Source organism: Streptomyces sp. NBC_01635, from assembly GCF_045209715.1.
Classification (GTDB): Bacteria; Actinomycetota; Actinomycetes; order Streptomycetales; family Streptomycetaceae; genus Streptomyces; species Streptomyces hirsutus.
Map to the genome: position 1 here is coordinate 3531057 of NZ_CP109277.1, position 55114 is coordinate 3586170.

Annotated in this window: 53 protein-coding genes, 1 tRNA gene, 1 pseudogene and 1 riboswitch (2 of these 56 only partly in view); of the genes and pseudogenes, 24 read left to right on the top strand and 31 right to left on the bottom strand. The window is 70.6% G+C overall.

Translation table 11 applies throughout. The features are described from left to right. On the top strand, nucleotides 1-2023 hold the 3' portion of the coding sequence (locus OHB56_RS16500; protein ID WP_406354108.1) for a helicase-related protein. It extends 1223 nt beyond the left edge of the window; 2023 of the gene's 3246 nt are visible here — the last part of the coding sequence; its start codon lies beyond the left edge, outside the window; its stop codon occupies nucleotides 2021-2023. Then, a complete protein-coding gene (drmB, locus tag OHB56_RS16505) occupies nucleotides 2020-3885 on the top strand; it encodes a DrmB family protein (protein WP_406354110.1) in 1866 nt (621 codons plus the stop codon). Before OHB56_RS16500 ends, drmB begins: the two co-directional genes overlap by 4 nt. Nucleotides 3886-3893: 8 nt before the next feature. Here drmB and OHB56_RS16510 read toward each other — a convergent pair whose 3' ends face one another. Then, the gene (locus OHB56_RS16510) at nucleotides 3894-4574 is read right to left on the bottom strand and encodes an ATP-binding protein (RefSeq protein WP_406354111.1); all 681 of its coding nucleotides are present in this window, start codon (nucleotides 4572-4574) and stop codon (nucleotides 3894-3896) included. A 203-nt stretch (nucleotides 4575-4777) separates the two neighbouring features. On the opposite strand from OHB56_RS16510, the gene OHB56_RS16515 reads away from it, so the two are divergent. The 3 genes and pseudogenes from OHB56_RS16515 to OHB56_RS16525 form a co-directional block, all read left to right on the top strand. Beyond that, nucleotides 4778-5626 (top strand): helix-turn-helix domain-containing protein, encoded by an 849-nt coding sequence (locus OHB56_RS16515; RefSeq protein WP_406354112.1) that lies wholly within the window; start codon nucleotides 4778-4780, stop codon nucleotides 5624-5626. After that, nucleotides 5623-5832 (top strand): DUF397 domain-containing protein, encoded by a 210-nt coding sequence (locus tag OHB56_RS16520; protein WP_406354114.1) that lies wholly within the window; start codon nucleotides 5623-5625, stop codon nucleotides 5830-5832. The genes OHB56_RS16515 and OHB56_RS16520 overlap by 4 nt, the downstream gene beginning before the upstream one ends. A 223-nt stretch (nucleotides 5833-6055) precedes the next feature. Then, nucleotides 6056-6332: pseudogene (locus OHB56_RS16525) on the top strand (carboxylesterase family protein); the annotation flags it as partial. A gap of 1077 nt (nucleotides 6333-7409) precedes the next feature. Here OHB56_RS16525 and OHB56_RS16530 read toward each other — a convergent pair. After that, entirely contained in the window at nucleotides 7410-8528 is a 1119-nt protein-coding gene (locus OHB56_RS16530) for an XRE family transcriptional regulator (RefSeq protein WP_406354115.1), read from the bottom strand. A 321-nt stretch (nucleotides 8529-8849) separates the two neighbouring features. Between OHB56_RS16530 and OHB56_RS16535 the strand changes: the two genes are divergently transcribed. From OHB56_RS16535 to OHB56_RS16555, 5 genes are all read left to right on the top strand, one after another. Beyond that, a complete protein-coding gene (locus OHB56_RS16535; protein ID WP_406354116.1) occupies nucleotides 8850-9200 on the top strand; it encodes a hypothetical protein in 351 nt (116 codons plus the stop codon). A 1127-nt stretch (nucleotides 9201-10327) separates the two neighbouring features. Next, entirely contained in the window at nucleotides 10328-10993 is a 666-nt protein-coding gene (locus tag OHB56_RS16540; protein WP_406354118.1) for a TOPRIM nucleotidyl transferase/hydrolase domain-containing protein, read from the top strand. Between the two features lie 99 nt (nucleotides 10994-11092). Next, nucleotides 11093-11818 (top strand): DUF998 domain-containing protein, encoded by a 726-nt coding sequence (locus tag OHB56_RS16545; RefSeq protein ID WP_406354120.1) that lies wholly within the window; start codon nucleotides 11093-11095, stop codon nucleotides 11816-11818. A gap of 62 nt (nucleotides 11819-11880) precedes the next feature. Then, nucleotides 11881-12183, top strand: coding sequence for a hypothetical protein (locus tag OHB56_RS16550; RefSeq protein ID WP_406354121.1), 303 nt, complete (start codon nucleotides 11881-11883; stop codon nucleotides 12181-12183). A 304-nt stretch (nucleotides 12184-12487) separates the two neighbouring features. Beyond that, nucleotides 12488-12703, top strand: coding sequence for a hypothetical protein (locus OHB56_RS16555; protein WP_326752963.1), 216 nt, complete (start codon nucleotides 12488-12490; stop codon nucleotides 12701-12703). 133 nt (nucleotides 12704-12836) lie between these two features. On the opposite strand, the gene OHB56_RS16560 is transcribed toward OHB56_RS16555, so the two are convergent. The 4 genes from OHB56_RS16560 to OHB56_RS16575 all read right to left on the bottom strand — a co-directional run bounded on the left by OHB56_RS16560 (nucleotide 12837) and on the right by OHB56_RS16575 (nucleotide 18067). Next, nucleotides 12837-13187 carry a hypothetical protein gene (locus tag OHB56_RS16560; RefSeq protein WP_326752964.1) on the bottom strand — a complete coding sequence of 117 codons (351 nt, stop codon included), beginning with the start codon at nucleotides 13185-13187 and terminating at the stop codon, nucleotides 12837-12839. A gap of 305 nt (nucleotides 13188-13492) precedes the next feature. Continuing rightward, nucleotides 13493-14620: a peptidoglycan-binding protein gene (locus tag OHB56_RS16565; protein ID WP_326752965.1), complete on the bottom strand. Its 1128-nt coding sequence runs from the start codon at nucleotides 14618-14620 to the stop codon at nucleotides 13493-13495. Nucleotides 14621-15031: 411 nt separating this feature from the next. After that, nucleotides 15032-16561 (bottom strand): MFS transporter, encoded by a 1530-nt coding sequence (locus OHB56_RS16570; protein WP_406354124.1) that lies wholly within the window; start codon nucleotides 16559-16561, stop codon nucleotides 15032-15034. 117 nt (nucleotides 16562-16678) lie between these two features. Then, the gene (locus OHB56_RS16575) at nucleotides 16679-18067 is read right to left on the bottom strand and encodes a DUF445 domain-containing protein (RefSeq protein WP_406354126.1); all 1389 of its coding nucleotides are present in this window, start codon (nucleotides 18065-18067) and stop codon (nucleotides 16679-16681) included. Between the two features lie 455 nt (nucleotides 18068-18522). Here OHB56_RS16575 and OHB56_RS16580 point away from each other — a divergent pair, with 455 nt between their 5' ends. Then, nucleotides 18523-19899 carry an SGNH/GDSL hydrolase family protein gene (locus tag OHB56_RS16580; protein WP_406354127.1) on the top strand — a complete coding sequence of 459 codons (1377 nt, stop codon included), beginning with the start codon at nucleotides 18523-18525 and terminating at the stop codon, nucleotides 19897-19899. A gap of 61 nt (nucleotides 19900-19960) precedes the next feature. Here OHB56_RS16580 and OHB56_RS16585 read toward each other — a convergent pair whose 3' ends face one another. The 4 genes from OHB56_RS16585 to OHB56_RS16600 form a co-directional block, all read right to left on the bottom strand. After that, a complete protein-coding gene (locus OHB56_RS16585) occupies nucleotides 19961-20818 on the bottom strand; it encodes a DUF1707 domain-containing protein (protein WP_406354129.1) in 858 nt (285 codons plus the stop codon). Between the two features lie 33 nt (nucleotides 20819-20851). Continuing rightward, complete coding sequence (locus tag OHB56_RS16590) at nucleotides 20852-21940, bottom strand: ATP-binding cassette domain-containing protein (RefSeq protein WP_406359104.1); 1089 nt, start codon at nucleotides 21938-21940, stop codon at nucleotides 20852-20854. 83 nt (nucleotides 21941-22023) lie between these two features. After that, the gene (locus tag OHB56_RS16595; RefSeq protein ID WP_055597120.1) at nucleotides 22024-22815 is read right to left on the bottom strand and encodes an ABC transporter permease; all 792 of its coding nucleotides are present in this window, start codon (nucleotides 22813-22815) and stop codon (nucleotides 22024-22026) included. A gap of 154 nt (nucleotides 22816-22969) precedes the next feature. Further along, nucleotides 22970-23755 carry an ABC-2 family transporter protein gene (locus OHB56_RS16600; RefSeq protein ID WP_326757012.1) on the bottom strand — a complete coding sequence of 262 codons (786 nt, stop codon included), beginning with the start codon at nucleotides 23753-23755 and terminating at the stop codon, nucleotides 22970-22972. A gap of 415 nt (nucleotides 23756-24170) precedes the next feature. Between OHB56_RS16600 and OHB56_RS16605 the strand changes: the two genes are divergently transcribed. Next, complete coding sequence (locus tag OHB56_RS16605; RefSeq protein ID WP_406354131.1) at nucleotides 24171-26501, top strand: transglycosylase domain-containing protein; 2331 nt, start codon at nucleotides 24171-24173, stop codon at nucleotides 26499-26501. Nucleotides 26502-26535: 34 nt separating this feature from the next. Here OHB56_RS16605 and sugE read toward each other — a convergent pair whose 3' ends face one another. The 3 genes from sugE to OHB56_RS16620 form a co-directional block, all read right to left on the bottom strand. After that, nucleotides 26536-26856: a quaternary ammonium compound efflux SMR transporter SugE gene (gene sugE, locus OHB56_RS16610; protein ID WP_326752970.1), complete on the bottom strand. Its 321-nt coding sequence runs from the start codon at nucleotides 26854-26856 to the stop codon at nucleotides 26536-26538. A 56-nt stretch (nucleotides 26857-26912) separates the two neighbouring features. Further along, nucleotides 26913-26972: riboswitch (guanidine-III (ykkC-III) riboswitch) on the bottom strand. Between the two features lie 95 nt (nucleotides 26973-27067). Continuing rightward, on the bottom strand, nucleotides 27068-27424 hold the full coding sequence (locus tag OHB56_RS16615; RefSeq protein WP_055597118.1) for a co-chaperone GroES: 357 nt from the start codon (nucleotides 27422-27424) through the stop codon (nucleotides 27068-27070). 137 nt (nucleotides 27425-27561) lie between these two features. After that, nucleotides 27562-27891 (bottom strand): DUF3618 domain-containing protein, encoded by a 330-nt coding sequence (locus OHB56_RS16620; RefSeq protein WP_326752971.1) that lies wholly within the window; start codon nucleotides 27889-27891, stop codon nucleotides 27562-27564. Nucleotides 27892-28044: 153 nt separating this feature from the next. Between OHB56_RS16620 and bcp the strand changes: the two genes are divergently transcribed. From bcp to OHB56_RS16640, 4 genes are all read left to right on the top strand, one after another. Then, the gene (gene bcp, locus OHB56_RS16625; RefSeq protein WP_326752972.1) at nucleotides 28045-28512 is read left to right on the top strand and encodes a thioredoxin-dependent thiol peroxidase; all 468 of its coding nucleotides are present in this window, start codon (nucleotides 28045-28047) and stop codon (nucleotides 28510-28512) included. Between the two features lie 134 nt (nucleotides 28513-28646). Then, entirely contained in the window at nucleotides 28647-29291 is a 645-nt protein-coding gene (locus OHB56_RS16630) for an HNH endonuclease signature motif containing protein (RefSeq protein WP_326752973.1), read from the top strand. After that, entirely contained in the window at nucleotides 29288-29956 is a 669-nt protein-coding gene (locus OHB56_RS16635) for an HNH endonuclease signature motif containing protein (protein WP_326752974.1), read from the top strand. Before OHB56_RS16630 ends, OHB56_RS16635 begins: the two co-directional genes overlap by 4 nt. A 20-nt stretch (nucleotides 29957-29976) precedes the next feature. Continuing rightward, nucleotides 29977-30062 (top strand) — tRNA-Leu (locus OHB56_RS16640). 39 nt (nucleotides 30063-30101) lie between these two features. Here OHB56_RS16640 and rdgB read toward each other — a convergent pair. The 4 genes from rdgB to OHB56_RS16660 form a co-directional block, all read right to left on the bottom strand. Next, nucleotides 30102-30704, bottom strand: a complete 603-nt coding sequence (gene rdgB / locus OHB56_RS16645; protein ID WP_355885851.1) for an RdgB/HAM1 family non-canonical purine NTP pyrophosphatase — start codon at nucleotides 30702-30704, stop codon at nucleotides 30102-30104. Nucleotides 30705-30765: 61 nt separating this feature from the next. Next, nucleotides 30766-31164 carry a hypothetical protein gene (locus OHB56_RS16650; protein WP_406354135.1) on the bottom strand — a complete coding sequence of 133 codons (399 nt, stop codon included), beginning with the start codon at nucleotides 31162-31164 and terminating at the stop codon, nucleotides 30766-30768. Between the two features lie 143 nt (nucleotides 31165-31307). Then, nucleotides 31308-32045: a ribonuclease PH gene (rph, locus tag OHB56_RS16655; RefSeq protein WP_326752977.1), complete on the bottom strand. Its 738-nt coding sequence runs from the start codon at nucleotides 32043-32045 to the stop codon at nucleotides 31308-31310. Nucleotides 32046-32195: 150 nt separating this feature from the next. Then, complete coding sequence (locus OHB56_RS16660) at nucleotides 32196-32429, bottom strand: glucose PTS transporter subunit EIIB (protein ID WP_055626277.1); 234 nt, start codon at nucleotides 32427-32429, stop codon at nucleotides 32196-32198. 208 nt (nucleotides 32430-32637) lie between these two features. Between OHB56_RS16660 and OHB56_RS16665 the strand changes: the two genes are divergently transcribed. Then, nucleotides 32638-33945, top strand: coding sequence for a PTS transporter subunit EIIC (locus OHB56_RS16665; RefSeq protein ID WP_406354138.1), 1308 nt, complete (start codon nucleotides 32638-32640; stop codon nucleotides 33943-33945). Nucleotides 33946-34225: 280 nt separating this feature from the next. Further along, entirely contained in the window at nucleotides 34226-35476 is a 1251-nt protein-coding gene (locus OHB56_RS16670) for a PTS transporter subunit EIIC (RefSeq protein ID WP_406354140.1), read from the top strand. Between the two features lie 130 nt (nucleotides 35477-35606). On the opposite strand, the gene OHB56_RS16675 is transcribed toward OHB56_RS16670, so the two are convergent. Then, the gene (locus OHB56_RS16675) at nucleotides 35607-36356 is read right to left on the bottom strand and encodes an MBL fold metallo-hydrolase (RefSeq protein WP_406354142.1); all 750 of its coding nucleotides are present in this window, start codon (nucleotides 36354-36356) and stop codon (nucleotides 35607-35609) included. A gap of 201 nt (nucleotides 36357-36557) precedes the next feature. On the opposite strand from OHB56_RS16675, the gene OHB56_RS16680 reads away from it, so the two are divergent. Beyond that, a complete protein-coding gene (locus OHB56_RS16680) occupies nucleotides 36558-37052 on the top strand; it encodes a type II toxin-antitoxin system PemK/MazF family toxin (RefSeq protein ID WP_406354144.1) in 495 nt (164 codons plus the stop codon). A 153-nt stretch (nucleotides 37053-37205) separates the two neighbouring features. Here the strand turns inward: OHB56_RS16680 and OHB56_RS16685 are convergent, their stop codons facing one another. The 7 genes from OHB56_RS16685 to clpS form a co-directional block, all read right to left on the bottom strand. Next, complete coding sequence (locus OHB56_RS16685) at nucleotides 37206-38156, bottom strand: PLP-dependent cysteine synthase family protein (protein WP_055596885.1); 951 nt, start codon at nucleotides 38154-38156, stop codon at nucleotides 37206-37208. Nucleotides 38157-38161: 5 nt separating this feature from the next. Further along, nucleotides 38162-38503 (bottom strand): MoaD/ThiS family protein, encoded by a 342-nt coding sequence (locus OHB56_RS16690; RefSeq protein ID WP_326752981.1) that lies wholly within the window; start codon nucleotides 38501-38503, stop codon nucleotides 38162-38164. A gap of 124 nt (nucleotides 38504-38627) precedes the next feature. Continuing rightward, nucleotides 38628-38723 (bottom strand): putative leader peptide, encoded by a 96-nt coding sequence (locus tag OHB56_RS16695; RefSeq protein WP_324618299.1) that lies wholly within the window; start codon nucleotides 38721-38723, stop codon nucleotides 38628-38630. 152 nt (nucleotides 38724-38875) lie between these two features. Further along, the gene (locus tag OHB56_RS16700) at nucleotides 38876-39298 is read right to left on the bottom strand and encodes a Mov34/MPN/PAD-1 family protein (RefSeq protein ID WP_055596886.1); all 423 of its coding nucleotides are present in this window, start codon (nucleotides 39296-39298) and stop codon (nucleotides 38876-38878) included. Between the two features lie 179 nt (nucleotides 39299-39477). After that, a complete protein-coding gene (locus OHB56_RS16705; protein ID WP_350858255.1) occupies nucleotides 39478-40905 on the bottom strand; it encodes an amino acid permease in 1428 nt (475 codons plus the stop codon). Between the two features lie 476 nt (nucleotides 40906-41381). Continuing rightward, complete coding sequence (locus OHB56_RS16710) at nucleotides 41382-41984, bottom strand: DUF2017 domain-containing protein (RefSeq protein WP_326752984.1); 603 nt, start codon at nucleotides 41982-41984, stop codon at nucleotides 41382-41384. 82 nt (nucleotides 41985-42066) lie between these two features. Then, complete coding sequence (clpS, locus tag OHB56_RS16715) at nucleotides 42067-42384, bottom strand: ATP-dependent Clp protease adapter ClpS (RefSeq protein WP_055596881.1); 318 nt, start codon at nucleotides 42382-42384, stop codon at nucleotides 42067-42069. 99 nt (nucleotides 42385-42483) lie between these two features. On the opposite strand from clpS, the gene OHB56_RS16720 reads away from it, so the two are divergent. Together OHB56_RS16720 and OHB56_RS16725 are read left to right on the top strand one after the other, a co-directional pair. After that, nucleotides 42484-43836 (top strand): nicotinate phosphoribosyltransferase, encoded by a 1353-nt coding sequence (locus OHB56_RS16720; RefSeq protein ID WP_326752985.1) that lies wholly within the window; start codon nucleotides 42484-42486, stop codon nucleotides 43834-43836. A gap of 90 nt (nucleotides 43837-43926) precedes the next feature. After that, complete coding sequence (locus OHB56_RS16725; protein ID WP_406354149.1) at nucleotides 43927-44514, top strand: nicotinamidase; 588 nt, start codon at nucleotides 43927-43929, stop codon at nucleotides 44512-44514. A gap of 234 nt (nucleotides 44515-44748) precedes the next feature. Here the strand turns inward: OHB56_RS16725 and OHB56_RS16730 are convergent, their stop codons facing one another. Both OHB56_RS16730 and OHB56_RS16735 read right to left on the bottom strand, forming a co-directional pair. Then, on the bottom strand, nucleotides 44749-45090 hold the full coding sequence (locus tag OHB56_RS16730; RefSeq protein WP_406354151.1) for a hypothetical protein: 342 nt from the start codon (nucleotides 45088-45090) through the stop codon (nucleotides 44749-44751). 123 nt (nucleotides 45091-45213) lie between these two features. Beyond that, a complete protein-coding gene (locus tag OHB56_RS16735; RefSeq protein ID WP_406354153.1) occupies nucleotides 45214-47586 on the bottom strand; it encodes an immune inhibitor A domain-containing protein in 2373 nt (790 codons plus the stop codon). Nucleotides 47587-47965: 379 nt separating this feature from the next. On the opposite strand from OHB56_RS16735, the gene OHB56_RS16740 reads away from it, so the two are divergent. Continuing rightward, nucleotides 47966-48256: a hypothetical protein gene (locus OHB56_RS16740; protein ID WP_326752989.1), complete on the top strand. Its 291-nt coding sequence runs from the start codon at nucleotides 47966-47968 to the stop codon at nucleotides 48254-48256. Nucleotides 48257-48308: 52 nt separating this feature from the next. Here the strand turns inward: OHB56_RS16740 and OHB56_RS16745 are convergent, their stop codons facing one another. Together OHB56_RS16745 and OHB56_RS16750 are read right to left on the bottom strand one after the other, a co-directional pair. Then, a complete protein-coding gene (locus OHB56_RS16745) occupies nucleotides 48309-49031 on the bottom strand; it encodes an RDD family protein (protein WP_326752990.1) in 723 nt (240 codons plus the stop codon). 144 nt (nucleotides 49032-49175) lie between these two features. Further along, entirely contained in the window at nucleotides 49176-50747 is a 1572-nt protein-coding gene (locus OHB56_RS16750; RefSeq protein ID WP_406354156.1) for an RDD family protein, read from the bottom strand. 227 nt (nucleotides 50748-50974) lie between these two features. Here OHB56_RS16750 and OHB56_RS16755 point away from each other — a divergent pair, with 227 nt between their 5' ends. After that, complete coding sequence (locus OHB56_RS16755; RefSeq protein ID WP_406354158.1) at nucleotides 50975-51385, top strand: SsgA family sporulation/cell division regulator; 411 nt, start codon at nucleotides 50975-50977, stop codon at nucleotides 51383-51385. A gap of 38 nt (nucleotides 51386-51423) precedes the next feature. On the opposite strand, the gene OHB56_RS16760 is transcribed toward OHB56_RS16755, so the two are convergent. Then, the gene (locus tag OHB56_RS16760; RefSeq protein ID WP_406359106.1) at nucleotides 51424-52797 is read right to left on the bottom strand and encodes an FAD-binding oxidoreductase; all 1374 of its coding nucleotides are present in this window, start codon (nucleotides 52795-52797) and stop codon (nucleotides 51424-51426) included. 158 nt (nucleotides 52798-52955) lie between these two features. Here OHB56_RS16760 and OHB56_RS16765 point away from each other — a divergent pair, with 158 nt between their 5' ends. Beyond that, nucleotides 52956-54431: a tetratricopeptide repeat protein gene (locus OHB56_RS16765; RefSeq protein WP_406354160.1), complete on the top strand. Its 1476-nt coding sequence runs from the start codon at nucleotides 52956-52958 to the stop codon at nucleotides 54429-54431. A 104-nt stretch (nucleotides 54432-54535) separates the two neighbouring features. Here OHB56_RS16765 and hppD read toward each other — a convergent pair whose 3' ends face one another. Further along, nucleotides 54536-55114, bottom strand: the 3' portion of a protein-coding gene (hppD, locus tag OHB56_RS16770) for a 4-hydroxyphenylpyruvate dioxygenase (protein ID WP_326752994.1). 600 nt of this gene lie beyond the right edge of the window; 579 of the gene's 1179 nt are visible here — the last part of the coding sequence; the start codon falls outside the window, past its right edge; the stop codon is at nucleotides 54536-54538.

The following is a 55114-nucleotide window of genomic DNA, read 5'->3' on the forward strand; positions in this document are numbered from 1 at the left end:
GGCCGACCAACGCGCCCGCAGCGCCTGGGTGAAGGGCGGCCGCGTCGGCTTCCCCGACCCGGCCGCCGGTCGCTGGCGTCCCTTCCAGATCGCGTTCGTGCTCCTGTGCCTGGCCGGGATCGACGACCCTCAGCACGTTGATCGAGGGACCGCCGATCTGCTGTGGTTCCCCACCGGCGGCGGCAAGACGGAGGCCTACCTCGGGCTGATCGCCCTCACGTCGTTCCTACGCCGTATCCGCAAGGGCCGGGCCGGTGGCGGTGTCACCGTCCTCATGCGTTACACGCTGCGGCTGCTCACCCTCCAGCAGTTCGAGCGTGCGGCGATCCTGCTGTGCGCCATGGAGCACATGCGGCGTCGTACACCCGAGCTGGGGCACGAGGAGTTCTCCGTCGGCATGTGGGTGGGACGCTCGGCCACCCCCAACACGTTGGCAGAAGCGGACCTGAAGCTCACCGAGCTTCGTGCGAACCTCGACAAGCGCCTCGCCACCGAGAACCCGGTCCAACTGCACGCCTGCCCCTGGTGCGGAACCCGTCTCGACGCACGGGACTACGAAGCCGACGAGGACGCGAAGCGGATGTATGTCGGATGCCCGGGCGCGGGCTGCGACTTCGCCGACGGTCTTCCCGTCCACCTGATCGACGAGGCGGTGTACGACGCGCGGCCGACACTGGTGATCGCCACCGTCGACAAGTTCGCGTCGATGCCGTGGCGACCGGCGACCGCGGCGCTCTTCAACCGTGACGACCCGGACGGCGACACCCCTCCCCCGGACCTGATCGTCCAGGACGAACTCCACTTGATTTCCGGCCCGTTGGGAACCCTCACCGGTCTCTACGAGACAGCCGTGGACGCGCTCGCCGGCCGGCCGAAGGTGATCGCCTCCACGGCGACCATCCGTCGCGCCGCCGACCAAGGACGCAACCTGTTCGCCCGCGAGGTACGGCAGTTCCCGCCCGCCGGACTCGACGCCCGCGACTCGTGGTTCGCCGTGGAGACTCCGCGCGAGGAGAAGGCGAGCCGCCGCTACGTCGGCCTGCTGGCCCCCGGCACCAGCCAGGCCACGCTGCTGATCCGCGCCTACGCCACCCTGCTGCACCGGGCCCTGCACGCGGAGACCGAGGACGAGGTACGGGACGCGTACTGGAGCCTCGTCGGCTACTTCAACAGCCTCCGGCTGCTGTCGGCGGCCGAACTCCAGGTCCACGACGACGTGGTGGCCTACCTGGAGATGCTCGCCGAGCGCGAGGGAGTGAAGGTCCGCTCGATCGCCAACTACTCGGAGCTGACGAGCCGTATCGACGCCAGCGAGATTCCCACCCGTCTCAAGGGAATCGAGAAGCGACTGCCCGACGAGGACACCGTGGACGTCCTTCTGGCCACCAACATGATCGCGGTCGGCGTGGACGTGGACCGCCTCGGGCTCATGGCCGTGATGGGCCAGCCGCAGACGACCGCCGAGTACATCCAGGCGACCAGCCGCGTCGGCCGCGCGCACCCGGGGTTGGTCGCCGTCATGCTCAACTCGTCCCGGTCCCGTGACCGTTCCCACTACGAGAGCTTCCAGCATTTCCACTCGGCCCTGTACCGCGAGGTCGAGTCCACCTCCGTCACCCCGTTCTCCGCCCGCGCCCGCGACCGGGGCCTGCATGCGGTGATCGTCGCCCTCGTCCGCATCATGGTCCCGGCTGCCCGTCCCAACAATGGCGCCGGCAGGGTCGCTTCCTACGAGCACGTACTCCGCGGCAACATCAAGTCCGTGCTCCTGGAGCGCGTCGGCGAAGTCACACCAGAGGAGACCGAAGCCGTGTCCCAGGGCTTCGACGAGTTCGTCGACTGGTGGTGCGACGAGGCCGACAACCACAGCGGCCTGCTGTTCGAGCCGCAGAGGGGCAGTCGTGCCCCCTCGCTCCTGAAGGCGTACGACGACGAGTCCACGGACGTCGAGGCCTGGTCCACGCTGTGGAGCCTGCGCGACGTCGACGCCGAGTCCGCCCTGTTCCTGGAGGGATCCCGATGACCCCGCCCCCCGCCCGCCGTCGTCGGACCGGTGCGAACGGCACCGCCCCCGCCCACAACCTTCCGCGGCGCGGTACGGTCCGCCGTGCCCAGGCGATCACCACGTACGGCGTCGGGTCGCTCATCGCGGTCGACCACGAGTCCTTCATCGTCTCGGGGCTCGACGAGGCCGAGCAGGGCTGGAGCCTCGACGAGTCCCCACGGATCCATGAACGACGCCTGGCCCGACTGCTCGGCGTCGACTGCTTCCGGCTGCCGCCCGCTTCCGACGACAAGAGCAGGGACGGCCTCCGGGTCCGGCGATTCCCCTGGACGCACTCATGCCCCGAGTGCAACGACCTGCAAGGGCATCGTGAATTCAACTCGCCCGCCGGTCGTAGCGTTTGTGGCACGTGCGAGGTCGATCTGGTCCCCTCCCGTTTCGTCGTCGCCTGCGAGGCCGGACACCTCGGCGAGTTCCCGTACCGGCAGTGGGTGCACCGCTCCAAGGAACGTGGTGTCACGACGACGGCACAGTGCGGGGGAAAGCTGAAGCTGCGCACGTCCGGGCGTACTTCCTCGCTCCGCTCCATCCTCGTCTCCTGTACCTGTGGGCAGGCCGCCGAGGTCTCCATGGAGGGCTCCTTCCGCAGGAACGCGCTCAAGGACCTGGGCCTCACATGCCGAGGCTCCCGCCCGTGGCTCGGCACATCCGCGCCGGCTGAGGAGTGTGGACGCCCCCTGCGGACGTTGCAGCGCGGTTCTTCCTCGGTGTGGCAGCCAGTGCTGAAGTCGGCGCTCTCCATCCCGCCGTGGAGCGACGGCCGGGCGGATCCGCTCGCCGAACATTGGGACACGCTGCGTGAACTCGACAACCGTGCGGCGATCGAGGGTGCCCTGAAGATCATTTTCAAGGGCGGGAGCCCGATACCGCTGGACGAAGTGATGGCGCTTCTCGACGCGGAGCGCGAGGAGGACCCCGACGACAACACGGCCCCGACCTTCGACCACCGCTACCGCGCCCTGCGCAACAAGGAGTACGAGCGTCTCCGCTCGGGCAACGACGAGAGCGAGCACTCCCGGGACGAACAATTCGTCTGCGAGACCCCGTCGGGCGATCAGAGGGTGCTCGAACCGCTCGGCATCACCGGCCCCATGCTGGTCAAGAAGCTTCGCGAGGTGCGCGCCCTGAAGGCGTTCACCCGGCTGAGCGACGCCGAGTCGACGACCGACTCCAAGGAGATGCCCCTGTCCGAACGCCCCCTGCGCTGGCTACCGGCCATGGAGGTCCGGGGCGAGGGGGTTTTCCTCCGCCTGGACGAGGACCGACTGGCCGCCTGGGAGAAAGCCCCGGCGGTGGCAGCGCGGGCCGAGTGGATGCGTACCGCTCACCAGCGGGTGTTGGAGCAGCGAGCCGACGACCCGAGCCGGGCCGCTCCCTCCCCCGCCACCCCACGCATGGTGCTGCTGCACACGCTGGCCCACGTCCTTGTCAACGAGTGGAGTCTGGAGTCCGGATACCCGGCAGCGGCCCTGCGTGAACGCCTTTACGCCGCCGACGATATGGCCGGCGTGCTCGTCTACACGGCGACGAGCGACTCGGCGGGCAGTCTGGGCGGTCTGGTCGCCCAGGGCGAACCGGAGCTTCTCGACCGTACGGTCCGTTCGGCCGTCCTCCGCGCCGAGTGGTGCTCCTCTGATCCGCTCTGCATGGAGACCGGGATGTCCGGCGCCGGCGGCACCAACCTGGCGGCCTGCCACGCCTGCGTGATGCTTCCGGAGACGAGCTGCGAGCACAACAACATTCTGCTCGACCGCGTTCTGTTGGTGGGCACTCCGGAAGATCCCTCGGTGGGATTCTTCCGGCAGGTCCTGACGGCCTGAGACTAGCCTCACCGTTTGCGTGCCGACGGAGCGGCCTCGATGCGGCTCTGCGCGTGGTCGAGTACCTCGTCCACGTCACCACCGCGGGCCTGGAGCCAACGGAGGAAGTCCGTGATGACGTCGATCGCGGACTCCTCCGCCACCATCCGGCCCACTCTCCCGGGCCCGGGTTCGTAGGAGCACTTCGGGGATCGCAAGGTCGCGTACATGTCCAACAGCGCCTCGGCGCGCATCACCGACGGATGCACCGAGGAACCGTCAGGCGGTGCGGACCCTGTGGCCAACTCGCACCACGTCACCTTGTGGTCCTCGTGGAGCTGAACGCCCCAACGGTCCGCGAGGGCATCGACCAGCGTCATGCCGCGACCGCCTTCGGCGTCGGCGTCCGCGAGGACGACGGCGGGCAGGGCCCGGGTGTCCGGGTCGTGAACCTCGATGCGCAGATCCGCACCGTTCACGGAGAGCACGAGCAGGCCAGGCGTACCGATGCCGATGTGCGTGAGGACGTTGGAGACGAGTTCGCTGACACAGAGGCGGGCCGTTTCGACGAGTTCGGGCAGGCCCCAGGCCTCCAGTCGGAGCGCCACGACGCGGCGCAGCGTGGCCACCTCCTCGGGGCGGGAGGTGAACTCCACATCCCACTGCTTTCGTGCCGTACGGATCTCCTGGATCACGAGGCTCTCTCCCACCGGAGTTCTCCCTGCTCGTCGCGATGCACCATCGGAGCGTCACGATCACTCACTCTGCGTGTCGCTCCGTCGCCCAGAATGGGGCCGGCGCATCCCTTCGTGCAATGTGCACAGCGGGATCCCCACTTCTGAGTGATTGGCAAGCAGCCCTCTTGGCACGAGACTGAACCCTCGTTACGCACCATGCGGTTGAGGAGAACGAGATGGCCGGTTCACCGACGGCACGCCGTCGGCGTCTGTCGATCGAGCTGAAGAAGCTCCGGGAGAAGAGCACGCTGACCTGTGCCCAGGTCGGACAGGCACTGGACTGGAGCGGCTCCAAGGTCAACCGTATGGAAACGGGCAGCGGCAGGGTCCAGCCCTCGGACATCGACGCGCTCTGCCGGTTCTACGACACGAGCGATGAACTGCGCGAGTTCCTCAAGTCGCTGGCCCGCGAGGCGAAGACCCGCGGCTGGTGGCAGGTGCACGGTGCCGGTGTGCCCGAGTGGTTCAACATCTACATCGGCCTGGAGCAGGATGCCTCCGTGCTTCGCCAGTACCAGTGCGAGTTGCTGCCCGGTCTGATGCAGACTGCGGCGTATGCCCGCGAGTTGCACACCACGGGCGCGCACCTCTCGCCGGAGGACATCGACCGGGCAGTTCGGGTACGGCTGGAGCGCCAGGAGATGCTGACACGCCCCGACGCCCCCGATGCCTGGTTCGTCGTGAACGAGGGTGCGGTGCGCAACGTCATCGGCGACCGCGCCTTGATGCGGGAGCAGCTCGAACGAGTCCTTGACTCAGCCGCGTTGCCGAACGTGACCCTGCAGGTGCTCCCCTTCGACGCGGGCACGTACCCGGCCACCGGCTCCTTCACCATGCTCGGTTTCCCCGCCCCTGAGGACCCGGACCTGGTGTATCGGGACGGCATCACAGACGCTGTCTACCTGGAGGGTGAGCATCACGTCCGCGAGTACACCAAGGCCTTCGATGGTCTGCGCGCCGCGGCCCTGAGTCCTCAGCGCTCCGCCCAACTCATCAAGTCAGTGGTGAAGGAGTACGCGAAGTGAGCACCGCGGATCGGACCGGACCGGCTTCGGCATGGTTCAGGTCGTCGTACAGCAACGGCGCGGGCGGGGAGTGCGTGGAATGCGCGTACTCCGCCGACGGCACGCTCATACGTGACTCGAAGCGGGCGGAAGGTCCGGTGGTTCGTGTGCGGGCTGGTGCGTGGAGCGCGTTCGTGGGGTCCCTGACCCGCAATCCTCCCAGGTAGAGCCACGGCTCCCGCAGGGCCGTACCCTCGGGTGAGGATGGTGGGGATTAGCGCGGTGGCGACTCTGCGTTGCTCACGGCCGTGGACCGCTCCGGGTTCGGTGGTGGGGGTCGCATGAGGCGGCCTGGTGGTTCTCTCCGCATCCGGCATCGGAAAGCGGCCACGGTTCGGGACCGACAAGCCGCTCGTGAAGCCGCAGGATGCCGTGGAAGGCTGGTGGCGCATGAGTGACACATCGTGGGCGGGGTCGGAGTTCCGGACGGCGAACGGCCCGGTGCGCGGCCAGCGGCCAGTCGACGGTGTGGTGGCCGTCCTCGGCGTGCCGTACGCCGCCGCGCCCTTCGGCGCCCGCCGTTTCCGTGAGCCTCGGCCCGTTCCCGGCTGGAGCGGACCGCGGGACTGCACGGTTTTCGGGCCCGTCGCGCCGCAGTCGGCGGAGTTGCCCGGTTCGCCGAGGTGGCGCGAGGGGGGACGAGGAGGTTCTCACCGTCAACGTGTGGGTGCGGCGGCAGTGGGGCGGACAGCGGCACCACGGCCCGGGCGCGTGGCGGCCGAAGCGCGCACTCGGCCCCGAGTTCGGTCACTGCTCCGATCGTCATGCCCGCCCCACCCTTCCGATGCCGCCGCAGTACATGCGTACACCTCGCCCCGACGGCCGGGGCGGCCCGCCGCGCGTCGCGGTGATCACCGAAGGGGCTCCGCCGCAGTGGATCCGGCATTCACTGCGGCAGACCTGTCCCGGACACTTCTCGGACAGAGCCCTGGCCAGGCCGGACAGTCCATGCCCTGTCCGGGACAGCTTTCTCCGCTTTCCTCCTTCTTCGTCCTTGCCATTCTTGAGGCCGTCAGCTGGGGACGCCCCAGCTGAATCCGTAAGCAGCCGAGAAGGAGTACATCGTGCGTATTCGTTCCGCTCTTGGTGTCGGACTCGGGGGAGCTGTCCTCGCTCTCGGTGCCGTAGCCGTTTCCGCACAGGCCGTCGAGGCAGCACCGCAAGGCGCGCTGGCCCTTCCTTCGTGGTGCACCAACGGTGAGGCGTGGGATGTGGACGGCAGGACGTACGGGGTTCGCTGTGACGTGACCTTCGCCTACTACGCGAAGGTCACCTGCACGAACGGCAAGAGCACGAAGCTCGCTAGGGGGGTCCAGACGAACGACAACCGCTGGTCGTACGCCTACTGCACTTCCTACGGGAGCAACTGGCGGGTCGTTCCAGGCACGGGAGGACCCGTCAGGGCTTGATGACGCCCGGAGCCCCCCGACTCCGGAGTGGGCCGGACGCGCAGGCAGGCGGCACGGCGGCTTGTCGTCACTCCGGTGACGGCCTCGCCCGCACACCCGAGGTGCAGGCCTGGCGTGGGTCCCCTTGATGAGGGAGTGTTTGCAGGAGGGGCGCCCGAAGGCACAGAAGGTGGCTTCTGGCACCCCTTTCGACTGCACGTCTCACGCTCGTACGCCGGCGGGAGGACCCCGGGAAGCCGGTGATATACGGGTGGCACCTCATGGGCGGGTCGGATTTCCGGACGACGAGGGGTGGGGCCGGGTGCGGTGGTGGGCACGCGCCCGGCGCCGGCGTGTCACTCCGGCTCGATGATGAACACCTGGCCGTTGGCGTCCTGCACGGTGCACCGCTGGGCCACGGCCACCGCGCCCGCCTTGTCGGAACCCTGGGAGCCGTCGGGGTCCTCGGCGCTCTCGCGGATGCCGACGCACAGGGGTTCCGCGTCCTGGGCCGGCCTGAACCGCCAGTGGTCCGAGCCGCCGCCGGGGGCGGGCTCGATGCGGAACCGCTGGGCGGTGCTGCCGCCCTGGCAGGCCTTCCAGGGCCAGGGTTCGAGCATCCCGTGGAACGGTCCTCCGTCGAGGACGGTGAGGCAGCCGGGGCCGTGGTCCGGGTGGTCCCACTTGATGATGTACAGGCCGTCGGACTCCCGTTGGAGATACGTGCGCGGCGGCACCGCCTCCGTGCAGGGCCGCTGTACCGCGACCGTCTTGGTGTCGCCGTCCACCCGGGCCTCCCCGTCGGTCAGGCACAACGTCGGCGCCCCGACCGGCCGTACCCGCGACCACCCGGGAGTCGGCCCGGCCGCCACGGGGGTGGCCGCCGGACTCATGGAGGCTTCCGAGCCACCGCCCTTGGAGTCCCCCGTCCGTTCGCCGTCCGGCAGCAGAACCACCGCGGCGATGACGAGCAGGACGACCGTACCGAGCGAGGCCAGCGCGACGAGCGGGGCGAGCGGGGCGGTACGCGTACGACCGCCACCGGCGGCCTGGCCCTCGACGGTCTCGTTCTCGGCGGCCTCGCCCTCCGGGGCACGGCCCGTCCCCGGGACACGATCGGCGTCCAGGACGCGATCGGACTCCGGCGCGTGGCCGGCCCCGGAGGCTTCCGGCCTCTCCGCGTCCGCGAGGCGCTCGTGCTCCGCGACCCGTTGCCGGGCGGCGAGCCACTCGGCCACGTCCTCCTCGGGGTCGCAGGCCCGTACCAGCGCCGCGACGACCTCGGCCCGCGGCAGTGCGTCCCTGCGCAGGACGTCCGCGAGGGTGCTGCGCGCGAGCACGTCGCCGCGTTCGGCGGCCTGCTCCTCCAACTGCCGGTAGGTCAGCCCGCTGTGCTCCTTGAGCCGCCGCAGCAGTCCGACGTACTCGGCCGGAGTCCGCGGCTCACCGGGCTCCAAGCCACCTAAGATCGCCATTCCGTCATTGTCGTCACGCGTCTCACACCCGGCAATCCCCGTCCCGGCCAGGTCGGACGCTCCATCTCTGCCATTCCGGACACCCTCTGACCAGCCCGGACAGCCCGGCCCTTGTCCCGGACAGCGCACACCGTTGTCAGACAAGATCCAGCGGCCCAGGCTCGGTTGGCGTCGCCGCAGGCCGGACCCACGGGGGTGGACCGGCCTCGGCAGACCCACCCGAACGACGTGGCAGGGAGAGCAGATGACGAAGTCCTCAAGGTTCACAGCCCGACTCGCGACCGTGGCCCTGCCATCGGCATGGGCGTCGCGGTCAGCACCGTGCCCGCTCAGGCAGTCCCGTTATGGGAGGTGTCCGGCTACAGCACGGACCCGAGTTACTGCCAGTACGCCCATGGGCTGTACGGCTACGAACAGACCGGTTCGCAGGCCGGTTACCCGACCTGCAACGCCGGGTACCAACTGTCGGCGTACGACGAGTGCGACGGCGACGGGCAGGGGGCGCGGCTGCAGATCTCGTACAAGAAGTACTCGTCGGCGAGCGGCTGGTACACGCAGGGCTGGACCACCGTCGCCAAGTCGGGCCGGACGGCGACCGTCGATCTCGGTCTCGTCCGCGACGTCCGCCTCCGGATCTGCGCCTACACGACGGCCAGGGGCGTCTTCGCCTGAGGGTCCGTGTCGTAGACCGGTGGACCGAAGGGAGGGGGAAACTTCACGGCACAGGTCGGTTCTGCCCACGGTCGAGAACGACTCAAGAAGAGAGCTTCCCTGCCGGACAAGGCCCGGACACGGGTCTGACCAGCCCGGACACCAGCGATCTGTCCGGGACAGCCTGCTGTCATTGACCCGTCCCAGTTCGCTCGGCAGTCTCTGTGCTCGACGGGCTAGGCCGCGGCCACAGAGAGCCGGAGGCTGCCTGGGACCCGCGAATCGGCCGCCAGTCCAGATCGTGACAGGCCGATCACCGTGCCAGAAGCTCCCCATTCGATCGCCCAGCGAGGAATTCGTGAGCTATGCGCACCTGCCTCAGCACTTCCCACATCCAAGGAGACAACTCATGAGATCCCGACTGATCATCACAGCCGCCGGAGCGGCACTGGCCCTGGGCCTTTCAACCACGCAGGTCCATGCGGCCGGCACCCAGACCTCCGCATGCGGCTACGACGTGTGCGCGAGCACGACGAACGGCTCGGCCACGCTGTACTTGGAGCGCGCGGCGGGAGGCGTATGGGATGTCTGTGACGACGCCTCTGACGGAATGAGGGCCAAAGCGACGGTCAGGTACGCCGGACAGACTCTCAATCTCCAAACCACGGCAGGATGGGGGTCGTGCAGCTCTCCGCAGAACTTCTACCCGACTCCCGTAAGCGGTGCCGTGATCTCATACACGGTCTGGGTGCAGGACGGTGCCAACGGAACACCTCGGTACGCCAGAAGCGGCAGCTACACCTGGTGGTAGGCCCGGTCCGACGGTGACGAAGGCGGGGGGAAGGACGATCCACCGAACGGAACTTCTGTTCCGCGCGGTAGGTGTGCCTACCGTCGGCACCATGCCGCCGGTACGGAAACCCGGCACGAGCGGCGCCTTCCCCCTTACCGACCGCAACACCTCTTGCCGATGGCCACGATGGTACGCGGCGCGTCGGTACTCCGCCGCTCCTCTGGGCGGCCCGGTCAAGCCGTGCCACGCGGCCAGTTGTGACGGGCCCTGGCGACGACCAGGCGCTCACCGTCGGGCAACGCACCGGTGCGGAAATTGCGTGCCGTGGTGGCCGGGAAGGGGACAGACTCGTCCCATGGCTGACATGCGGGCGTTCAAGGAAGCGGTCACCGCGTGGGATGCCGGTGGACCAGATGAGCCCGCGCGCGAGCTGGCGGCGCGGCTGCCCGTCCGGGCGGTCGTCCTGCTCGAAGGGCCGAGCGACGCAGCGGCCGTCGACGCGCTGGCCGAGCGTCGCGGGCGGGATCTGGAGGGGGAAGGGGTCTGCGTCCTGCCGATGGGCGGTGCGATGAGCGTCGGGCGCTTCGCCCGGCTCCTCGGGCCACCCCCCGGCCTGGGCCTCCGCCTCACGGGACTGTGCGACGTGAGGGAACGTGACTTCTACGCCCGCGCCTTGGAGGAGGTGGCGGCCGGTGCGGCGCAGGCACAAGAGCAGACGCCAGGGCAGGCGCCAGGGCAGGTGCAGCGGTTCTTCGTCTGCGCGGCGGATCTGGAGGACGAGCTGATCCGCGCGCTGGGCGTGGCCCGGGTGGAGGAGCTCGTCCGGGCGGAGGGCGACCTGCGCGCCCTGCAGACCTTCCTGCGCCAGCCCGCGCAGCAGGGCCGTACCGCGCAGCAGCAGTTGCGGCGCTTCCTCGGCACGAAGAAGGGACGCAAGATCCGGTACGGCCGCGTCCTCGTCGAGGCCCTCGAACCCGATCGTGTGCCCGCCCCGCTCGACGGCCTGCTCACGAGCCTCTGATCCCTGGGGGCAGGGCAGGGCAGGCGTGATCACGTGGTGGAGGGGGGAGGACGACGTCGAGCGCCGGTCGGGACGTGGGAGGCGACGGAGGGTGGGCCGGTGAAGGAGCGGATCGGGTACGTCGCGTGGATCGTGGGTGTGGCGCAGTTCTTCGCCGTCCAGGGGATCGTCGAGTCGGCTTGGGCGCGGCCGGCGTACAGCTGGGCGCGGAACAACATCAGCGACCTCGGCAACGTGCACTGCGGCCTGCGGACCTGGCCCGAGTCGCGGTACATCTGCTCCCCCGAACACGGCCTGATGAACGGGTCGTTCATCGTGCTGGGCGTCCTGCTCGTCGTCGGGTTCGTCCTGACCGGTGGGGCCGGTGGGGCCGGTGGTGGCGTTCTGTGGCACGGGGGGCGGGTCGCCGTCTCGGCCCGGATGCTGCTGGTCAGTGGCGGCGCGGGGTTCGTGCTGATCGGGCTGGCCCCCACGGACGTCCACAAGGGCCTGCACGTCGTGGGCGCCGCGCTCATCATGGGGTCGGGAAACGTAGGCCTCGTCCTGGCGGGGTTCGGCCTGGCGGACCGTGTGCCGCGCCCGCTGCGCCGGGTGACCGGCCTGCTGGGGGTCGTCGCGCTCCTGGCCTTCGGGCTGTTCCTGTCCGGCCACTACCTCGGTCTCGGCATGGGAGGCATGGAACGGGTCGCCGCGTATCCCTTCCTGTTCTGGGCGGCGGCCCTCGGCGTGCGGGGATGCGCCCTCCGGGCAGGCCGTACGCGGGCCGCGGTGCCGGAGGCCGGTGCGGGAAGGGCCCGTGCCGGTACGGGTCCTTCCGGGGGTTAGCCTCGGGGGAAGTGAGATCCCGCCTCGGCAGTGGGCGGGCGTGGTGGCAGGAGGCGCAGGTCATGGCGAAGGTTCCCGGCTCGGTGCTGGCCGCGAGTGGACTCGTCGGCGGGTACGGGGTGGCCCGCTGGACCCGTAAGCGGCCGCTGGGCGGGGTCATCCTCGCCGTGGCGGGGGCCGCCGCGGCACGGGAATGGCGGGAGCGGGCCGGCGGGAAGGCCGCCGGGGCGCTGTCGGTCGCGTACGTCGCCGCGTTCGCCGGGTCGCATCCCCTGGCGAAGAAGGTCGGCGCCTGGCCCGCCGTGTTCGGTGTGGCGGGTGCCGTGGCGCTGACGTCGTGGGCGGTGGCCGACCGGCGCGGATGAGACACGGGCACGGCGCGCGCCTCGACGGGCCGGCGCAGGTGCGTGCCGGGGACGGCCCGTGGTCGTTGACCCGTGGTCGTTGCCACCGGCGGCGGAGCCGTGCGCCGCTGTGGGACGAGACGACCGGCCGTCCCGCGCGAGTCGATGCTCGAGGACCTGTCGTTCCGGGACCGTGCCGCTCCGGGGCCTCCGGGTGATCGGAGGCCGTGGAGGTGGTCACGGGCCGTCTCGGGTCGCCGTCTTCGGCCCGGCTGGCCATGCTGGTGCTGGGAGCGGCCTTCTTCCCAGTGACGAGGAGCACGGCATGTCCACGGACCCGGTCGGACGATTCCTGACGGCTTTGGACCCGGACCACCGGAAAGCCATCAGCGCCAAACCGCGCGAGGAACAGGAACGGCTCGCGGCGGCCTGGGAACGGGAGCTGGAGGAAGATACCGAACTCGACTCCCTCGACGAGCTGTCCCCGGCGGCGGCGGAGGCCGAGGCGGCCCGCCGCGTCCTGGAGGGCGGGACCGGCTGAGGCCTGTCCGGAACCCAGGTGGGACACCACCTCGTCGGCGGCGGTCGTACTCCGACAGAGAGTGGCGGGATGAGCACGTTTCCGCAGGTGCGGAAGTGGGGGCGGGCGTCGCCGCCCGCCCCCTGGGCCGTGGTCAGGCGATGGCCAGACGTACCTGGGCGGAGTCCGTCCCGGCGAAGGTGAAGGTGAACTGCTCCCGGACGCCGGAGCTGCAGGCGGACTTCGTGCGGTAGTCGCCGTTGCCGGCGTTGATGCGGACCACGGCGCACTTGCCGTCCGTACGGGTGTCCTCGAGCCAGCCGTACACCTTCACGCCGTCGCCCGAACAGCTCAGGGTCCAGTGGGCCTTCGCCCCGCTGATCACCGGGGAGGCGGAGGACGGGCAGGTGGCCGCGTTCGCCGGGGCGGCGGCTCCGACGGCCAGTCCCCCGGCGAGGACGACGGTGGACACGAGGGAGGCGATGGTGTTGCGGACAGCGGACATGGGTGGCCCCTTCGGGTGGAGTGCTGACGGGAAGCGGACCGGAGCGAGGCCCTCGACGTGCCGCCCACCGAGGGGGCGGGCCGTCCGGGAGCGCCGGTCGCAGAACCAGCATCACCGGCGGGACCGGGTGGGAGGAGCCGTTTCCGACCGCTTGCCGAGGCGCATCGATGCACCCTGCCTCACAACGCCCTGACCTGTGGTTATGCCCTGATGCAGGAGGGCTGCACGGCATGTGCCGCATGGCCGGGGTGCGGGGTGGTCGGGCAGCGCGCGTGCCGGCCTTCTCACCCGGACCTCACGGGACCTCACGCGGAAGCGGGCGCGGAACCGGAGGGCGGCGGGCTCTCCGGCCTCTGGTACGCCGGGGCTCCGGCGGGTGGGAGCTGCGCCACCAGCAGGGCCAGCCAGGTGTCCACGTCCACCCTGCCGGTCACGGGCAGGTCCCGCGTGCTCTGGAAGAACCTCAGGTCCTCGGCGGTCACCGCGGTGAACTCTCCCGACACCACCGTGCCGCCCTGGCCCACGTTGTTCAGGAGCTCCTGGGCGGCCCGGACCTCGAAGGTCCCGGACCCGGGTTTGACCTCCTTCACCAGCTCCGGCCACGTGTGCTTGCCGACCTTGCCGTCGGGCGCCAGGCCTCTCTTCCGCTGGAAGGCCATGACGGCGTCCCGGGTGTCCTCCCCGAAGAAGCCGTCCGCTCCCACCTCGTAGCCGTGCGCGTTCAGCAGGTTCTGCAGGGCCCGGGCACGGGTGAACTGGTCCTGCTCGCCCATGACCAGCAGCGGCCACTGGTGCGGCACCTCACTCGCGGCCACGGCGCCCTCACCACCGGCGGCGCCGTCGGCCGTGGCGGCCTTGCGGTCCTGGACGGCGAAGCGTTCGTGCACGAGCACTCCGGCGGCGAACGCCACCACCACCGCGGCCCACACCAGTACGTGCAGGTGCCACCGGAAGCGAGGCCGGCCGGCACCGCTGCCGTGTCCCCCGGCCGGTCCGTGCGGGGCGGCGGGGCCGGCGGGGGCGGCGGTCGCACGGGACCCGGCGGGCTCACGGCGACCGGCGGGCTCACCGGATCCGTCCGTGACGTCGGTCGCGGCGGTGGGTTCCCCTCCGCCGCCGACGGTCCGTCGGCCGCTGTTCTCCCGCAGCGCCGCCCGGCACAGCGCCCGTGCCCGGTCCAGCTCCGCCGCCGGAGCGCGCAATTGGGCGTGCAGGGCCTCCACCACCCGCAAAGGGGCGGTCGACGTGTGCTTCGGGTTCAGGTAGCGCGAGAGCGTCGTCTGGTCGACGCCCAGCCGTGCGGCCAGCGCCTGCTGCGTCGGCCGGGTGCCGCCGGACGCACTGCCGGCCTCCTCCCACCAGCGTCGGAGCAACCGCGCCAACCGCGCCCCGGCCCCTTGTTCCTGGTCCCGGCCCCCTTGTTCCTGCGCCATGTGCGTGTCCCTCCTCGTCGTCATGTCCCTGTGGAACAGCCGGCCTCCGCACCGCCCGCATCACGGCATAGCGACATAACAGCAGGTCAGGCACGCGCGTCACTGCGGCATCAGGGGGGGCATCGGGGGCGTCGGCCTCAGCAGTGCTGAGCGTAGCGACGCGGCCGCGGCGTCCGGCGCGGCCGCCACGGCGCCGTCCGGGCCGCTCCGCTGCCCCCGGGTGGCCCGTCCATGCGTGGGGGAGCGTCTCCGCCCCTTCGCCGGAGCCGCTCCGCGAGCCGCCGCGGACGGCATGCGTTCACCCGGAAGAGTGCCTCGGTGCGGCGCCGTCCCGGAGCACGTCCCTCACCCGTAGGGGCCCCGGAGTCGTCGCGGGCGGCTCCTCGCCTTCGCAGGGGGACCGAGCCGGCGCTACGCGGTCTTCGTGCCGGAGGCCGGCGAACCCGGTGAGTCCGGCGTTCCCCGGGACCCCGGCGTAACCGTCGACAGGGGCTCCGCGATGTCCTCCAGCGAGCGGCGCTCCGCGTTCACCGCCAGGAACGCCGCCACCAGACCGGCCGCGCACATCAGCCCGGCGCCGATCCGGAAGGCCAGGGCCGTCTCGCCGACCACGCCGGACTCGGTCAGGTCGGCGAAGATCAGCGGGCCGCTGATACCGCCGGCGGCGGTGCCGATGGCGTAGAAGAAGGCGATGGCCATGGCGCGGGTCTCCATCGGGAAGATCTCGGAGACGGTCAGGTAGGCGCTGGAGGCGCCCGCCGACGCGAAGAACAGCACCACGCACCAGCAGGCGGTCATGGTCGTGGCCGTGAGCGAGCCGTTGCCGAAGAGCCAGGCCGTGCCGAAGAGCAGGATGCCCGACAGCAGGTACGTGCCCGAGATCATGATCCGGCGGCCGACCGTGTCGAAGAGCTTGCCGAGGAGCAGTGGGCCCAGGAAGTTGCCCGCGGCGATGACGGCGAAGTAGTAGCCGGTGCTGCCGGTCGGCACGTCGAAGAAGGTGATGAGGATGGCGCCGAAGCCGAAGGTGATGGCGTTGTAGAGGAAGGCCTGGCCGATGAAGAGGGAGAGGCCGAGGACCGCGCGGCGCGGGTAGCGGCCGAAGACGGTCTTGGCGATCAGGCCGAAGCCGATGCTCTTGCGCTGGTGGATGGTGATCTCGCCGGCGGGCGGCGGCAGCGGTTCCCCCTTCTCCTCCTCGATCTCCCGTTCGACGGACGTCACGAGTGCGTCGGCCTTCTCGCCCTGGCCGTGGATGAACTGCCAGCGTGGGCTCTCCGGGACGTGCCGGCGGACCAGGAGGACGACCAGGCCGAGGACGACGCCGAGGGCGAAGCTGAGCCGCCAGCCGAGGTCCTTGGGGAAGATGTCGGTGTCCAGCATCACGATGGACAGCAGGGCGCCGCCGATCGCGCCGAGCCAGTAGCTGCCGTTGATGATGAGGTCGACCCGGCCCCGGTAGTGGGACGGGATCAGCTCGTCGATCGCGGAGTTGATGGCCGCGTACTCGCCGCCGATGCCGAAGCCGGTGAGGAACCGGAAGAGGAAGAACCACCAGGTCTCGAAGGAGAGGGCGGTCAGCGCGGTCGCCGCCAGATAGACGATCAGCGTCGCCATGAACAGCTTCCGGCGGCCGTAGCGGTCGGTCAGCCAGCCGAAGAACAGGGCCCCGGAGCACGCGCCCGCCACGTACAGGGCGGCGGCGAGACCGGTGATCTGGGCGGAGGTGATGTCCAGGCCGCTGCCTTCCTCGGCGATGCGGCCGGCGACGTTGCCGACGATCGTGACTTCCAGTCCGTCCAGGATCCAGACGGTGCCCAGGCCGATCACGATCATCCAGTGCCACCGCGACCAGGGCAGCCGGTCCAGACGGGCCGGGACGGCCGTGGTGACGGCTCCGGTGGAGGCGGGCACCGAGGCCGACGACGATTCCCCTGTCATGGCTCCCTCTCCGTCGAGCTCCCTCGAGCTCCCTCGGGCGAATGCCTCCCTTGTGCCCTGGGCCGGGAGGAACACGCCCGCCGTGCCGGGAGGCCGCCGGGCCCGCCGGAGGGGGCCCTACGCCCCCAGCATGCGGGCGACCGTGTAGATCAGCAGCCCGGCGAGAGAGCCGACGACCGTGCCGTTGATGCGGATGAACTGGAGGTCGCGGCCGATGTTGGCCTCGATCTTCTTCGTCGTGTGCTCGGCGTCCCAGCCCGCCACGGTGTCCGTGATCAGGGAGGTGATCTCCCCCCGGTAGGTGGTGACGACGTACACCGCGGCGCTCTCCAGCCAGCCGTCGACCTTGCCCTGCAGCCTGGCGTCGGCCGACATGCGCGCGCCCAGCGACAGCAGCGAGGCGCGGACGCGCAGCCGCAGCTCGCTGCGCTCGTCCTCCGCCGCGGAGACGATCATGGACCGCACGGCCGTCCAGACGGAGGCGATCAGGTCCTGGACCTCGTCACGGTCGAGGATCTCGCCCTTGAGGCGTTCGATCCGGGCGCGGGTCTCGGTGTCGGACTGGAGGTCGGAGGCGAAGTCGGTGAGGAAGCGGTCGAGGGCGCCGCGCGCGGGGTGGGCGGGCATGTCGCGCATCTCGGTGACGAAGCGCAGCAGCTCCTTGTAGACGCGGTCGCCGATCTTGCGGTCCACGAACCGCGGGGTCCAGCCGGGGGCGCCGCCCTGCACGGCGTCCATCACGGAGTCGCCGTGCGTCACGAGCCAGTCGTGGGCACGGGTGAGGACGACGTCGACGGCCTTCTTGTGGCCGCCGTCGGCGACGATCCTCTCCAGCAGCTTGCCCATACCGGGCGCGATCTCCTGGGCGTCCGCGCGGCGGGTGATCGCCTCGCCGACCACCGCCTGGACGTCGGAGTCGCGCAGGACGGTCAGCGCGCCGCGCAGGGCGGCCGACAACTCGGCGGTGACCCGGTCGGCGTGCTCGGGCACCGCCAGCCAGGCGCCGAGCCGGCTGCCGATGCCGACGGAGCGCAGCCGCCCGCGGACGACGTCCTCGGAGAGGAAGTTCTCGCCGACGAATTCGCCCAGGGAGACGCCGAGCTGGTCCTTCTTGGTGGGGATGATCGCGGTGTGCGGGATGCGCAGGCCCAGTGGGTGGCGGAACAGGGCGGTCACGGCGAACCAGTCGGCGAGCGCGCCGACCATGCCCGCCTCCGCCGCCGCGGCGACGTAGCCCGCCCAGGCTCCGGCGCCCGAGTGGGACGCCCACTCGGCGAGGACGTACACCACGGCGACGAACAGCAGCAGCCCGGTGGCGATGAGCTTCATCTGGCGCACTCCGCGCCGCTTCTCCTCGTCCGCCGGACTGAACGTCGTCATCGTGCGGTGGGTGGCGCCACCGGCGCGGGCCTGCGTGCGCGGGCCTCCACCGCCCCCGGCCCCCGTGGTGCCGGTGCCCTCCGTGTTCGCGGTGTTCGCGGTGTTCGCGGTGTCCGCCTCGCTCATCCGCCCGATCCGTTCATCCGTTCCGCCCCGCTCCATCCGCTCCGCCCGTTCGGTGATCCCTCACACATTGTCCCTTCCCGTCCGACTCCCGGAACGGAACAGGAGTTCCCGGCGCCTGTCCCATGGACGGCCCGACGGCTGCCCGACGAGCGCCCCGGCAAAGGACCTGGAGGGGGATTTCGCCTGGAGAGCGGGAGGAAAGCGGGACGAGACCGGGGGAAATCAGGGGGAAATCAGGGCAACCCGCGGCGTGAGGCCAGGGTGGACCTCAGGGAGAAGTCAGAGGAAAGTCAGGGCGAAGCCGACCGGCTGTCCATGGGATCCCAGCGGGGGCGCAGTGGGGTCGCAACGGGATCCCCCGCGGGGTCCCGTCGGGCCGCCGTCCGTCCATGCCGCATCATGGGCTCATCCGTACGGAGTCTCGGACTCCGACCGTCCGAGGAGAACAGAACAGCATGACCGGGGGACGTGACGGGGGCGCGGGAGCGCCCCCCGCGAAGTACCGCGCCCTGCTCGCCGCGGTGATCGCCGCGGTCGTGGCGGTGTCCGCGACCATATACGTCGGCGTGTCGTCCGACCTGTACGGCGACGGCACCAGAGACCGCGACACCCTCGCCGACGGCCGCGGCGGACACCGGAACCCGGCCGCACCGGCCTCCACCGGCACCTGGGTCTCCTCCTGGGCGGCCTCCCCGGTCGGCGGCGAGCCCGGCACCGAGATGACCGGCCTCGCGAACCGCTCGCTGCGCAACGTCGTGCACACCAGCGTCGGCGGCACCGCCGCCCGGATCACCCTCTCCAACCTCTACGGCCAGTCCCCGCTCACCATCAGCCACGCCTCGATCGCCCTGTCCGCGGGCCGGGACGGCGCGGCGGCACTCTCCGGCACCATGCGGCAGGTCACCTTCCGGGGGCGGACCGGCGTCGTCATCCCTGCCGGGGGCCAGGTGACGAGCGACGCCGTACGCATCGCCGTCCCGCACGACGGAGACGTGCTGGTCACCACGTACTCCCCCACCGGCTCCGGACCGGTCACCCGCCACACGCACGCACGCCAGACCTCGTACGCCGCCGTCGGCGAGCACACCGAGGACACGACCGGCGCCGTGTACACCGAGGAGAGCGCCTTCTGGCGCTACCTGACCGGGCTGGACGTGCTGAGCAGGGACTCCGGGGGCACCGTCGTCGCCCTCGGCGACTCGCTCACCGACGGCAGCACCTCTACCGTCGGCGCCAACAACCGCTGGCCGGACGTCCTGTCCGACCGGCTGCGCGAAGCGGCCGCGGCAGGACGGGACGTGCCGCGCTACAGCGTCGTCAACGGCGGCATCAGCGGTAACCGGGTCCTCGCCGACGGCCTCGGCCGCCCCGCGGAGAACCCCAGCGCCCTGAAGCGCTTCGACCGTGACGTCCTCGGCCGCACGAACGTCAAGGTCCTCGTCGTCGACCTCGGCATCAACGACATCCTGCGCGACCCGGACCTCGCCGACCCCGACGCGATCGTCGGCGGCCTGAAGACCCTCGTCGACCGGGCCCACACCCGCGGGCTGAAGGTCGTCGGCGCGACCCTGATGCCGTTCGGCGGCCACCGCGGACACACCGACGCGCGCGAGACGGTGCGGCAGCGGATCAACGCGGAGATCCGCGCGGGGCGCGTCTTCGACGCCGTCGTCGACTTCGACCGGGCACTGCGCGACCCCTACGATCCGCGCCGGCTGCGCCCCCTCTACGACTCGGGCGACCATCTGCACCCGAGCGACCGGGGGTACACGCGGATGGCCGAGATCTTCGACCTGAACGACCTGAAGGGCGGGGCGCCGGCGCGGCTGTAGGGAGCGGCCGGACCGGCCCCACTCCCTGCGGCGACGGCCGGGGACCGCTCAGCAGTCCCGGTCAGCGGTCCCGGTCGCGGCGGCGTTCGCCCTGCTCCTCGGCCCGTCGGCCGTGCGAGGACTCGAAGCCGAAGGAACCGTGACCGAAGCCTCCGTGGCCGTGGCCGAGGGCGGCCTGGCCGGACGAGGAGGAGCCCAGCTCATGGTGGTCCGCGTCGTCGCCCGCCCCTTCCCCGCGGCGGTTCGCCCTGCGCTCCAGCTTCTCGCGGCGGCGCTCCTCCCGGAACTGCTGCTTCTCCGCCCGGGTCAGCTTGCGCTTGACGCCGACGCCGCCCCAGAAGGCGAAGCCCGAGACGATGACGCGGGGGGCGCCCGGCTCGCCCGGCACGCCCTCCTCACGGTGGTCGAAGCCGCCCATGACGCCGATGCCGCGGACGACGACCTCGACACCCTGCGGGACGATGACATCGATGCCGCCCATGATCGCGACCGCGTTGATCACGATCTCGCGGTCCGCGAAGTCCGCCTCGCGCAGATCGATCTCGCCGCCGCCCCAGAAGGCGAAGCAGTTGAACTTCCGCGGCGCCGTCCACCGGCCCTTGCGCTGGAACCCCGACATCACGGCGACGGCCCACGTCGACGGCGCGTCACCGCCGACGCCCACCCGGCTCGACCAATCGTCGCCCGGTTCGGGGGACTTCATCAGGGAGACGACGGGGACGGACACGCCGGGGGCGGGCAGGTCGCGGGTGATCGGCTCGAGTTCCCGGTAGGTCCGCGCCTTGTACGTCGCGTCCAGCCGCTCCTCGAACTCCTCCATGTCCAGGCGCCCCTCGGCGACGGCGTCCCGCAGAACGGCGGCGACGCGCTCGCGGTCGGCATCGGAGGCGCGGAGGTCCGGGACTGCGTCGTCGGTCATACCCAGCAGCCTACGAGGTCCCCCGGCCGAGGGCTACGAGACCACCCGCCCGACGCCCTCGTCCCGGCCCTCCGGGGCGTCCCCGGCGGCGGACCCCCTCTCCTTCGCCGACACCGCCCGCCCCGCCCGTCCTTCCCGTCCTTCCCGTCCTTCCCTTCCCGTCCCGTCCCTGAGCCCCGCCCGCTCCGCGTACATCTTCGCGATCACGGCCTCGATGTCCGGTTCCCGCACCGAAAGGTCCACCAGCGGGTACTCCGCCGCGATCCGCGCCACCAGCGGGGCGGCCGACTCCGCCGCCGGGAACGCCAGCCACTGCCTCGGCCCCTCCACCCGCACCACCCGCGCCGGCGCCGGCGCGTCGATGGGCGGCATCTCCCGCTCCAGGTCCACCACCAGCGTGCGTTCGCTCTCCCCCGCCCGGTGCAGGCCGGCGAGCGGGCCGTCGTACATCAGGCGGCCGTGGTCGATGACCATCACCCGCGAGCACAACTGCTCGATGTCCTGCAGGTCGTGCGTGGTCAGCAGCACCGTCGTGGCCCGCTCGGTGTTCAGCTCCCGCAGGAAGTCCCGCACCTTGGTCTTCGAGACGACGTCCAGACCGATGGTCGGCTCGTCCAGGTACAGCACCTCCGGGTCGTGCAGCAGCGCCGCCGCGATGTCGCCGCGCATCCGCTGTCCCAGGGAGAGTTGCCGTACCGGCGTGTCCAGCAGATCGCCCAGGTCGAGCAGTTCGACGAGCCGGTCCAGGTTCGCGCGATAACGGTCGTCGGGAATCCGGTACATGCGGTGCATCAGCCGGTACGAGTCGAGCAGCGGCAGATCCCACCACAGCGTCGTCCGCTGCCCGAACACCACCCCGATACGGTGCGCCAGCCGCATCCGCTCCCGGGTGGGGTCGATGCCGGCCACCCGCAGCCGGCCACCGCTCGGGGTGAGGATCCCGGTCAGCATCTTGATCGTGGTCGACTTGCCCGCGCCGTTCGGCCCGATGTAGCCGACCATCTCACCGCGTGCCACGGAGAACGAGAGCGAGTCCACGGCCCGCACCCGCCGCCGCTCCCGCTTCAGGAACCCGGTCTTCTTCCGCACGTCGAAGACCTTCTCGACACCCTCGAGAAGGATGAACTCCCGATCGTCGCGGCTCCCGTCACCGCCGTCGCCGCCGTCACCCTCGCCATACGCACGCGCGCCGCCGTCGCCCACCGTCAACTCCCTGTACTCCGATACGAACGCAGCCCCGCCCGCCACGCCAGCCCCGCCAGCACGCAGCACACCGCCGCCACCGGCGGCGCCATGAACGCCGCCCACTGCGGCAGGTCCAGCGGATACGGCCGCCCCAGCACATAGGACGCGGGCACCCAGTTGACGAAGGCGAGCGGCAGCACGAACGTCATGCCGCGCACCAGTTCCTGCGCGAACACCACCGGCGGATACTGCAGCATCGTCTGACCGCCGTAGGTGAACGCGTTCTGCACCTCGGACGCGTCCTGCGCGACGAACTGGAAGGCCGCGCCCCCCACGAACACCGCGCAGAAGATCGCCGCGCCGCTGACCACCGTCACCGGCATCAGCAGCAGCTTCGGCGCCGTCCAGACGATGTCCAGCGAGGCGACGGCCCAGCCGAGGACCAGCAGCCCCTGCAGCAGGCGCCCGACGCGGCGCAGGGCGAAGCGGTCCGCGGCGACCTGCGCGAGCACCGGCACCGGCCGCACCAGCAGCGTGTCGAGCGTGCCGTCACGCACCCGGCGTCCCAGCCGGTCCATCGAGCCCAGCGTCAGGTCCGCGATGCCGAACGACACGATGGACAGGCCGTACAGGAAGGCCACCTCGGCCAGGGCATGGCCGGCCAGCACATCGACGTGCGAGAACATCAGCGCGATGCCGACGAAGTCAAGGCCGGTCACCACCACCCCGCCGATGGTCGTCAGTACGAACGACGTGCGGTACACCATGGTCGAGCGGATCCACATCCCCGCGATCAGCCCGTACGCGCGCATCCCCTGCGCCAGCCCGGACCTCCTTCCGGGCCTCCTGCCGGGCCTCCTGCCGGAGCTCCTGCCGGACCCTTCACCGGGCCCCTCGCCGGGCCCCTCGCCGGGCCGGCCACCGACCCGCCCGCCGGCCTCCGCCACGCCGGGCCGCCCACCGCCCTCAGCCACCCTGGACCACCACCCGTCGCGTCGCCGCCGACTGCAGCAGCCGTCCCGCCACCAGCAGCGCCACCGCCCAGGCGCCCTGGAGCGCGAAGACCCGCAGCGCGCTCGTCTCCCCCATCAGGACGTCGGCCGGCCCCTGGAGCAGCGCCGCCCAGGGCAGCATCCGTACGACCTCGCCGAACGCGCCCGGGAACACGTTCAGCGGCAGCACCAGGCCCGAGCAGAGCATCCCCACGATCATCAGCATCTGCATCGCCCCCGTACCGTCCATCAGCCAGAACGCGCTCAGCGCCACCAGGTAGCGGATCGCGTAGCTGACCACCATCGCGAGCAGCACCGTCGTCAGGAAGGCGGCCCAGGTCAGCGGATCGTCCGGCAGCGCCACCGGGAAGACCGTCACCCCGAACAGGAAGGGGATCACGCCCCGCCCCAGCAGCTGGAACACCGACCGGCCCAGATCCTGCGCCAGCCACCACCCCTGCAGGTCGGCGGGCCGGTACAGATCGATCGCGACGGCACCCGTACGGATCCGCTCCATCAGCTCGACCTCGAAGCCGCCGCCCTGAATGGCCAGCGTCGCGTACAGCGCCTGCCCCAGCCACACGTACGTGACCGCCTGCGCCTGCCCGTATCCCCCGAGGTCCGGCCGCTCGTTCCACAGCGCCAGATAGGTGTACACGAGGATCAGGCCGAAGACGGTGTTGGTGAACACCCCGGCCGCCGTCGCCGCCCGGTACGTCGCGTACCGCCGGAAGCCGCCCACCGCGACCGCCCCGTACAACCGGACCGACGACCGGACCGACGACCGGGCCGAGCCTCCCCCCACAACCCGCCTCCGGTCCTCGCCTCACCCGGCGTCCTCGCACAGCGTTCTCGTCCGACGTCCTCGCCCGGCGCCCGAGCGCACGAACCTAGTGCCGACAGCCGAGGCCCTGCCAGGCATTTTCCGGCTGTCCGGGGCCATACGTGTGAGAAGCCGCGCCGCGGACCGACACGCGCCGCCGACGGGAACGGACCCACGGATGCGACAGTCTTCTCCAAAGGGACGCACGACGCGTACACGCACGCACCGCGTGTACCGCCCGAACCAGCCGTAATAGCTGTAACAGTCGAATCGGTTGTACCAGCCGTAACAGCAGTAACAGCCGCAATGGCCGTACCCTCAGAAAAAAGCGAAACAGGAGTCCGTGCACGACATGAGCGACGAGCCGCAGCCACAGCAGCCCGCCCCGGGCAAGCGCAACCGCACCGGATGGCGTCGGATCGTCCCCACCTGGCGGATGACGCTGGGCGCCTTCCTCGCCGGCGCGCTCCTGCTCACCGGCGGCTTCTTCCTCGGCTACCACCTCGTGCACATCCCGTCCGCCAACGCCCTCGCGCTCAAGCAGGCCAACGTCTACCTGTACGCCGACGGCTCCGCCATCGCCCGGGACGGCGAGGTCAACCGGGAGAACGTCGGCCTCGGCCGGATCTCCCAGGACGCGCAGCACGCCGTCCTCGCCGCCGAGGACCGCGACTTCTACACCGAGTCCGCCATCGACCCCCAGGCCATGCTCCGCGCCGCCTGGAACACCGCCACCGGCAAGGGCAAGCAGTCCGGCTCCACCATCACCCAGCAGTACGTGAAGAACTACTACCTCCAGCAGGAGCAGACCGTCACCCGCAAGGTGAAGGAGTTCTTCATCGCGATCAAGCTGGACCGCGAGCAGAGCAAGGAAAAGATCCTCGAGGGCTACCTCAACACCAGCTACTTCGGCCGCAACGCCTACGGCATCCAGGCCGCCGCCCAGGCCTACTACGGCATGGACGCCCAGGACCTCGACGCCGGCCGCGCCGCCTACCTCGCCGCCCTGGTCAACGCCCCCAGCCAGTACGACGTCATCGCCCACCCCGAGAACCGCCCCGCAGCCGAGTCCCGCTGGAACTACGTCCTGGACGGCATGGTCGAGCAGGGCTGGCTGAGCGAGACAAAGCGCGCCGGCCTGAAGTTCCCCCCGCCCAAGGAGAGCACCAACTCCACCGGCATGTCCGGCCAGCGCGGCTACCTCGTGCAGATCATGAAGGACCACCTCATCCGGAACAAGATCGTGAGCGAGGAGGAACTCGACGCGGGCGGCTACCGCATCACCACCACCCTGCAGAAGGACAAGCAGAACGCCTTCGTCGACGCCGTCAACGACAAACTGGTGGACCGGCTCGACCAGAAGGAGCGCAAGGTCGACACGTACGTCCGCGCGGGCGGCGCCGCCGTCGAGCCGAAGACCGGCAAGGTCCGCGCCATGTACAACGGCATCGACTACGTCAAGCAGTACACACCCAACGCCACCCGTAGGGATTACCAGGTCGGCTCCATCTTCAAGCCGTTCGTGTTCGCCGCCGCCGTCGCGAACGGGTCCCGCACCCAGGACGGCCTCCCCATCACCCCGAACACCGTCTACGACGGCACCAACAAGCGCCCCGTCCAGGGCTGGTCCGGCGGCCTCTACGACCCGGCCAACGAGGACGACCGCTCGTACGGCGACATCACCGTCCGCGAGGCCACCGACAAGTCCGTCAACGCCGTCTACGCCCAGATGGCGGTCGACGTCGGCTCCGACAAGGTCCAGCAGACCGCCGTCGACCTCGGCATCCCCTCCACCACACCCGAACTCACCCCCTCCCCCTCCATCGCCCTCGGCGTGGCCACCGCCAGCGCCCTGGACATGGCCGAGGCGTACGCGACCCTCGCCAACCACGGCGTGCACAGCGACTCCACCATGATCGAGAAGATCACCAAGAACGAGAGGGAAACGGTGCCGCTGCCCGAGCGGAAGAGCCGCCGGGCGGTCAGCCGCGAGGCCGCCGACACCACCACCGCCGTCCTGCGCGGCGTCGTCCAGAACGGCACCGCGACCGCCGCCCTCGGCGCGGGCCGCCCCGCCGCCGGCAAGACCGGCACCGCGGAGGAGGACAAGGCCGCCTGGTTCGCCGGCTACACCCCCGAACTGGCCACCGTCGTCGCGGTCATGGGCCAGAACCCGGACACCGCCGTGCAGGAGAAGCTGTACGGCGCGATGGGCCTGTCCCGCGTCAACGGCGGCGGGGTCCCCGCCGAGATCTGGGCCCAGTTCACCCGGGAGGCACTGGAGGGCGAGCCCGTCAGCGACTTCGACCTCGAACTGCAGCCGGACGCCGAACGGACCGCGCCGCCGACCGCCGACACCGGTTCCCGTCCGCCCACGACCACCCCGGGCGACGACACACCCACCACCCCCGGACCGGACGAGAACGCGCCCCGGAACCCGGGCCCGGACGACAGCACCGGCCGGGGCCGCGCCGAAGGCGGGACGAACGAAGGCGCCGGCGGCGACACCACGACCGGCGGCACGGACGGCGACACCTCCACCGGCGGCACCACGGACGGAACCAACGGCGGCACCACGGGCGACACGGACAGCGGCGGAACCGGCTCGTCCGACGGCGAGAACCCCGGCACGGGCGGCCGCGGCGGCCTCACCGGCTTCATCCCACGCGCCCGCGGGGAGTGAGCGCGGGAAGCGACCGCGCTCAGCGATCAGCCACTCAGTGCCCCGACGTCGCCTTCAGCCCCACCACGGCGACCACCAGCAGGCACACGAAGAAGATCCGGGCGGCGGTCACCGGCTCCCCCAGCACCACCATGCCCAGCACCGCCGCCCCGGCGGCACCGATCCCCACCCACACGCCGTACGCCGTACCGATCGGCAGCGTCTTCGCCGCGTACGACAGCAGCACCATGCTCGCCACGATGCCGGCACCGGTGAGCACGCTGGGAACCAGCCGGGTGAACCCCTCGGTGTACTTCATCCCGATCGCCCAGCCGACCTCGAGCAGACCGGCGACGATCAACAGAACCCACGCCACGACAGGCACCTCCGGAACACACGTCGACGGTCGACGAACCGTCGAATCGAAACGGGAGTGCGTCGTCTTTGCCTCACCCCGGTACGGCGCGTCTCGTCGGGGCCCAGTGGGTCCCCCCACTCCAAAGCCCTGGCCAGACAGCCGGAAGGGCTGGTGACCATGGTCACCAGCCCTTCCGTCCACCACGGCGACGCCGCGGCGGTCCACGGGTCTACAGGTACAGGCCCGTCGAGTCCTCCGACCCCTCGAACCGGTCCGCGGCCACGGCGTGCAGATCACGCTCCCGCATCAGCACGTACGCGGTGCCCCGCACCTCGACCTCCGCACGGTCCTCCGGGTCGTACAGCACCCGGTCGCCCGTCTCCACCGTCCGGACGTTCTGTCCCACCGCGACGACCTCGGCCCAGGCCAGCCGACGGCCGACGGCCGCCGTCGCGGGAATCAGGATGCCGCCCCCGGACCGCCGCTCGCCCTCACTCGCGTCCTGCCGCACCAGTACGCGGTCGTGCAGCATCCGGATGGGCAGCTTGTCGTGCCGGGGGTCGTGCTCGTTCTTCTTCGCGCTCACGCCTGAAACCTACCTGCCTTGGCCACGGACGTACGCGATCGGGTCCACGTACGTTCCGGCCCGAGTCCGAGTCCGAGTCCTGGTACAAGTCCTGGTACGAGTACGGGTGGGAGTACGGGTACGAGTCCGCGTACGGATCAACGCCTGCGTCGACGCGACCCCAGAGCCAGCAGCCCCGCCACACCCACTACCAGAACCACGGCCGGCACGATCCGCTCCAGCCGCGGCGCGCCGTTCAGGTCCACGAACTGCACCTTGACGTCGCTCACCACACGATTGACACCGACATACGCCCTGCCGAGGGTGTGATCGACATGGGAGGCGACCCTGGCCTTCGCATCGCCGACGATCGTCTTCGGATGCACCCGCACGCCGATCTCGTCCAGGGTCTCGGCCAGCACCGCGCGACGGCGCTTGATGTCCGCCTCGATCTCCGCCGGGGTTCTGGTGTCCGCCGTGTCCGCCACCGTGTCGCCTCCGAAATCCGCTGAAACCATAAAAGCCGTACCTGTGCCGGACAGTCTGTCAGCTTCGTGCCGCCCCGCACGGTCAGGGCACCCGGTTACCCTCGATCCCGGCACCCGATCCACCCAGCGTGTACGTACGAGGAGACCAGACCGATGAGCGAACGCCTCGAGCCCGGAGCCCCGGCCCCCGCCTTCACCCTGCCCGACGCCGACGGCAACGAGGTGTCCCTGGCCGACCACAAGGGCCGCAAGGTCATCGTCTACTTCTACCCGGCGGCGCTCACGCCCGGCTGCACCAAGCAGGCCTGCGACTTCACCGACAACCTCGAGCTGCTGGCCGGCGCGGGCTACGACGTCATCGGCATCTCCCCCGACAAGCCCGAGAAGCTCGCCAAGTTCCGCGACACGGAGTCCCTGAAGATCACCCTCCTCTCCGACCCCGACAAGAAGGTCCTGGAGGCGTACGGCGCCTTCGGCGAGAAGAAGCTGTACGGCAAGACGGTCGTCGGCGTGATCCGCTCCACGGTCGTCGTCGACGAGGAGGGCAAGGTCGAACGCGCCCTCTACAACGTCAAGGCGACGGGCCACGTGGCCAAGATCATCAGGGATCTGGGCGTCTGACCCGAAGCACCCGCGAACGGCCCGCACCGGCACCCGGTACGGGCCGTTCCGCATATCGTGCGTGACCGTCCGATAAACGATTCGTTACTCCGTACGAGGCCACGAACGGGTGGCCTAGGAACGGAGGGGACTCGATGGGGACAAGCGCGTACACCAAGGAGCGGCTGGAGGAGGCGGCTCGGGGGGCACGGACGTTGTCGGAGGCGTTGGTGCGACTGGGGGTGGATCCGAAGAGTTCGACGAGGCGGTACGTACTGGGACGGATGAAGAAGCTCGGGGTCGACACGGCGCACTTCCAACGTGAGGGGGTGAAGTGGACCCGGGACGTCCTCCAGGAGGCGGTCTCGGCCTCCACGAACATGTGCGAGGTGTTGCGGCATCTCGGGCTGGAGGTGGTCGGTGGGCACCACACGCACATCAGCCGCCGGATCAAGGCGTACGGCCTGGACATCTCGCACTTCCGGATGCCGACCCGGAGAGGTAAACCCTGGCGCCCGCGGACGCCGGAGAACCTGCTCGTCGAGCAGCCACCCGCTCAGGCCCGGCGCATCCCGAGCGACCGGATCAAGTGGGCGATGACCGCCCTGGGCGTACCGGAGCAGTGCACCCTCTGCGGTACCGGAAGCGTGTGGCGGGGGCGCTCGCTCCCGTTGGAGGTCGACCACGTGGACGGCGACTGGCGAAACAACCGCATCGAGAACCTGCGGTTTCTGTGCCCCAACTGCCACTCGACAACGGACAATTACCGGGGACGCGGCAGGGGACGTGCGAGCCGATGAGCAGTGGCGTGCGGTACACCCGCGATCGGCTGGCAGAAGCTGCCGCACAGTGCTCCAGCCTCGATGAGGTGATCATCTTCTTCGGCACCCAGCCGTACGACCATCTCCGCCGATACCTCGCCAAGCGCTTTGCTCACTTCGGGATCGACATATCTCATTTCAGCCCTTCCGATGGGATTGCCCGGCCCATCGCCGAAGAACTACGTACGGTAGTCGCCGAATCCGTTTCGATCGCTGCGGTACTTCGTCGGCTGGGGCAGCCGAACAGCGGTACGCAGCGCACCCTCCTGCGCCAGTGGATCGCTGAGGAGAACGTCTCGACGGCGCACTTTCTGGGACAGGCCCATCAGCGCGGCAAGCCCGGTCCTGTCCCCCTCAGGCGACCTGAGGACATTCTGATCAAGCACGATGGCAAACATCGGACGAAGACCGCACTCCTGCGTCGGGCGCTCTGCGGAGTCGGCGTGCCCAATGAGTGCGCCGAGTGCGGTACGGGCCCCGAATGGCTGGGCAAGCCCATGACGCTGGAGGTCGATCACGTCAACGGGGATTGGCGGGACGACCGGCGCGAGAATCTGCGGTTGCTGTGCCCAAACTGCCATGCGGTCACAAGCACCTGGTGCCGTGGCGGCCGACGACGCTCCCCTCAAACGAGCACCAAGTGACAGGTAGCATGGCCCGGCATGCGGCCGTGTTGGAATGGCAGACAAGCGGCGCTTAGAACGCCGTGGGCGAAAGCCCGTGTGGGTTCGAGTCCCACCGGCCGCACCACGTGGAGGGGCCGCCTGGCCGGGCGGCCCCTCTCGCATGTCACCCCAGCAGCTCCCGCACCGCCGGCACCAGCGCCCGGAAGGCCTTGCCCCGGTGGCTGATGGCGTTCTTCTCCGCCGCGGAAAGCTCCGCGCAGGTGCGGGTCTCGCCCTCCGGCTGGAGGATCGGGTCGTAGCCGAAGCCGCCGGTGCCGGCCGGGGTGTGGCGCAGGGTGCCTCGCAGGTGGCCTTCGACGACGCGTTCCGTGCCGTCGGGGAGGGCCAGGGCGGCGGCGCAGGCGAAGTGGGCGTCGCGGTGGGTGTCGGCGATGTCGGAGAGCTGGGCCAGGAGCAGGTCGAGGTTGGCCCGGTCGTCGCCGTGGCGGCCCGCCCAGCGGGCGGAGAAGATGCCGGGGGCGCCGCCAAGGACGTCGACGCAGAGGCCGGAGTCGTCGGCGACGGCGGGGTGACCGGTGGCGCGGGCGAGGGCGTGGGCCTTGAGGAGGGCGTTCTCGGCGAAGGTGGTGCCGGTCTCCTTGACGTCGGGGACGTCGGGGTAGGCGTCGGCGCCGACGAGTTCGTGGGGCAGTCCGGCTTCGGCGAGGATCGACCGCAGTTCGGTGATCTTTCCGGCGTTGCGGGTGGCGAGGATCAGGCGGGTCATGGGGTCCAGTATCCCGGGCCCCGTTCCGGGCCCCGTCCCGCCGGCCGCTCCTCCCGGTGCCCTACGGGGTGCAGACCTTCGTCAGTTCGCCGGCCGCGTCGGTGACCGGGCTGAGGTCGGGGGTGGTTTCGCCCTTCTCGACGGAGGTGCGGACGTTGCCGACGGCCTTGTCGAGGTCGTCGACGGCCTTGCCGACGTCGGCGTTGTCGGTCTGGTCGCCTATCTCGCCGAGGTTCTGGTCGATGGAGTCGAGGGACTCCTCGAGTTGGGTGACGTCGTCGGAGGCGTTCTCCACGGCCTGCTGGAGTTCGGTGACGCTGTCGGCGATGGCGTCGGCGGTCCGGACGCAGTCGAGTGCCTTGTCGACGGCACTGCAGCCGGTGGTAAGTCCGGCGGTGAGGACGACAGCCGCCAGGGTGGCGGTGACGGCTGTGGTGCGGCGTCGGCGGCTCGCGGCCATGGAACGGTCCCTCCCTGTGGGGCCGGGTGGCCCTCGTCGCTGGCCGGGTGTGCGGAGCCGGTCCGTCCGTACGCCCGTACCTCTACGGACGCGGGGGTGGCCGGCGCGGTTGCCCGCGTCGGCCACGTCCTTTGGTACGTCCTTTACCTTTCGAGGACGCTATCAAGTGCGGTGCGCTGCGCGGTAGTCAGTTCGGCACAGCCGGCGACGGCGAGGTCGAGGAGGGTGTTCAGTTCGGTCCGGTCGAAGGGCGCGGCCTCGGCGGTGCCCTGGACCTCGACGAAGCGGCCGTCGCCGGTGCAGATGACGTTCATGTCGGTGTCGGCGCGGACGTCCTCCTCGTAGCGGAGGTCGAGGAGGGGGACGCCGTCGACGATGCCGACGGAGACGGCGCTGACGGTGCCGGTGAGGGGCTGGCGGCTGGCGCGGATGAGCTTGTTGTCCCTGGACCAGTTGATGGCGTCGGCGAGGGCGACGTAGGCGCCGGTGATGGCGGCGGTGCGGGTGCCGCCGTCGGCCTGGAGGACGTCGCAGTCGAGGACGATGGTGTTCTCGCCGAGTTGCTTGTAGTCGATGACGGCGCGCAGGGACCGGCCGATGAGGCGGCTGATCTCGTGGGTGCGTCCGCCGATGCGGCCGCGGACGGATTCGCGGTCGCCGCGCGTGTTGGTGGCGCGGGGAAGCATCGAGTACTCGGCGGTGACCCAGCCCTCGCCGCTGCCCTTGCGCCAGCGGGGGACGCCTTCGGTGACGGAGGCGGTGCAGAGGACCTTGGTGTCGCCGAAGGAGACGAGGACGGAGCCTTCGGCGTGCTTGCTCCAGCCGCGTTCGATGGTGACCGGGCGGAGTTGTTCGGGGGTGCGGCCGTCGATTCGAGACATGGTGTCGAGCCTAGCCGCATACGGGAGGGGCCCCTTCCCTGTGCGGCGGGTGTGCTGCCGTCGGGAAGGGGCCTTCAGGCGCCGGGAGTTCCCGGTGCCGTGGATCTCCGGGCGCTTCGGGTGCTCCGGGTGTTCAGGAGGTTCCGGCTGTCACATCATGTCTTCGATCTCGGCCGCGAGGGGGTCGGCGTCGGTGCCGATGACGACCTGGACGGCGGTGCCCATCTTGACGACGCCGTGGGCGCCGGCGGACTTCAGTGCGGCGTCGTCGACCTTGGAGGGGTCGACGACTTCGGTGCGGAGGCGGGTGATGCAGCCTTCGATCTCTTCGATGTTGTCGATGCCGCCGAGCCCGGCAACGATCTTCTCAGCCTTGGTGGCCATGTTCGCTCTCCCTGATCCGAACCGCTTTTGTCGCAGTAACCCACAGTTGGTCAATCTTTGCGAGCGGTCGTGCCGTCTGCGCCGAAGGATGGCGTCACGACAGCGGAACCGTCCCCAACTGGTCTACACCACCGGGGGGACCGTCGCCAAACCCTTCCGGCGGACCTCCCCCTGAGCCTCCCGGCCAATCTCCAGCAAAGGGGACCGGATGAGTACGCGGAGCCCCGCCGGTGCCGGTCCGGAGCTCGGTCCCCTGCGTGAGCGACGGCAGCGGCTGTTCCAGGGGCTGCAGAAGATGGGCCGCAGTCTGCAGTTGCCGATCGCGGTGCTGCCGGCGGCGGGCATCCTCAACCGGCTGGGGCAGCCGGACGTGTTCGGGGACGACGGTCTGGGGTGGACGGACGTCTCCAAGGTGATGGTGGGCGCGGGCGGCGCGCTGCTGGACGGTTCGCTGGGGCTGCCGCTGCTGTTCTGTGTCGGTGTGGCCATCGGCATGGCGAAGAAGGCGGACGGGTCGACGGCGCTGGCGGCGGTGGTGGGGTTCCTCGTCTACTACACGGTGCTGCGTCAGTTCCCGCTGGACTGCCCGGAGGGCTCGAAGGCGGTGGTGAACGTCGGCTGCCAGGTGGCGGACGGGACGGTGACGGTTTTCGAGTACCAGAATCCCGGGGTGTTCGGCGGCATCGTCCTCGGTCTGACGGCGGCGTACCTCTGGCAGCGGTTCCACCGGACGAAGCTGGTGGACTGGCTGGGCTTCTTCAACGGCCGCCGGCTCGTGCCGATCATCATGGCGTTCGCGGCGATCGCGTTCGCCGCCCTGTGCCTGTGGATCTGGCCGCCGATCGGTGACGCGCTGGAGGGTTTCAGCGACTGGATGGTGGGTCTGGGCGTGTGGGGCGCGGGTGTGTTCGGCGTCGCGAACCGGGCGCTGCTGGTGGTGGGGCTGCACCAGTTCCTGAACGTGCCGGTGTGGTTCCAGTTCGGCAGTTTCACCAAGCCGGACGGGTCGGTGGTGCACGGTGACATCAACATGTTCCTGGCGGGCGACCCGGACGCCGGGCAGTTCCTCTCCGGGTTCTTCCCGATCATGATGTTCGCGCTGCCGGCGGCGGCACTGGCGATCACGCACTGCGCGAAGCCGGCCCGCCGCAAGGAGGTCGGCGGTCTGATGCTGTCGGTGGCGCTGACGTCGTTCGTGACGGGGATCACGGAGCCGCTCGAGTACTCGTTCCTGTTCGTCGCGCCGGCGCTGTACGTGGTGCACGCGGTGCTGACGGGTGTGTCGATGGCGGTGACGTGGGGGCTGGGGGTGCACGACGGGTTCAGCTTCTCGGCGGGGCTGATCGACTACGTCATCAACTGGAACCTGGCGACGAGACCGTGGGCGATCGTCCCGATCGGGCTGTGCTTCGCGGCGGTGTACTACGCGGTCTTCCGGTTCGCGATCACGAAGTTCGACCTGAGGACGCCGGGCCGGGAGGCGGAGGAGGAGGTGGAGGACACCACCAAGGCCTGACCGCGGGAGCACCGCCGCGAAGCACAGCCCGCGGGAGCGCTGCCGGCGGGCATCGCGTTTCCGGGCGTCGTCTTTTAGTCTGGAACCGGTCGTCCAAGCCCTCGGACCATGGGTCCGGGGGCCTTTCGGTGCGTCCGGAGGAACAGGGAGGAGCGACCGCGGGACGGGCACGCAGTGTAGCCCTCCGGTTGCGGAATCCGAGGGTTCCTTACATCGCCTTCATCATGCTAGAAACAGGTCTACACCACTCAGTGGTGTAGACCACCACGATGGAGGAAGTATGAGCACCGCCACCGCCTCGGCGGCTCCCGCGAAGAAGCGGGGATCCGGCCTGTTCCAGGGCCTGCAAAAGGTGGGTCGCAGTCTGCAGTTGCCGATCGCGGTGCTGCCGGCGGCGGGCATCCTGCTGCGGTTCGGCCAGCCCGATGTGTTCGGCGCCGACGGTCTCGGCTGGGACAGGGTCGCGGCCGTGTTCGCCACCGCGGGCGGCGCGATCTTCGACAATCTGCCGCTGCTGTTCTGCATCGGTGTGGCCATCGGCTTCGCCAAGAAGGCGGACGGCTCCACGGCGCTCGCCGCCCTGGTCGGCTTCCTGGTCTACAGCAACGTCCTGAAGGCGTTCCCCGTCACCGAGGCGAAGGTGCAGGCCGGCGAGGACATAGCCGCGACCTACAACAACCCCGGTGTGCTCGGCGGCATCCTGATGGGTCTGCTGGCGGCGGTGCTCTGGCAGCGGTTCCACCGGACGAAGCTGGTGGACTGGCTCGGCTTCTTCAACGGCCGTCGGCTCGTGCCGATCATCATGGCGTTCGTCGGCACCGTGATGGGTGTCTTCTTCGGCCTGGTCTGGGAGCCGATCGGTGACGGCATCTCGGCGGTCGGTGAGTGGATCACCGGGCTCGGCGCGGTCGGCGCGGGTCTGTTCGGCCTGATCAACCGCGCGCTGATCCCGATCGGCATGCACCAGTTCGTGAACACCGTCTCCTGGTTCCAGATCGGCGACTTCACCAACGCCGCGGGCGAGGTCGTGCACGGCGACCTGAACCGCTTCTTCGCGGGCGACCCGGACGCCGGAATGTTCATGTCGGGCTTCTTCCCGATCATGATGTTCGGTCTGCCGGCCGCCGCGATCGCCATCGCGCACGCCGCCCGCCCGGAGCGCCGCAAGGCCGTGATGGGCATGATGGTCTCCCTCGCGCTGACCTCCTTCGTGACCGGTGTGACCGAGCCCATCGAGTTCGCGTTCATGTTCATCGCCCCGGCGCTGTACGTGATCCACGCGGTGCTCACCGCCCTGTCCATGGCGATCACCTGGGCGCTCGGGGTGCACACGGGCTTCACCTTCTCCGCGGGCGCCATCGACTACGGGCTCAACTGGAACCTGGCGACCAGACCATGGCTGATCATCCCCATCGGTCTGGTGTTCGCGGCGGTCTACTACACGCTCTTCCGCTTCGCCATCGTCAAGTTCAACCTGCCGACCCCGGGCCGCGAGCCCGAGGAGGAGGTCGAGGACGCCACCAAGGCGTGAGCGGTCCTCGTCGTCCCACGGCGACAGCGTGACCGAGGCCCCGGAGCCGTCGAGGACGACGGCTCCGGGGCCTCGGTGCGTGCGGGCGCGGGCGGGCCCGCTGGCCCGCTGGCGGGCAAGGTACGGGGGATCAGATCACATACGTCACGCCGGGCGCCGCCAGTTCCACCGGTCCGTCGTAGACCGCGCGCGCGTCGGCGAGGTTGACCTGCGGGTCGGTCCACGGGGCGATGTGGGTGAGGACCAGCCGGCGGGCACGGGCGCGGGCCGCCGACTCACCCGCCTCGCGGCCGTTGAGGTGCAGGTCGGGGATGTTCTCCTTGCCGGCGGTGAAGGCGGCCTCGCACAGGAAGAGGTCGGTGTCGCGGGCGAGTTCGTCGAGCGCGGTGCTCACCCCGGTGTCGCCGGAGTACGTCAGCGACTTCCCTCCGTGCTCGATGCGGATGGCGTACGCCTCCACCGGGTGCGCGACGCGTTCGGTGTGCACGACGAACGGGCCGAGCTCGAAGGTGGACGGCTTGACCGTGTGGAAGTCGAAGACCTCGCTCATGGAGGAGGCGGAGGGGGTGTCGGCGTAGGCCGTGGTCAGCCGGTGCTCCGTGCCCTCGGGTCCGTAGACCGGGAGCGGGTCGCAGCGGCCGTCGTGCCGGTAGTAGCGCACCACGAAGTACGCGCACATGTCGATGCAGTGGTCGGCGTGCAGGTGGCTGAGGAAGATCGCGTCCAGGTCGTAGAGACCGCAGTGGCGCTGCAACTCGCCCAGGGCGCCGTTGCCCATGTCGAGGAGCAGCCGGAAGCCGTCGGCCTCGACGAGGTAGCTCGAACAGGCCGATTCCACGGACGGGAACGACCCCGAGCAGCCGACGACGGTGAGCTTCATGAAGCAGAAACCTCCGCTGGCGGGGTAGTGAAAACGGGGGTCGTGCGGTTCATCGAGCGTAAGGCGCAAAACCTTTGGTCGCTCCTCCGCCAGGGTCTGTTGTGGGGGAACTCACCTGTGCTGTCACCGGTTCGGTGGGAAGCGGATCACGCGGGGCGCGAGAGGGCGCACGGCTGCGGCCCGCGCCGGTACGGTCGGGTCATGAACACGTCGTGGTGGCTCGCACTCGTCGCGGTGGTCCTGCTCGCGCTGGTCGCCGCGCTCGTCGACGGATGGGGCCGGGGGCACCGTCACCGGGCCCGCGTCCGGAGTGCGCCGGCCGGGGCGGGGACCGTGACGGACGCCGGGGACGACCGGCCCCGGCCCGCGGAGATCTGGTGGGCGGACGTGCCCTACGAGGACGTGCCGCGGGCGGGGGGCGGGGTGCCGGTGGGAGACGGGGCGTCGAAGGACCGGCCGTGCCTGGTGCTGGCGGTGCGTGGGGAGCGGGTGACGGTCGCGAAGATCACGACACGCTTCCGGGACGGACGCGCCGCGGTGATCCCGCTGCCACCGGGGTCGGTCGGGGACGCCCGGGACCGGGCGAGTTTCCTGGAGACGGACGAGCTGCGCGAGGTCCCGCTGCGGGAGTTCCGGCGCAGGGTGGGGCCGGTCGACCCGGCGGTGTGGGACCGGGTCCGGTACCTGGCGGAGTGAGCACGTCGGAGCATGTAGCGGAACACCTGCCGGAGAACGCGGCGGAGGATGCGCCGGAACACCTGCCAGGAAACGTGCCGGAGAACGGCGAAGGGGCCGGAGTGGATCTCCGGCCCCTTCGTTTCTGCCCTCGTGTTCGTCCTGCCCCGTGGGTCACGCCCAGAGCTGGCCCTGGAGCGTTTCGATGGCTTCCTCCGTCGTCGCGGCGGTGTAGACACCGGTCGACAGGTACTTCCAGCCGCCGTCGGCGACGACGAAGACGACGTCGGCGGTCTCCCCCGCCTGGAGCGCCTTCTTCGCGACGCCGAGCGCGGCGTGCAGGGCGGCCCCGGTGGAGACACCGGCGAAGATGCCTTCCTGCTGGAGGAGTTCACGGGTCCGGGTGACGGCGTCGGCGGAGCCGACCGAGAACCGGGTGGTGAGGACGGAGGCGTCGTACAGCTCGGGGACGAAGCCCTCGTCGAGGTTGCGCAGCCCGTAGACGAGGTCGTCGTAGCGGGGTTCGGCCGCGACGATCTTCACGTCGGGCTTGTGCTCGCGCAGGTAGCGGCCGACGCCCATGAGGGTGCCGGTGGTGCCGAGACCGGCCACGAAGTGCGTGATCGAGGGCAGGTCGGTGAGGATCTCCGGACCGGTGGTCGCATAGTGGGCGCCCGCGTTGTCCGGGTTGCCGTACTGGTAGAGCATCACCCAGTCCGGGTGCTCGGCGCCGATCTCCTTGGCGACCCGCACGGCGGTGTTGGAGCCGCCGGCGGCCGGGGAGGAGATGATCTCCGCCCCCCACATGGCCAGCAGGTCGCGGCGTTCCTGCGAGGTGTTCTCGGGCATCACGCACACCATGCGGTAGCCCTTGAGCTTGGCGGCCATGGCCAGGGAGATGCCGGTGTTGCCGGACGTCGGTTCCAGGATGGTGCAGCCCGGGGTCAGCCGGCCGTCCTTCTCCGCCTGTTCGATCATGAACAGGGCCGGCCGGTCCTTGATCGAGCCGGTCGGGTTGCGGTCCTCGAGCTTCGCCCAGACACGGACGTCGGCGGACGGCGAGAGCCGCGGCAGGCGCACCAACGGGGTGTTGCCCACCGCTGCCAGGGGGGAGTCGTAGCGCATCCGGATCAGGCCGTTCCCGCCCGCCGCCCGGCCGCCACCCCGGCCGGACGCGGCTTCGCCGCGGCAGAACCACCTGCCACGGCCGGCAGGATCGTGACGCTGTCGCCGTCGGTCAGCTTGGTGTTGATGCCGTCGAGGAAGCGGACGTCCTCGTCGTTGAGGTAGACGTTGACGAAGCGGCGCAGCTGGTCGCCCTTGGTGTCGTCGATGAGGCGGGCTCGGATGCCCGCGTGCCGGGTCTCGAGGTCGGCGAAGAGCTCGGTGAGGGTGTTCCCGGTACCCTCCACCGCCTTCTGACCGTCGGTGTACTGGCGGAGGATGGTGGGGATCCGGACCTCGATGGCCATGGCGTGGGACTCCTGTCGGTGTGGTCGTCTGGTTCGGTGGGCGCACGGCGGCGCGGGCGGTGCGGGTGGTGCGTACGCGGTGGAGCCGCCGGGGCTCACGGGCCGTACGGCGGGAGGCTCTGTGTCAACAGATGGCGCTGGCGAGTCTGCACAGGTCGACGTGCAGCCGCGCCACGAGCAGTTTGCCCGGCGTCCTGTCGCTCACGTCATGGAGAACCATGGGCTCATCGTATCGATTCCCGATGGCGGGATCCGAGTGTGGTCTCACACTTCGGAAGATGGCCGATCGGTATGTGGGAAGGGGCTGGTGGGGGCTCCGCCCGGTGCTGCTCGCGCGGGCGTCGGGAGGGACCGGGAGGGGCCGGGAGGAGGTCAGTACGCCTCGACGACCTTGATCTCCTCCTCGGTGACCTCGCCGTCCACGATCCGGAACGAGCGGAACTGGAAGTCGCCGAGGCCGTCGGTGTCGGCGGTGGAGACCAGGACGTAGTGGGCGCCGGGCTCGCTCGCGAGGGCGATGTCGGTGCGGGAGGGGTGCGCCTCGGTCGCGGTGTGCGAGTGGTAGACGATCACCGGCTCCTCGTCGTTGTCGTCCATCTCGCGGTACAGCTTGAGCAGGTCCTTCGAGTCGAACTCGTAGAACGTGGGCGAGCGGGCCGCGTTCAGCATGGGGATGAAGCGCTCGGGGCGGCCGGAGCCCACCGGGCCCGCCACCACACCGCACGCCTCGTCGGGGTGGTCCGCGCGCGCGTGGGCGACGATCCGGTCGTACAGCTCCTGGGTGATGGTCAGCATGGGGCTCAGGATAAGCATGCGGGCCGTTCCGTACCGAGGGGTGGTACGGAACGGCCCGCATGCCGGACGCGGGGCACCTCGACCGGTGGTCGTGCGGGAGTGCCACGAGCACTCCCGCACGACGGGTACGGCCACACGGCAGAACCCCACGGACGGTGCTCCCGCACGGCCGACAGGAGCTAGCCGCCGATTTTCTCGAACTTCGGCTCGCGTCCCTCGGTGATCCGCGGATTGCGGCTCTTGAGGGCCACCCAGCCGATCCCCAGGACGAAGGCCCAACCGGCCATCACGTAGAGGCAGATCCTGGCCTCCGCATCGATCGCGATGAGGGCGGTGACGAAGAGCAGGAACACGATGGCGATGTAGGAGCACACCGAGCCGCCGGGCGCCGGGAAGGAGGAGGCGGGCAGCCGGCCCGCGACCACCTGGCGGCGGTAGAGGATGTGGCTGATCAGGATCATCAGCCAGGTCCAGATGCCGGCCGCCGTGGCGATGGAGGTGACGTAGCCGAATGCCTTCTCCGGGACGACGTAGTTCAGGACGACGCCGATGCCCATGAAGACCACCGAGGTGGCGATGCCGAGCGCCGGGGTCTTGCTGGAGGACAGCCGCTGGTAGATCCGCGGGGCCTCGCCGTTTTCCGCGAGACTGCGCAGCATGCGGCCCGTGGAGTACATCCCGGAGTTGCAGGAGGACAGGGCGGCGGTCAGCACGACGAAGTTGACGATGGCGGCGCCGGCCGGAATGCCGATCTGGGCGAAGGCTTCGACGAAGGGGCTGACCCCCGGCGCGAACTCGGTCCACTTGACCACGCACAGGATGACGGTGAGGGCACCGACGTAGAACAGGGCGATGCGCCAGGGCAGGGTGTTGATCGCCTTGGGGAGTGTCTTCTCCGGGTTCTTGGACTCGCCGGCCGTGACGCCGACGATTTCGATGGCGAGGTAGGCGAACATGACGCCCTGGAGGGTCATCAGGGACGACCCGATGCCCTTGGGGAAGAAGCCGTCGAAGGCCCAGAGGTTGGACACCGCGGCGGTGTCCCCGGCGGCGCTGAAGCCGAAGGTGAGCACGCCCAGCCCGATCACGATCATGCCGATGATCGCGGTGACCTTGACCATCGAGAACCAGAACTCGATCTCGCCGAACATCTTCACCGAGATGAGGTTGGCCCCGAAGAGGACGATCAGGAAGACCAGGGCGGTGGCCCACTGCGGGATCTGTGGGAACCAGTAGTTGATGTAGATCGCGGCGGCCGTGAGTTCGGCCATACCGATGACGATCCACATCAGCCAGTACGTCCAGCCGGTGAAGTAGCCGAAGAACGGGCCGAGGAACTCCCGCGAGTACTCGGCGAAGGAACCCGAGACCGGGCGGTAGAGCAGGAGCTCACCGAGCGCCCGCATGATGAAGAAGATGATCACGCCGGCGAGGGCGTACATGACGATCAGGCTGGGTCCGGCCTTGGCGATGTTCGCCCCGGCTCCCAGGAAGAGGCCGACGCCGATGGCGCCGCCGATCGCGATCATCTGGACTTGACGGCCGCTGAGACCGCGCTCATACCCCTCGTCGGATACGGACTCCGTGTCGACCTGCGGTGAGGCCATGTGGCATGCGCCTTTCTCCATCCCGATCCGGGCCGCTGGTGGGCCCCGGACCGGGTCTCGGTCCCCCCGGACTGATGGAGCTGAGCGCGTCCGCTCATGCCTGGCCGGCGGTCGCCGGCTCGGTGGCGCACCCGGCAGGCGTACCGATGGTGTTCGCCGGGTGGTCGTGCAGATCTATCACGACCGCAACACTGATCAGCAGCGACTTGTGGCACACATCACAGGAGGAAGTGGACAAACGTCACCAGGAAAATACATAGGCGGCGGAAGCCTTGACAGGATCGCCACACGGACCTGAGTGTCCTCTGAGCGAACACATCGGCGGACTTTTCCGAACATCCCGGTCAGATGTACGGCATGGGCGGCGCCCTGCGCCGAGAGCGCGGCGCCGTACCGGCGGGCGTGACACGGCGCCGTCGGCCACGTGGCTCCCCGGGCCGCACGGTGCGGCCCGGCAGTGCCGTAAGCCGCGTGGCCTACGGCATCAGGGTCGAGACGAGGGTCTCCTGGAGGCCGCCGAGCCACAGGTACGCCATCACCATGGGCTTGCGCGGATCCTCGTCCGGGAGACGGAAGAGGAGGTCGGTGTCCTCCTCCTCGTCGATCTCCAGCCGGGACCCGATCGCCAGGCGCAGGTCGTTGAGCGCGCCGAGCCACTGCCGGGACTCCCCGGCGGACAGCTCGAGGACCGCCCCTCCCCCGCCGGCCGCGGCGAGCCCGTCCAGGGAGCGGATCACCGCGAGGGCGTTCTCGCGCTTGCCGGCCCGCAGGTCGTTCTCGGTGAAGCGGCGGAACTCCGCGGAGTGCGCCCGCCGTTGCTCGGCGTCCTTGGCCGAGGCGGGCTCCTCGGGGCCGCCGTAGGCGTCCGGGAAAAGCCGGCGCAGCACGGGGTCGGCGGGTGGTTCGCTCGGGCCCTCGGCGAAGAGTTCGGCGAGCGGGTCACCGGAGGCCTCCGCGGCCGGGCCGGGGCCGATCAGCTCCATGAGCTGCACGGCGAGGGACCGGATGATGGAGATCTCGACGTCGTCGAGGGCGACGGTCGCGCCGCCGCCGGGGAGCGGTTCGAAGTGTCCTGACATGGAGGCGATTCGCTACTTCCGGTCCTGCGGGCGGGGGCGGGTCACGGGCGGGCTGCTGTGCGGTTTTCCGGTCCTGTCCGGGCTACTTCCGGTCCTGCTGGAGAGTGGCCCACAGGCCGTAGCCGTGCATGGCCTGGACGTCGCGTTCCATTTCCTCGCGGGTGCCGGTGGAGACGACGGCCCGGCCCTTGTGGTGGACGTCGAGCATGAGCTTGGTGGCCTTGTCCTTGGAGTAGCCGAAGTACGCCTGGAAGACGTACGTCACGTAGCTCATGAGGTTGACCGGGTCGTTGTGGACGAGGGTGATCCAGGGGACGTCGGACTCGGGCACGGCGAAAACCTCTTCCGCCGACTCGGTGCGTTCGATCTCCAGGGGTGCGGGTGACGTCACACTGCCCATGCTGCCACCGGAAGGGGCCGGGAGTACAAACCGGCGTACGCGGTCGGGGACACCGAACTGAAATCGTCAGAACGACGAAAAGGGGGTAGCATCCGTCGTATGAACACAGCGGACCTTGGGCTGCCGGTGACTGTTCCGTCGACGGCGCTCTTCACCGACCACTACGAGTTGACGATGCTGCAGGCCGCCCTGAGCGGGGGCACCGCCGACCGGCGCAGCGTGTTCGAGGTCTTCACCCGGCGCCTGCCGGACGGCCGCCGCTACGGCGTGGTGGCCGGCACCGGGCGGGTCCTGGACGCGGTGGAGAACTTCCGTTTCGACGGCCCCCTCCTCGACTTCCTGCGCGAGAAGAACGTCGTCGACGGGCCGACCCTCGACTGGCTGGCCGACTACCGCTTCACCGGGGACATCTGGGGCTACCCGGAGGGCGAGGTGTACTTCCCGGGCTCGCCGATCATGCGGGTCGAGGGCAGCTTCGCGGAGTGCGTGCTGCTGGAGACGGTGGTCCTGTCGATCCTCAACCACGATTCGGCGATCGCCGCGGCGGCCTCCCGGATGTCCTCCGCCGCCGGGGACCGGCCGCTGATCGAGATGGGCGCCCGGCGCACCCACGAGCTGGCCGCGGTGGCCGCCTCCCGGGCCGCCTACGTGGGCGGCTTCACCTCCACCTCCGACCTGGCGGCCGGGTTCCGCTACAACATCCCGACCGTGGGCACCTCCGCCCACGCCTTCACCCTGGTGCACGACAGCGAGCGCGACGCCTTCCGGGCGCAGGTGGACTCCCTCGGCGCCGGTACGACGCTCCTCGTGGACACCTACGACGTGACCGAGGCGGTCCGTACGGCCGTCGAGATCGCCGGCCCGTCCCTGGGCTCGGTCCGGATCGACTCCGGCGACCTGCTCCTGGTCGCGCACCGGGTGCGGCAGCAGCTGGACGAGCTGGGCGCCACCGGCACGAAGATCACCGTGACCTCGGACCTCGACGAGTACGCCATCGCCTCGCTGGCCGCCGCGCCGGTGGACGCGTACGGCGTCGGCACCCAGCTGGTGACCGGTTCCGGGCACCCGACGGCCTCCATGGTCTACAAGCTGGTCGCCCGCGCCGAGTCCGCCGACGCCGGGGCGCCGCTGGTGCCCGTGGCGAAACGGTCCACCGGCGGCAAGACCTCCATCGGCGGCCGCAAGTGGGCCGCGCGCCGGCTGGACGAGCGCGGTGTCGCCGAGGCCGAGGTGATCGGCACCGGGCAGGTGCCCGAGGAGCTGGCCGACCGGCAGCTGCTGGTGGAGCTGGTCAAGGGCGGCGAGGTGACCGCGACCGCGCGCGAGCCGCTGGACCGGCTCCGCGAACGGCATGCCGCGGCCCGCGCCGGCCTGCCGCTGTCCGCGACCCAGCTGTCCCGCGGGGAACCCGTCATTCCGACGGAGTACCTGCACCTGGGCTCGGGTAGCTAACGGCTGTCCCGCGAGCCCCTGTCCCCGATCCCCCTGTCCCCCCGTTCCGCAGCCGACCCCCGACCGATCCCCAGCCGAAGGAATCCGACCATGCGCCGCGCCTTGATCGTCGTCGACCTGCAGAACGACTTCTGCGAGGGGGGCAGCCTCGCCGTGTCCGGCGGTGCGGATGTGGCCGCCGCCATCACCGAGCTGATCGCACGGGTGCCCGGCGGGTACCGGCACGTGGTGGCCACCCGCGACCACCACATCGCCCCCGGCGGCCACTTCGCCGACAACCCCGACTTCGTCCACTCCTGGCCCGCGCACTGCGTCGCCGGGACGGAGGGGGCCGGCTTCCATCCGAACTTCGCCCCCGCGGTCGCCTCCGGCGCGGTCGACGCCGTCTTCGACAAGGGGGCGTACTCGGCGGCGTACAGCGGCTTCGAGGGGGCCGAGGAGAACGGCGTGGCGCTGGCCGACTGGCTGCGCGCCCGCGAGATCGACGAGGTGGACGTGGTGGGCATCGCCACCGACCACTGCGTCCGGGCGACCGCCCTGGACGCCGCCCGTGAGGGTTTCCGCACCCAGGTCCTGCTGGACCTCACCGCGGGGGTGGCCGCGCAGACCACCGAGCGGGCGCTCGACGAGCTGCGCGGGGCGGGTGTGGAGCTCTCGGGGAAGCCGGTCGTGCATTGAGCCCTCCCCCGGCTCGAGCCGGGGGGTTCCTGGTTCAGGAATCCCCCGGGCCGGTGGCTTGCGGGGTCCTGCTCCCTCCACACCGGCCGGGACGGAACCCGCCCGGTTCGTCGAGCGAAGCTCGGGTGTGCCGTCCTGGTTCTCGATCGACACGATGTGCGCGCCGGGTTCTCGCAACGCACGGCAGGCGCTTCACCCGATCACGTGACACGGGACCGCCGGGGCCCCGCGAGGTCAGGCGGGGGCCGCGGGGCGCCTGAGCAGCGCCCTGATCGGATGCCACAGCTCCACGGCCAGCTCGGGGCCGGTCAGGACACCGTTGTCGGGGGCCGTGCGCCATATGAGGCCGTCGGGGTGGTGCAGCACCGCGGTGATCTCGTCGGGGCTCGGCGGAGCCGCGTTGCCTCGCAGGTAGACGGCCCGCAGGCCCAGGTTGCGCAGCCTCGTCAGGGCGCGTGCCCGGTTGCGCGCGTGCACGAGGAAGCGCACCGAGCCGGGGCCGGCGGCGGGGCTGGGCAGGTTCAGTGCCACCACCACGGTGCCGTTCGGCAGCTTGCTGAAGCCTCCTGCGGCCATGGAATTCATACCCCCGTCGGACCAGGTGTCAATAAGAGCGTCACAGGACGCACCTAAACACGGATCGGCGGCAACCCGCCAGTGGGTCGCCGCCGATCACGTTTTGACCTGGTAAGACGCGGTTTACTTCGTTGCGCGGCTTACTTCGAGGTGGATCGTCGAGCCGTCCCCGGCCTCCTTGACGATCTTGATCTTCGTGTTGGTGTCAGTGATCTTGACGCCGCCGCCCGGGTTCGCCTCGTCGTAGTAGGTGTGGGCGCGGTCGTCGAAGACCGACACACCCTTCGAGGAGCGGATCTTGGTCGCGACGCCGCTCTTGTGCAGCGTGATGCCGTCCGTGCGGAAGGTGCTGAAGGTCGAGTCGTACGTCTGGATGCGGTTGCGCATCAGCGTGCCGTCGGACCACTTCAGCGCGGCCGGGTGCGCGTCGACCGGCAGGACCAGGCCCGTGCCCGGGTGCCGGCTGGTGTTGTTGTCCGCCTGCGAGGTGTCCCACTTCCAGATCAACAGGCCGTTCTGGTAGGGGAAGTGCTCCACCCAGTCCGGACGGCTGTTCGCGAAGCCGAAGTTGTACGGGCCGACCTTGAGGGTCTTGTCGTACGACACGTACTGGCGGTTCTCGGCGATGTAGTACTGCGCGTAGTCGTGGGTGAACGACGCGCCGATGCGGGAGAAGCCGTTCGCCGTCCAGGCGGCGTCGGCGGTCTCGGCGTTGTCCGTGAACAGCGCGGTGCCGTCCGCGGTCACCGAGATCCGGTCGGCCGCGAAGCCCTTCATCGCCAGGCCGCCGTCGGTCTGGTAGCGGAAGCGCAGGTCGATCCGCTGACCGGCGTAGGCGTCCAGCGGGTAGGCCAGCGGCTTGTAGCCGTCGACCGTGCCGTACAGGGCCGGCTTGTCGCTGCCGTCGCGCGGGAGCGGCGAGCCGTCCACCGTGCCGTCCAGGACGGTCCAGTTGGCGCCGCCGTCGGTCGAGACCTCGGCGTAGAGGAAGTCGTAGTTGGCCTCGATCTCGTACCAGCCGTCGAGCGTCAGCTCGGCCGTCGAGGCGCCGGTGAGGTCCACGGAACGGGTCAGCGTGTTGCGCAGATCGTCACCGCTGCCGCTCCACCACTGGGTCCGGCCCTCGGCGGGGGCCACGATCTCGGTGGTGACCGCCTTCTCGGGCAGTTCGACCACGAGGGCTTGCTTGTCCTTGGTGTTGTACTCGGCGTAGCCCAGCTTGTGCTTCGACTTCGTCGCGGCCTTGGCCGTGTCGTAGTCCAGCCAGCCCAGCTGGAGCTTGTCCCAGGCGGTCATGTCGCCGGGCAGGTCGCCGATCTCGTTCTTCCCGGTGCCGAGCCAGGAACCGGAGGACATCAGGGTCCAGAAGCCGGTGGAGTTCTCGCCGCCCGCGGTGTCGTAGTGGTCCGGCAGGCCGAGGTCGTGGCCGTACTCGTGGGCGTAGACGCCGAGTCCGCCGTTCTCCGGCTGGATGGTGTAGTCGCCGGCCCAGATGCCGGTGTCGCCGACGGGCGCGCCGCCGAGCTTGTTGTGCTCGGGGCCGGTGGCTCCGGCGTCGGTGCCGAAGGCGTACCAGCGGTGGGCCCAGATCGCGTCCTCGCCCTGGGCGCCGCCGCCGGCGGACTCGTCCTCGCCGGCGTGCACGACCTGGAAGTGGTCGATGTAGCCGTCGGGCTCGTTGAAGTCGCCGTCGCCGTCGAAGTCGTAGCGGTCCCACTCGTCGAACTTCGCGACGTCCGCCTTGATCTCGGCGTCGGTCGCCCCCGCCGCCCTCTGCTGGGCGATCCACGCGTTCAGACCGTCGCTGACGACGTTCCACACGCTCGAGCAGGTGCTGGCGCCGCAGGCGTTGTTGCCGTAACGGGCCTCGTTGTAGGGGACCTTGACCCAGTCCGAGACCTGGCCCTCGACGGAGTAGCGGCCCGAGGACTGCTTCTCGAAGTACGTCTTGACCGACTCGACACCCTTGCCGGTGCCGAAGTACATGTCCTCGAAGTGCTTCTGGTCGTAGTCCGCCTGCCACGCGGTGGAGTTGTCCGTGCCGCGGTCCGGCTCGGCGATCTCGTTGCGCAGCGGGCCGCGGGTGCCGCCGTAGCGGCTGTCGATCCCGTCGCCGAACTCGACCAGGATCGTGAAGATCTTGTCGGTCTTCTCGCGGCCGAGCTCGACGTACTTGCCGGTGCCCTTCTTGCCCTTGCCCTTGCCCTTGAGCTCGACGACCTTCGAACCGTTCCGGTCCTTGACCGAGGACTCGCCGGATATGACCTGCCTCAGGGCCTCCTGGCGCTGGGCGTCCTGGGTCTTGGAGAGCGGGCCCTCGAGGTCGTGCTCGACGTGGTGGTGGTCCGCCGGGTCCTGCCGGTCCACACCGGCCGGCCGGTCGGCCCCTCCGGCCGTGTCGGCCTGGGCCACGGTGAACGCAGAGCAGGTGGCGGCGATCGCCGCCAGTGCCACGCCTGTCGCGGCCGCTCTGGACGTCCAGGGTCTACTGGTCACTTGAGATCCCCTCTGGCGTGCGCGTGCGCGAAGCTGGGGTCCGGGTGACGGATAGTCGCGCACACGTGATCAACGCGTGTAGTCAAGTGACCACATTTGACTAGAGGTTCAGCAGAAAAAACAGACCTTGACTTGAACAGGTCAACTGCATTACACGGAGAAGGGGTTCGTTTTACGGACACGGGAGGGCCGTTTACGGACACGGGGGGTCTGTTTCACCGTCGAGATGACTCCGTGCGCCCCCTGTGCACCAGTCCTGTCGGTTAGGTCATGCTTACTGTGCGTTCCGCTCGGGCACTCTCGCGGTTAGAGTCGCTTGGCGGCACACCGTTGAGCCGGTGGAACGCCAGGCCGACAGACCCCGACTCACGAGGACACGATGGCCATGCCCCGTCCGACTGTCGCTCAGTTCGCCTACGGTGCGTGCACCGTGGTCCTCTCCGCCTTCGCCCTGCTGCTGTTGTCACGGACGAGTTCGGGCGTGGGCATCGCGCTCGTCGTCGTCGCGGCGCTCGCTCTCGGGCTGCTGGTGGCCATGACGGCGCCTCAGCCGAAACCCCGCCCCGCCCCGGTGCTGCGGTCACTGCCGCAGGAGCCGGTCCGGGCGACCCTCCCCTCGCCGGCGACCGTGCCGGCCCGCGAAGCCGTGCGGGAGCGGGCGGTTTCCTGAGACCGGCCGACCGCGGGCGTCCTTCACCGGAGGCCCGCCGGCCGGTCCCGTGTCATTGGGTGCTGACCACGACCGTCTTGGCGGCCTTGTCGTGCAGGCCCTGCTTGTAGGGCTTGTCGAAGAAGCTCCAGCCGCCCGCGATCACGGTCCACACGCAGGCGCAGCAGAACGCGAACGGAATCCACAGCACGGCGGCGCGCATCAGTGACGTCTGCACGGAGGGCGTCGAGCCGTCGGACAGGTCGGCCACCCGCAGCTTCAGCCACTTCTTGCCGAGGGTCTGCCCGGAGCGGGAGGTCAGGACGGTGTCGTAGGCGATGTAGAGGACCGCGGCGACGAGGGACTGGGTGAAGGACTTGCCCACGTCGACCCGGTCACCGCTCACGTCGTACTCGCTCACGCCGAACGGCCAGGTGAGCAGCCAGACGACGAAACCCACCATGATCATGTCGATGATCCTGGCGAGGGTGCGCCTGCCGCTGTCGGCGAGGGGCGGCATCCCGGCGAGGGGGTCGCCGGGGCCGGGGCCGTACGGGCTGCCACCGCCACCCCCGTAGGGACCTCCGCCGCCTTCCCCGTACGGGCCGCCGGCGCCACCGCCGTAGGGGCCGCCACCACTGCCGTAGGGGTCGCCGCCCCCGCTCCCGTACGGACCGCCGCCGTGAGGGCCGCCCCCTTGCTGCGGCGGGGGCTGACCGCCGGGCGGGGGGTGCTTCTTGAACGGGTCGTCGTCCGGCGGCTGCTGACCGGAGCCGGGGGGCGGTTCGCTACTCATGGCCCGAGTCGACCGCGAACCCCCCGGTCACGCATCCGGCGAGCCGCCGTCCGGAGTACCGGTGCCGCGGCCCGCCCGCGCAGCCGGTCCGAAGAGGTGATTCCCCGTCTGTTCCCCGCCCGGTCCCCCGTGGTCCCGGCCGGGTCAGCCCGCCACGAAGGTGTGCGCGGCCTTGTCGTGCCAGCACTGCCGCCACGGCTTGTCGAACAGGCACCACAGGACGCCCACCACACCGACGACGAGCACTCCCGGGATGCTGTAGACCAGCCAGCGGCGCAGAGCCGCGCCGAACCCGGGCGCGTCGTGCCCCTCGATGTCCCGCACCTCGAGCCCCAGCAGCTTCTTGCCCAGGGTGCGGCCCCACTTGGCGGTGGGCAGCACCTCGCAGAGGACACCGCCGAGGAGGAGGACGGCGAGGACGATGCCCAGGTACACCGACGTGGTGCCGTCGAGCAGCCACACCGTGACGGTCCTGCCGGACAGCTTGGCCGCGTCGATCTTCTCGTTGATGTGGTCCGCCGCCGCGATGCCCAGCGGTACGGCGGCCAGGGCGGTGACGCCGCCGAGGACGACGGTGTCCAGCAGCCGCGCCACCAGCCGCTTGCCGAGCCCCGCGGGGCGGGCCGAGGCCTGACGCCTGGCGGCGGCCTGGAAGACGTCCTCGACCGGCGGCTTCCACGGCGCGACCGGCGCCTCCTCCCCGTCCAGTCGGTGCACCTGCTGCGCCCAGGACGACTGGCCGCCACCGTGACCGCTCGTCAGCGGCCGGGAGGCGGAAGCGGGGGCGGGCATGGGGGCGGGGACGGACGCGGGCTCCGGTGCGGCGGACCGGGGCGGGACGGCCGGGGCCGCGGAGGCCTGCTGCGGCCCGGACACCGGTGCCGGGGCCGGACTTTCGTTCCCCGCCTGCCCGGAGGCCGTGCGTGCGGCACGGGCGGCGGCGGCCTTCCCGGCCCCGAACCCGGGACGCCCGGACGACCCGGAACCGGAGGAGGCCGCGCCGGAACCCCGGCGCGGGCCGACGGCACGGAAGGTCATGGTGCCCTCGTCCGCGATCGCGCTGTCGGAGGCCGCGGCGGGCGCGGGGACTCCGGCGGAACCGCTGTCCGCGCTCGGCGACTCGGCCGTCGGCGGGCGGAACACGAACGGGTTGCCCGCGGGCGCCGCACCGGCCTCCGCACCGCCCGTGCCCGCGGAATCGCCGCCCGCCGGACCCGACGCGTGCGCCGCTCTCGGGTCCGCTCCCCAGGAGACCCGGCGGTCCGGTTCGCCGCCGAAGCCCGACTGGTGGGAACGGTCGGCGCCCCATGCCGAGGCGGGCTCGGGCCGGCTGCCGTGCTGCGAGTCGGCCGGCAGGGAGGACGGGGAGAAGGGAGAGGACGGAGACGGGACCTGGGAAGGCGAAGGCGAAGGAGACGGCGAAGGCGAAGGAGACGGCCACGAGGACGACGGTGCGGGCCCGTCGACCGGGTCCTCGTCGAAGAAGTGCGGGCCGGTCTCCTCGACGGCGGGCACCGCCGGGGCGGAGCCGGGGGAACCGGCACCGCCGGACGCCGACGGCGCGAGCGGCGCGCCGCCGCCGTCCGGCGCCGGACGGCTGGTGCCCGGTACCCAGGCGGCACCGTTCCAGTACCGGACGTATCCGGGAACGGACGGATCCGGGTAAAAGCCTTCGCGCGGCGCGTCGTCGCCGGGGGCCGGGGTTGGGGCGCTCATGTCCGTCGTCCCGTATCTGCTCGCGGGTGGGTCGGGGGCACCACATTTATCAGACGGGCGCAAGAACCAGGGCCCGTCCGGCCGGACACACCCCTTTCGAGCACCGATGTGTCAGCGCGAAAAAACTTTCGCGAAGCCGCGTAATGCTCCCGGTCCTTCTCCCTCTCTCCGGTGACGGCCCCCCGCGGGCACCTGTACGAGAGTTCACGAGAGAGAGGACCTGCGCCATGGACATCGTGGTGGAGCGCGAAGTGGAACTGTGGCTCATCCTGTCGCCGGAGCGGGACGTCCCGGTGTCGGCCCGGCTCGGCTACCGCACCGACGACCCCTACGCCGTGCACATCGCCTTCCACACCACATCCGGGCAGCCGGTGCACTGGACGTTCGCCCGCGAACTGCTGATCGAAGGCGTGTTCCGGCCGTGCGGGCACGGTGATGTGCGGGTGTGGCCGTCGAAGGCGGAGGGGCGCGGCGTCGTCCTGGTGGCGCTGAGCTCGCCCGACGGGGACGCCCTGCTGGAGGTGCCGACGGCGCAGCTGTCGTCGTGGCTGGAGCGGACGCTGCGGGTGGTGCCGCCGGGCGGCGAGAGCGAACGGCTCGGGCTGGACGACGGACTGGCCGCGCTGTTCGCCCCGTGAGGGCACGGGGTGCACGGGGCGCACGGGAGGGCGGCGGGTCAGAAGAGCTTGCCCGGGTTCAGGAGGTTCAGCGGGTCGAAGACCTGTTTGACGGCCCGCTGCATCTCCATGCCCACCGGGCCGATCTCGCGGGCCAGCCATTCCTTCTTCAGCACGCCGACGCCGTGCTCGCCGGTGATGGTGCCGCCGAGTTCCAGGCCGAGGGCCATGATCTCGTCGAAGGACTCGCGGGCCCGGCGGGACTCGTCGGGGTCCTGGGCGTCGAAGCAGACGGTCGGGTGGGTGTTGCCGTCCCCCGCGTGGGCGACGACACCGATGGTGAGCCGGTGCTTCTCGGCGATCCGCTCGACGCCGTCGATGAGTTCGCCGAGCCGGGAACGGGGCACGCACACGTCGTCGATCATCGTGGTGCCCTTGACCGCCTCCAGGGCGACCAGGGCCAGGCGCCGGGCCTTGAGCAGCAGTTCGGACTCGGCGGCGTCCTCGGCCGGTACGACCTGGGTGGCGCCGGCCGCCTCGCACAGCGCGCCGAGGGCGGTGAGGTCGGCGGCGGGGTCGGTGGTGTCGAACGCGGCGAGCAGCAGGGCCTCGGTGCTCTCCGGCAGCCCCATCCGGGTCATCTCGTTGACGGCCTTGACCGTCGTGCGGTCCATGAGCTCGAGGAGCGAGGGGACGTGTCCGCCGGCCATGATGCGGCACACGGCGTCGCAGGCGGCGGCGCCGGAGGCGAACTCGGCGGCCAGCACCAGCTGCTCGGGCGGTTTGGGCCGCAGGGCGAGGGTCGCGCGCACGACGACGCCGAGGGAGCCCTCGGAGCCGACGAACAGGCGGGTCAGGTCGTATCCGGCGACGCCCTTGGCGGTGCGGCGGCCGGTGGACATCAGGCGGCCGTCGGCGAGGACCACGTCGAGGCCGAGCACGTACTCGGCGGTGACGCCGTACTTCACGCAGCACAGCCCGCCGGAGGCGGTGCCGATGTTGCCGCCGATGGTGCAGGTCTCCCAGCTGGAGGGGTCGGGCGGGTAGTAGAGGCCGTGTTCGCCGACGGCGCGGGAGAGGGTGGCGTTGACGACGCCGGGTTCGACGACGGCGACCCGGTCGACGGGGTTGATCTCCAGGATGGCGTCCATCCTGGTCAGGGAGAGCACGATGCATCCGTCGGTCGCGTTGGCGGCGCCGGACAGGCCGGTGCGGGCGCCCTGCGGGACGACGGGGACGCGCAGGGCGGTGGCGGTGCGCATGACGTGCTGCACCTGTTCGACCGTGCGGGGCAGGACGACCACCGCCGGGGCGCCGGCCGGGCAGAAGCTCGCCATGTCGTTGGCGTAGGAGGCCGTGACGTCGGGGTCGGTGAGCACGGCCTCGGGGGGCAGGCCGTCGAGCAGCCCGCCGACGAGAGGGCCGGCCGCCATCATGTCTTCATCGCGTCGCACCTCGATACTGCTCACGATCCCAGCGTGACACCCGGGGCCATCGGTGTGAACCCCACGTACGTCACCCGGCCGTAAGCCGCCGCGAACCGGGGTGTGGTTCGTCGTATCGGCGGATGATGTGACGCACAGTGTGCGCCATGGACGACAAGCCGCAGGAGACCGGGAGCGGGAACGACACCCGTGGGCAGAACGAGACCCGTGGACGGGTGAGCCGCGGGCGCCGGGTGCGGTTCGGTTCGGCCGCCGCCGGGTGTGCCGTGCTCGGCGGAGTGCTGGTGCTGCTGCCATGGGAGCGCGGGACGGAGGCGCCACCGGATCCGGTGCTCGGGGCGCTGGCGCGGGCGGCGGTGGCCAGTGGGGTGCCGGCGTCGCTGCCCGGTCTGGAGGCGCTGGTCGAGGAGCGGGAGCGGCATCTGGAGAAGCATCCGAAGGACGCGGAGTCCTGGGCGGTGCTCGGGGCGGCCCGGGTGGAGCAGGGACGGCGGCTGGCGGATCCCGCGCGGTACTCGCGGGCCGAGCAGGCACTGCGCACCTCGCTGAAGGTGCGGCCGCGGGGCAACGCCGCGGCGCTGCGCGGGCTGGCGGCGCTGGCGAACGCGCGCCGCGACCATCCCGTCGCCCTCGAGTGGGGCGAGCGAGCACGGAAGCTGGAGCCCGAGCGGTGGACGACGTACCCTCCGCTGGTCGAGGCGCACGCCGGGCTCGGTGACGGCAAGGCGGCGGGGAGGATGCTGGACCGGCTGAAGGCGTTGCGGTCGGATCCGGCCGTGATGGCGCTGGCGGCAGCCGTGTACCGGGACAAGGGCCTGCGGGAGGACGCGGCGGCCCAGCTCGCCGACGCCGCCGCGGCGGCCGGGCAGCCGGCCGAGCGGGCGGCGTACCTGGAGCGGGCCGGGCAGCTGGCCTGGGAACACGGCGACCGGGAGGACGCCCTGGGGCACTTCCGGGAGGCGGTGCGCGTCGACCCGGACCAGCGGGCGGCGCGGGCGGGGCAGGGCAGGGCGCTGGCCGCGCTCGGCCGGACCACGGAGGCGCTCGGCGCCTACCGGGCGGCGCTGGCCGGGCAGCCGCTGCCGGAGTACGAGCTGGAACTGGGTGAGCTGTACGAGTCCCTGGGACTGCGGCGGGACGCCCGGGTCCACTACGACCTGGTGCGCTCCCGGGTACGCGAAGCCGCCGCCCACGGCGCCGACGGGGATCTGGTGCTCGGCCGGTTCGAGGCGGACCACGGGGACCCCCGGGCCGCGGTGCGGCGGCTGCGGACGGAGTGGAAGCGGCAGCCGTCGACGGAGGTGGCCGACGCACTGGGCTGGGCGCTGCACCGGGCGGGGCGCTCCGAGGAGGCGCTGGAGTTCGCGGTGCGGGCGACGGAAGGGGCGACGGAGGGGACGACGGAGGGGGCGCACGACGGCGGGGCGCTCAACGCGCTGCACGCCTTCCACCGGGGCATGATCGAGCGCGAGCTGGAGCGGTACGGGCCCGCGCGCCGGCATCTGCGGGAGGCCTTGCGGATCAACCCGCACTTCTCCCCGCTGCGGGTGCCGCAGGCGAAGGCGGCGCTGGAACGGCTGGGCGAGCCGTCGGTCGGGGACGGGCCGCCGGACTGGTCGTGAGGAGAACCGGCGAGGGCCGGACGCGGAGGGTGCCCTCCGCGTCCGGCCCTCGCCGGCACCGGTCCCGCCGTCGTCCGGTCGGCACCGGTCCCGCCGTCGTCCGGTCACAGGTTGCCGCGGCGTTCCTGCTCCCGCTCGATCGCCTCGAAGAGGGCCTTGAAGTTGCCCTTGCCGAAGCCCATGGAGCCGTGCCGCTCGATGATCTCGAAGAACACGGTCGGCCGGTCCTGGACCGGCTTGGTGAAGATCTGCAGCAGGTAGCCGTCCTCGTCCCGGTCGACGAGGATCTTCAGCTCGCGCAGGGTGTCGACCGGGACCCGGGTCTCGCCGGCCCACTCGCCGAGGGTGTCGTAGTACGAGTCCGGGGTGTCCAGGAAGCGCACACCGGCGGCGCGCATCTGGCGGACCGTGTGCACGATGTCGTTGCTGTTGAGCGCGATGTGCTGGACGCCGGCGCCGCCGTAGAACTCCAGGTACTCGTCGATCTGGGACTTCTTCTTGGCGACGGCCGGCTCGTTGATCGGGAACTTGACCTTGAGGGTGCCGTCGGCGACCACCTTCGACATCAGCGCGCTGTACTCGGTGGCGATGTCGTCGCCCACGAACTCCTTCATGTTCGTGAAGCCCATGACCTTGTTGTAGAAAGCGACCCACTCGTTCATCCGGCCGAGTTCGACGTTGCC

What these genes read in the sequence shown, in the direction of transcription:
- drmB (WP_406354110.1), top strand. Translation starts at nt 2,020, where the DNA reads ATGACCCCGCCCCCCGCCCGCCGTCGTCGGACCGGTGCGAACGGCACC.
- OHB56_RS16515 (WP_406354112.1), top strand. Translation starts at nt 4,778, where the DNA reads ATGGCCGGTTCACCGACGGCACGCCGTCGGCGTCTGTCGATCGAGCTG.
- OHB56_RS16530 (WP_406354115.1), bottom strand. Translation starts at nt 8,528, where the DNA reads ATGGCGATCTTAGGTGGCTTGGAGCCCGGTGAGCCGCGGACTCCGGCC.
- OHB56_RS16540 (WP_406354118.1), top strand. Translation starts at nt 10,328, where the DNA reads ATGGCTGACATGCGGGCGTTCAAGGAAGCGGTCACCGCGTGGGATGCC.
- OHB56_RS16550 (WP_406354121.1), top strand. Translation starts at nt 11,881, where the DNA reads ATGGCGAAGGTTCCCGGCTCGGTGCTGGCCGCGAGTGGACTCGTCGGC.
- OHB56_RS16555 (WP_326752963.1), top strand. Translation starts at nt 12,488, where the DNA reads ATGTCCACGGACCCGGTCGGACGATTCCTGACGGCTTTGGACCCGGAC.
- OHB56_RS16560 (WP_326752964.1), bottom strand. Translation starts at nt 13,187, where the DNA reads ATGTCCGCTGTCCGCAACACCATCGCCTCCCTCGTGTCCACCGTCGTC.
- OHB56_RS16565 (WP_326752965.1), bottom strand. Translation starts at nt 14,620, where the DNA reads ATGGCGCAGGAACAAGGGGGCCGGGACCAGGAACAAGGGGCCGGGGCG.
- OHB56_RS16570 (WP_406354124.1), bottom strand. Translation starts at nt 16,561, where the DNA reads ATGACAGGGGAATCGTCGTCGGCCTCGGTGCCCGCCTCCACCGGAGCC.
- OHB56_RS16575 (WP_406354126.1), bottom strand. Translation starts at nt 18,067, where the DNA reads ATGAGCGAGGCGGACACCGCGAACACCGCGAACACCGCGAACACGGAG.
- OHB56_RS16580 (WP_406354127.1), top strand. Translation starts at nt 18,523, where the DNA reads ATGACCGGGGGACGTGACGGGGGCGCGGGAGCGCCCCCCGCGAAGTAC.
- OHB56_RS16585 (WP_406354129.1), bottom strand. Translation starts at nt 20,818, where the DNA reads ATGACCGACGACGCAGTCCCGGACCTCCGCGCCTCCGATGCCGACCGC.
- OHB56_RS16595 (WP_055597120.1), bottom strand. Translation starts at nt 22,815, where the DNA reads ATGCGCGCGTACGGGCTGATCGCGGGGATGTGGATCCGCTCGACCATG.
- OHB56_RS16605 (WP_406354131.1), top strand. Translation starts at nt 24,171, where the DNA reads ATGAGCGACGAGCCGCAGCCACAGCAGCCCGCCCCGGGCAAGCGCAAC.
- bcp (WP_326752972.1), top strand. Translation starts at nt 28,045, where the DNA reads ATGAGCGAACGCCTCGAGCCCGGAGCCCCGGCCCCCGCCTTCACCCTG.
- OHB56_RS16630 (WP_326752973.1), top strand. Translation starts at nt 28,647, where the DNA reads ATGGGGACAAGCGCGTACACCAAGGAGCGGCTGGAGGAGGCGGCTCGG.
- OHB56_RS16635 (WP_326752974.1), top strand. Translation starts at nt 29,288, where the DNA reads ATGAGCAGTGGCGTGCGGTACACCCGCGATCGGCTGGCAGAAGCTGCC.
- rdgB (WP_355885851.1), bottom strand. Translation starts at nt 30,704, where the DNA reads ATGACCCGCCTGATCCTCGCCACCCGCAACGCCGGAAAGATCACCGAA.
- OHB56_RS16650 (WP_406354135.1), bottom strand. Translation starts at nt 31,164, where the DNA reads ATGGCCGCGAGCCGCCGACGCCGCACCACAGCCGTCACCGCCACCCTG.
- rph (WP_326752977.1), bottom strand. Translation starts at nt 32,045, where the DNA reads ATGTCTCGAATCGACGGCCGCACCCCCGAACAACTCCGCCCGGTCACC.
- OHB56_RS16660 (WP_055626277.1), bottom strand. Translation starts at nt 32,429, where the DNA reads ATGGCCACCAAGGCTGAGAAGATCGTTGCCGGGCTCGGCGGCATCGAC.
- OHB56_RS16665 (WP_406354138.1), top strand. Translation starts at nt 32,638, where the DNA reads ATGAGTACGCGGAGCCCCGCCGGTGCCGGTCCGGAGCTCGGTCCCCTG.
- OHB56_RS16670 (WP_406354140.1), top strand. Translation starts at nt 34,226, where the DNA reads ATGAGCACCGCCACCGCCTCGGCGGCTCCCGCGAAGAAGCGGGGATCC.
- OHB56_RS16675 (WP_406354142.1), bottom strand. Translation starts at nt 36,356, where the DNA reads ATGAAGCTCACCGTCGTCGGCTGCTCGGGGTCGTTCCCGTCCGTGGAA.
- OHB56_RS16680 (WP_406354144.1), top strand. Translation starts at nt 36,558, where the DNA reads ATGAACACGTCGTGGTGGCTCGCACTCGTCGCGGTGGTCCTGCTCGCG.
- OHB56_RS16685 (WP_055596885.1), bottom strand. Translation starts at nt 38,156, where the DNA reads ATGCGCTACGACTCCCCCCTGGCAGCGGTGGGCAACACCCCGTTGGTG.
- OHB56_RS16690 (WP_326752981.1), bottom strand. Translation starts at nt 38,503, where the DNA reads ATGGCCATCGAGGTCCGGATCCCCACCATCCTCCGCCAGTACACCGAC.
- OHB56_RS16695 (WP_324618299.1), bottom strand. Translation starts at nt 38,723, where the DNA reads ATGGTTCTCCATGACGTGAGCGACAGGACGCCGGGCAAACTGCTCGTG.
- OHB56_RS16700 (WP_055596886.1), bottom strand. Translation starts at nt 39,298, where the DNA reads ATGCTGACCATCACCCAGGAGCTGTACGACCGGATCGTCGCCCACGCG.
- OHB56_RS16705 (WP_350858255.1), bottom strand. Translation starts at nt 40,905, where the DNA reads ATGGCCTCACCGCAGGTCGACACGGAGTCCGTATCCGACGAGGGGTAT.
- OHB56_RS16710 (WP_326752984.1), bottom strand. Translation starts at nt 41,984, where the DNA reads ATGTCAGGACACTTCGAACCGCTCCCCGGCGGCGGCGCGACCGTCGCC.
- clpS (WP_055596881.1), bottom strand. Translation starts at nt 42,384, where the DNA reads ATGGGCAGTGTGACGTCACCCGCACCCCTGGAGATCGAACGCACCGAG.
- OHB56_RS16720 (WP_326752985.1), top strand. Translation starts at nt 42,484, where the DNA reads ATGAACACAGCGGACCTTGGGCTGCCGGTGACTGTTCCGTCGACGGCG.
- OHB56_RS16725 (WP_406354149.1), top strand. Translation starts at nt 43,927, where the DNA reads ATGCGCCGCGCCTTGATCGTCGTCGACCTGCAGAACGACTTCTGCGAG.
- OHB56_RS16730 (WP_406354151.1), bottom strand. Translation starts at nt 45,090, where the DNA reads ATGGCCGCAGGAGGCTTCAGCAAGCTGCCGAACGGCACCGTGGTGGTG.
- OHB56_RS16740 (WP_326752989.1), top strand. Translation starts at nt 47,966, where the DNA reads ATGGCCATGCCCCGTCCGACTGTCGCTCAGTTCGCCTACGGTGCGTGC.
- OHB56_RS16745 (WP_326752990.1), bottom strand. Translation starts at nt 49,031, where the DNA reads ATGAGTAGCGAACCGCCCCCCGGCTCCGGTCAGCAGCCGCCGGACGAC.
- OHB56_RS16750 (WP_406354156.1), bottom strand. Translation starts at nt 50,747, where the DNA reads ATGAGCGCCCCAACCCCGGCCCCCGGCGACGACGCGCCGCGCGAAGGC.
- OHB56_RS16755 (WP_406354158.1), top strand. Translation starts at nt 50,975, where the DNA reads ATGGACATCGTGGTGGAGCGCGAAGTGGAACTGTGGCTCATCCTGTCG.
- OHB56_RS16760 (WP_406359106.1), bottom strand. Translation starts at nt 52,797, where the DNA reads ATGGCGGCCGGCCCTCTCGTCGGCGGGCTGCTCGACGGCCTGCCCCCC.
- OHB56_RS16765 (WP_406354160.1), top strand. Translation starts at nt 52,956, where the DNA reads ATGGACGACAAGCCGCAGGAGACCGGGAGCGGGAACGACACCCGTGGG.